The sequence below is a fragment of the Streptomyces sp. NBC_00433 genome (assembly GCA_036015235.1).
GTDB lineage: Bacteria > Actinomycetota > Actinomycetes > Streptomycetales > Streptomycetaceae > Actinacidiphila.
Genome location: CP107926.1, coordinates 5737379 through 5793921 on the forward strand (window position 1 = coordinate 5737379; position 56543 = coordinate 5793921).

Below are 56543 nucleotides of genomic sequence, written 5' to 3' on the forward strand. Positions count from 1 at the left end.
CAGCGTGTGGTTGGTGGGGAGACCGATCACCGTGCGCCTCCCAGGTGGTGGCCGCGCTTGGAGTGGTAGGTGGCCAGCGACCAGATGATGAAGACGTAGATTCCGATCATGATGAGCGACCAGGCGGGCTGGTAGGGCAGGAACATGAAGTTCGCCAGCAGGGCGATGGAGGCGATGCCGATGCCCGCGTAGCGCGACCAGGCCTCGCCCCGGAGCAGGCCGAGGCCGACGAGGACGGCGAGGACGCCGATGACCAGGTGGATCCAGCCCCACGCGGTCACGTTGAACTTGTATGCGTAGCCCCCGGAGACGACGAAGACCGAGTCCTTGGCGATGCCGACGATGCCTTCCAGGACCGCCATGATGCCCGCTACCACCAGCAGGACGCCCGCGAAGACCGTGCCGCCCGCCGCCCAGGCCCTGCGTTCGTCGTCGTGGTGCGGGCCGCTGGGCGGCGGCTGCGCGGAGGGTGTGGTTTGGCTCATGGCGGCTCCCGAGTCCGAAGCAGACGGCGGGAGGGTCCGTAGCGCCCGATACGCCCTCAACGGTACGAACGCTGCGAATCCATGCAATACCCGCCTTGACTACAACATGATGTGACGACCAGTCGGATAATGCGAGCAGGACTGGGCCGTACGGGAGTGCGCCATGCGGGGGTTTCGTACGGAAGGGGGGCGGCCGGAGGCCGAACGGGGTCGGCGGCCCTTACTCCGCCTCCTCCAGGCGGAAGCCGAGCTTGAGGCCCACCTGGTAGTGCTCGACCTCGCCGTCGACGATGTGCCCGCGCACCTGCGTCACCTCGAACCAGTCGAGGCCGCGCAGGGTCTGCGAGGCACGCCTGATGCCGTTGCGCACGGCGGCGTCCACCCCTTCCGGCGAGGTGCCGACGATCTCCGTCACGCGATAGGTGTGCTCGGCCATGGCGGACTGCCCTTCGCTGGGGGTCGGGATGCCCTTCCACGGTGCCCCAGCCGGGCCCTGCCCGCACCACGGCGCTTTCCACGGGCGCGCGGGTCGCCACCGGCCGAAAGGGGCTGCCCGGCCCGTGCCGGACCACCGGCCGGTGGGGTGCGGGGCGCAGCCGGTTCGCGGCAGCGGATATGTGGGCGTATCGGCATAAGATGGGTCACGTGACGACCGGCAGGCCCACCGCGCTCGTGCGCTGGATACCGGGCGGGATGATCGCGGCCGGGGTGGTCTTCGACCTGGTGACCCCCGCTCCCTACACCGGCGACCCGCTCTTCGCCGGCGGCTGCGTGCTGGCAGGGGCCACCCAGGCGAGGCGGGCGACCCTTGTCACGTTCGCGTGTGCACTGCTCGCCATGCTCGCGCTGAGCATGGAGGACCACCGGCTCGCCGAGCACCGCGGCATCGCCGACCTCGGCAGCGTCGTCCTGGCCGGCGCGATCGCCCTGGTCGTCAACCGGGTCCTGCACCGCTTCGGGCGGCGCCTGGAGACCGTACGCGGCGTTTCGGAGGCCGCACAGCGCGCGCTGCTGCCCGACCCGCCGCAGCGCATCGGCCCGCTCAGCATCGCCGCGCGCTACGAGGCCGCCGCGTCCGAGGCGAGGATCGGCGGCGACGTCTACGCCGCCCAGGCGACGCCGTACGGCATACGGCTGCTGATCGGCGACGTCCGCGGCAAGGGACTGGGCGCGGTGGGCGCCGTCGGCGCGCTGCTCGGCGCCTTCCGCGAGGCCGCCGACGCGGAAGCCGACCTGCCGCGGCTCGCCGACCGCCTCGACCGTGCGCTGGAGCGCTACAAGGCCGGGCGCGAGGAGGAGACCAGGCTCGAAGGCTTCAGCACCGGGCTGCTGGCCGAGTTCAGCTCCGACGGCGGCACCCTGCGGCTGGTGAACCGCGGCCACCCGCCGCCGTATCTGCCGGCCGCGGACGGCGCCGTCCGCGCCCTGGAGCCGTCCGCGCCCGACCTGCCGTTCGGCATGGAAGGGCTCGGCGGGGTCCGCCGCGCGCCCGACGAGGTGCCGGTGCCGCACGGCGCCACGCTGCTGCTGGTCACCGACGGGGTGACCGAGTCGCGCGACGCGGCAGGCGCCTTCTACGACCCGCAGGCCCGGCTGCCCGCGCTCGGCCCGCAGGCCACCGCGCAGCAGGCCGTCGAGACGCTGCTCCGCGACCTGGACGCGTGGACCGCGCACCGGCTGCCGGGCGACGACGACCGCGCGGTGCTCGCGGTCCGCCGCGACTGAGCGCGTGCCCAGCGCCTCAGCGCCTGCGGTAGCACAGCGTGTACGCCAGCTCCGGGAAGTCGCTGGGCTTCCAGGTGGTCCACGCGTCGCTCCCGCAGAACTTGCCGTTGTTGTACTTCGGGGTGCGCCCGGTGACGATGACGTTGGCCTTGGCGCAGGTGGCCGCGTGCAGGGAGGGCCGGGTGGCCGTGCCGCTGAAGCGCATGCACTGGTTCAGGACGGCGTGGCCCGCGTCGTCCGGGTAGATCATCGACAGGCAGAGCGTGACGTCGAGGTCGGACCGGCCGCTCACACCGAAGTGCTCCGCCCAGTCGTTGTTCCGCAGGCCCTTGCAGCGGCTGCCGTCGGTCGTGCCGGTGATCCGCTTCTGCACGGTGAAGGCGCCGGCCTGGCAGGACAGCTGGTCCCAGTCGCTGGTGGCGCCGCTGCCGTAGACGCAACTGCCGGCGGCCGCGTGGTAGGCGGAGCCGTTCTCGTACTGGTAGCTGAGGCACAGGACCAGGTTCTGGCCCGGGTAGGACACGTTCCAGGAGTCCTCGGGGACCCGGTCGCAGCCGTGCGTGTCGGTGGTGCCGTGCAGCACCTGGACGACCTTGAAGGTCTGCGGCACGCAGGTGACCCGCGTCAGGTCGGCGGACCGCGCCGTCCCCGTGTTGGTGAAGCAGTCGCCGGTCTGCGCGGTCGCGATCGGGTCCTCGGGGGTGGGGGAGTCGGACGGGGCGGGGTCCGACGAGCCGCTGCCGTCGTCGCCGGGGGCCCCGTCGTCGGTCGGATCGTCGCCGGGCTGGTCGGGCAGGTCGTCCGGCAGGTCGGACAGGCCGGGGACGGTGGTCGCCGTCGCGCCCGCGGGCGGATTCGCCGCGAAGGAGTCGTCGTGCGAGCCGCCCGCGGTCAGTATCAGGGCGGCGACGACGGCGAGGCCGACCGCCGCGGCCACGACCGACACGGGCACGTCGCGCCACCACGGCCGCCGCGGGGGTGGCGCCAGCGGCGGCACGGCGCCCGGCGGGGTGCTGCCGTTCAGCCGGGCGACCAGGTCGTGGACGGTCGGGCGGGCGGCGGGCCGCTCGGCCAGGCAGTCGGTGATGAGCCGCGCAAGGACGGGGTCGCCGACGGGCAGCGGCGCCTGCTGCCAGGCGCCGGGCGGGCGGCCCGTGGCGGCGAAGTGCAGGACCGCGCCGACCGTGTAGACCGCGTCCGGGTCGCCGGCCGCACCCCCCACGACGTACGCGATGCCGAAGGGGGCGAGCCGCGGCCCCTCGGGCGCCATGATCACGGCGGACGGTTCGAGGCCGGTCAGCAGGGCGCCGGCCGCCTGCGCGCCGGCCAGCGCGCCGGTCAGCGCCACCGCCAGGTCGCGCAACAGGTGCGGCGGCAGCGGCCCGCTGCCCGCGACGCCTCCCGCCAGCGTCGTCGCGTCGGGCCCCGCCGAGACCAGCCAGGGCACCGGGCCCTCGGTGTCCGCGTCGACGGGCAGGACGAAGGGCCCGGCGATACGGCGGGCGTCGTCCACGTCGCGCCGGAAGCGGGCGCGCGCCGCCGGGTCGGCCGCCAGCCGCGGGTGCAGCAGGGTGACGGTGACGGTGGCGCCGCCCGGGTGGCGGCCCGCGTACGCCTGCCCCAGCTCGCTCGCGCCGAGCCTGCCCACCAGTTGGTAAGGGCCGACCCGTGCCGGGTCGCCCGCCGTCAGCGGTTCCATGTCCCAGTTCCCCCGTTCCGTAGCGCCCGTGTGGCGGAGGGGCGCTACCGCGACCGGCTGCCTGATCGCCGGTCAGCCGACTGAGGGGACACTGTGGCACTGCCGTACGCGGCACGCCACCGCCGGGGGCAGGTCAACGGCCCGGCGGCTCAGTGGTGGAAGGCGGTCGCCACCGATTCCGGCCGGTTCAGCGGGTGCGGCTGGCGGCGCAGCTCGGGCAGCAGCCGCTCCAGATCGTCCATCAGCAGGTCGGCCAGGTCCTCGGAGAAGCCGTTGCGGCACACCACCCGCAGCACCGCCAGATCCTCCCGGTCGGCCGGGTAGGTGTAGGCGGGCACCAGCCAGGAGTGCTCGCGCAGCCGCCGCGACACGTCGAAGACGTCGAAGGACGTCACGTCGGGCTTGGTCGTGACCGCGAAGACCGGCAACTGGTCGCCCCGGGTGATCAGCCGGAATTCGTCCAGCGCCGCGAAGCGCTCGGCGAGCGACATGGCCACGTCCCTGCTGCTCTGCTGCACCGCACGGAAGCCGTCCCTGCCGAGCCGCAGGAAGGTGTAATACTGCGCCACCACCTGCGCGCCCGGTCGGGAGAAGTTCAGCGCGAAGGTCGGCATGTCGCCGCCCAGGTAGTTCACCCGGAAGACCAGCTCCTCGGGCAGCGCGTCGGCGTCCCGCCACAGCGCCCAGCCGACGCCCGGGTAGACCAGGCCGTATTTGTGGCCCGAGGTGTTGATCGAGGCGACCCGCGGCAGGCGGAAGTCCCACACCAGGTCCTCGTCGAGGAAGGGCGCGATCATGGCCCCGGAGGCGCCGTCGACATGCACCGGGATGTGCGTGCCCGTGCGCTCCTCGTAGGCGTCCAGCGCCGCGCAGATCTCCTCGACCGGCTCGTAGGAGCCGTCGAAGGTCGAGCCGAGGATCGCGACCACCCCGATGGTGTTCTCGTCGCACAGCGCCAGTGCCGCGTCCGCGTCCAGGTGCAGCCGGTCCCCGGTCATCGGTGCGAGCCGGGCCTCGACCTCCCAGAAGGTGCAGAACTTCTCCCAGCACACCTGCACGTTCGCGCCCATCACCAGATTGGGCCTGGCCGTCGCCGGATAGCCCTTGGTGCGCCGCATCCAGCGCCGCTTCAGCGCCATCCCGGCGAGCATGCACGCCTCGGACGACCCGGTGGTCGAGCAGCCGACGACCGTGTCGGGGTCCGGCGCGTTCCACAGGTCGGCGAGGATCGCGACGCAGCGCCGCTCCAGCTCGGCCGTCCGCGGGTACTCGTCCTTGTCGATCATGTTCTTGTCCCTGCACTCCTCCATCAGGATGTCCGCCTGCGGTTCCATCCAGGTGGTGACGAAGGTGGCCAGGTTCAGCCGCGAATTGCCGTCGAGCATCAGCTCGTCGTGCACGAGCTGGTAGGCCGCGTGCGGCGTCATCGGCCCGTCGGGCAGCCGGTGCTTCGGCGGCGCCGTATCCATCCCGCCGACCGGGTCCGCGTCCCCGAAGAAGGGGTTCACCGCGATCGGCCGCGGACTTCCTGAGCCTTTGTGGAGTGACATGCCGTCACGATACGTCGGTGCGCGCGGCTTGGCGGTGAACCAGATGCGGCAGGTTTTGTCGTTCGTTGGGCGGCGTTGTCATGAAAACGTCTATCGTCGCAATCTCCGGGTGCGGGTGCTGAGTGCTGGGGGCGGGTTTGTGACGGAGCGGCTGTTGGTGGACTTACGGGCCGACGGGCTCGTGCAGGTGTCGACATGGGCTGCCGGCGATCAGTTCCCGCGGCCGGTGGGCGACCCGGTGGAGCTGGTGTGGCCGCTGCCGGACGAGGATCTGGCGGATCTGCGGTGGTATCTGGAGCAGTATCTGCGGCTGCCGACCGCCGTGTACGAGGAGCGGGGGGCGCGGGTCGCGGCGCGGCTGGCGGGCTGGGGCGAGCAGGTCTTCGCGGCGGTCTTCGCGACGGCGGCGGCGCGGGAGGCCTACGCGTCGGCGCGGGCGCGCGGCGGCGGGGTGGAGATCGCCCTGATGTCGAAGTCGGCGGAGCAGTTGGGGCGGCCGTGGGAGTTGATGTCGGCTCCGGGGCGGGGTGTTCCGGTCGCGCTGGACGGGGTGGCGGTCTCGCGGACGCTGCAGAGCACGGGCATGGCGGAGGTCTTCGACTTCCCCGGTTCGCGGTTGCGGGTGCTGATGGTGATCTCGCGTCCGCAGGGTGCGGCGGATGTCGGTTATCAGATGATCGCCCGGCCGCTGCTGCGGCGGCTTGAGGCGGTGCGCGGCAGTGTGGAGCTGGTGGTGTTGCGGCCGCCGACGCTGGAGCGCCTTCAGGAGGCGCTGGCCGAGGCGCGGGAGGCCGGGGAGCCTTTCCAGGTGGTGCACTTCGACGGCCACGGTGTCTTCGGGCAGGCGCCGGTGGCGGGCTCCGCCGGCGGGTGGGGTGCGGTGATGTACGACGCCCCCGGGCCGCGCGGGATGCTGGCTTTCGAGAAGCCCGGTGGGGGCAGTGACCTGGTGGAGGCGGGCCGGGTGGCGCAGGTGCTGGCCGGGGCGCGGGTGCCGGTGGTGGTGCTGAACGCCTGCCAGTCCGCGCAGGTCGGCTCGCAGGTGGAGGCGGCGGTGGCGACGCGGCTGCTGGCGGAGGGCTGCGCGAGTGTGGTGGCGATGGCGTACAGCGTGTACGCGGTGGCCGCGGCGGAGTTCATGACGGCCTTCTACGAGCGGCTCTTCGCCGGCGACCGGGTCACCGACGCGGTCACCGCGGGGCGCAGGCAGTTGCGGCTCAACGACAGGCGGCCCTCGATGAAGGGGATGCTGCCGCTGGCGGACTGGATGGTCCCGGTCCTCTACACCCGCGGCGAGGCGCGTTTCCCGCACCTGCGGACCACCCGGAAGGCGGGCGAGGCCGTCGGCGACATCCTCACCCGGATCCGCGAGCAGACCGAGGCCGGACCCCAGCCGGGACCGGGCCTGGACCTGGAGGCGGTGGGGGACTTCGTCGGCCGCGACGGGGCCTTCTACACCCTGGACGTGGCGGCCCGCCTCCAGCATGTCGTGGTCGTCCACGGGCCGGGCGGGACCGGGAAGACGGAGCTGGCCAAGGCCTTCGGGCGCTGGTGGCGCGACACCGGCGGCGTCGACCAGGCGGGGTGGGTGATCTGGCACTCCTTCGAACCCGGTGTCGCCTCCTTCGGGCTGGACGGCGTGATCAACGCCATCGGCGAGCGCGTGTTCGACGCCCAGTTCAAGCTCTTCGACGCCGAGCAGCGCCAGGCCGCGGTCGAGGAAGTCCTCCGCGGCTACCGGCTGCTGCTGATCTGGGACAACTTCGAGTCCGTCCGCGAGATGCCCGACCCCGGCCGGGCCACCCCGCCGCTGCCGCAGGGCGAGCAGGACCGGATGCGGGACTTCCTGACCCGCGTCTCCAGCGGCGGCAAGAGCGCGGTGGTCATCACCAGCCGCACCCCCGAGACCTGGCTCGGCCCCGGAATGCGCCGCATCGAACTCGGCGGCCTCCAGGGCGAGGACGCCACCGCGTACGCCGAACAGGTCCTGGCCCCCTATCCGTCGGCCCGCCCGCACCGCCAGACCGCCGCCTTCGCCGACCTCATGCAGTGGCTCGACGGCCACCCGCTGAGCATGCGCCTGACACTGCCCCACCTGGAGACCACCGGCGCCCAGCGCCTCCTGGACGGACTCCAGGGCGCCACGGCCCTGCCCGCGGGAGGCGACAGCGGCGACCGCAGGACGTCGCTGTCCGCGAGCGTCGCCTACTCCTTCCGGCACCTCAGCGACGAGGACCAGCAGGCACTGACCGTCCTCAGCCTCTTCCACGGCGTGGCCGACGCCGACGTCCTCGGCACCTTCTCCACGAGCACCCAGGCTCCCGAGCGTTTCCGCGGCCGGAGCAACCAGGAATGGGCGGAGCTGCTGCAGCGGGCGGCGGGCCTGGGGCTGCTGGCCCCGCTCGGGGCGGGCATGTTCCGCCTGCACCCGGCCCTGCCCGCCCACCTGGCCGCGCACTGGCGCACCCACACCCCGGGCAGCCACGACGACGAGCGCGCCGCCGCCACCGTCGCCCTCGTCTCGGCCCACGCCGTCTTCGGCGGATGGCTGGAAACGCAGATCAGCAGCGGCGACGCGCAGTTCGCGATCGCCCTGATCGGCTACCAGCAGCGGATGATGGGCGCCATGCTCGGCCACGCCCTCCGCCAGAGCCAGTGGGACGAGGCCCAGCAGATACTCCAGCCGCTGAACACCTTCTGGAACGTGCGGGGTCTGGCGGAGGAGGCGCGGTCCTGGTCGTCCCGGGTACGCATCGCCGTCGAGTCCCCCGACGGCACCCCGCCGGGCCTGAGCACCGACGCCGGCGAGCTGTGGATGTTCACCACCGGCTCGCAGGCCACCCGCGACCTCGTCGCCGGGCGGCTCGACCTCGCGGAGAGCACCTACCGCACCGTCCTGCGCGGCCTGGAGCAGCAGCCCGCCGGTTCCAGCCGGCTCCACTACATGTCCATCACCTACCACCAGCTCGGCAATATCACCCAGGACCGGGGGCGGCTGGACGAGGCCGAGGCCTGGTACCGCAAGTCCCTCGCCATCAAGGAGGAGCTCACCAACCGCGCCGGCTCGGCGAGCACCTACCACCAGCTCGGCATCGTCGCCCAGCGGCGGGGGCGGCTGGACGAGGCGGAGGACTGGTATCGCAAGTCCCTGGGCATCTCGGAGGACCTCGGGGACCGCCCCGGCATGGCGAGCACCTACCACCAGCTCGGCATGGTCGCGCAGAACCGCGGGCGGTGGGACGAGGCGGAGAACTGGTACCGCAAGTCCCTCGCCATCACCGAGGACGTCGGGGACCGGCCCAGCATGGCCATCACCTATCACCAGCTCGGGAGGATCAACGAGGAGCGGGGGAGTTGGGACGGGGCGGAGGACTGGTACCGCCAGTCCCTGGCCATCAAGGAGGAGGTCGGCAATCGTCCCGGCATGGCCATCACCTACCACCAGCTCGGGAGGATCGGTGAGGAGCGGGGGCGGTGGGACGAGGCTGAGGACTGGTATCGCAAGTCCCTGGGCATCTCGGAGGACCTCGGGGACCGGCCCAGCATGGCCAGCACCTACCACCAGCTCGGCAGGGTCGCCCAGGAGCGCGGCCGCCCGGAGGAGGCCGGAGGCCTCTACCTCCGGTCGCTGGCCATCGAGGAGGATCTCGGCAACCGCCTCGGCATGGCCACCAGCTATGCGCAACTGGGGCTGTACACCGATGCGATGGGGGACAGCGCGCAGGCCCTGACCTGGGTGGTCAGATGCGTGTCGCTCTTCGACGAGATCCCGCACCCGGGCAGCGGAACGGGTCCGAAGCACCTGCGCCATCTGACCGCCCAGCTGGGCATCGAAGCCGTCGAGCACGCCTGGCGGACCGTCACCGGCGATCCGCTGCCGCCCGCCGTCCGCGAATTCGCCCTCACCGAGCCCGACCCCGAGCCCGAGTAACCGGGCGCCCCTGCGCGGGCCCCGGTGGCGGCGTCAGGCCCCGGCCGCCAGGCCCTGCTTGAGCGCCCGGGTGAAGCGGACCACCCGCTGGGCCTGCACGCCGGCCGCGGTCAGCGTCTCCTCGCCGACCGGGATGTCGCCCTGGCCGGCGACATGCGAGGTGCCGTACGGGTTGCCGTCGACGAATTTCGACGGGTGGGTGTAGCCGGGGGCGACCAGGATTCCGCCGAAGTGGTGGATCGTGTTGTAGAGCGCCAGGAGGGTCGTCTCCTGGCCGCCGTGCGTCGTCGCGGACGACGTGAAGCCGCTGTAGACCTTGTCGGCGAGCTTGCCCTCCTGCCAGAGCGGGCCGAGCATGTCGAGGAACTGCTTGAGCTGGCTCGTCACATTGCCGAAGCGGGTCGGCGTGCCGAAGACCACCGCGTCGGCCCACTCCATGTCCGCCGCCTGCGCCTCGGGCACGTCCGCGGTCGCGTCGGCGTTCGCCCGCCAGGCCGGGTTGGAGTCGATGGCGGAGTCCGGAGCCAGCTCCCTGACCTTCCGCAGCCGCACTTCGGCTCCCGCCTTCTTCGCGGTGCCCGCGATGGCGTCCGCGATGGTGGCGATGGTGCCGGTGGCCGAGTAGTAGATGACGGCGACGTTGACGTCGGACATGGGGGGAGACCTCCTGCGCGGGGGGCGTATACGTCCTTCCGCGACAATACGGTCGCAAGCCCCCGCGTCCCCGGACCGCCACTCCCCGCGGGGAGTGGCGGATGCGACTACTCCAGTCGTGGCTGCTGGGCCGGGGCCGGGCAGATGCGCCGGCCCTCGTGGTCGAAGACGTAGAGGTGCGCGAGGTCGACCAGGAGGGGGACGCGGTCGCCGCGGCGTACGCGGATGTCCGGGCCGGTGCGGACGACGAGGTCGCCGGTCTGGGTCTCCGGCGTCGTGGGCCGGTCCATGACCGACACGGGCGTGTGCCGCGGCTTGGGCGGCGTCCCGTCGCCGGACGCGGGCGGCGTGGAGCCCTCCCGCTCCATGACACTGGCCTGGATGCGCCGCGCGGCCTTCTGCGCGAGCTTGCCGAGGCCGACGCCGCCGTTGGCACCCCGGCGCGAGCTGTTCTTGGCCGCGGGCGCCGGGCGCGGCGCCTCCAGCTCGGGGACCACCGCGGGACGCGACCCGGTGTTGAGGTGCACCAGCGACTCGTGGCCCTGGTATTCGATGTGCTCGACGATGCCGCTGAGCACCACCTCGCCGGCGTGCGCCTGGCTGGGCTGGGCGATGCGTACCGCCTCGGAGCGCAGCCCGACGATGATCGGCCGGCCCTGCTGGATGCGCAGCATCTGGTGGTCGTAGTTCAGCGGCTCCGGCAGCCCGAGCCGCTGCCGGCCGAAGTCGATCCACATGCCGCCGGTGAGCGGGGCGATGACGGTGGCCTGGAGCAGGTTGATCCGCGGGGTGCCGACGAAGGCGGCGACGAAGACGTTCTCCGGCAGGTGGTAGGCCTCGCGCGGGGTGCTGAGCTGCTGCAGCACACCGCTGCGCATGATCGCGACCCGGTCGCCCAGCGACATGGCCTCGGCCTGGTCGTGGGTGACGTAGACGGTGGTGACGCCCATGCCGTGGGTGAGCCGGGCGATCTCCGCGCGCAGGTGGGCGCGGAGCTTGGCGTCGAGGTTGGACAGCGGCTCGTCCATCAGGAAGACCGAGGGGTGCCGGGAGATGGCGCGGCCCATGGCCACGCGCTGGCGCTCACCGCCGGAGAGCTGCCCGGGGTAGCGGTCGAGGATCTCCTCGATGCCCAGGATGCGTGCGGTCTCGTCGACCCGCGGCCCGTGCTCCTCGCCCGGCATCTCGAACCGCAGCGGAAAACCGATGTTCTCCCGGCTGGTCATGCTCGGGTAGAGGGCGAAGTTCTGGAAGACCATGGCCATCCGCCGGTCGCCCGGGGCCAGGTCGTTGGAATACTCGCCGTCGAGCAGCAGCTCGCCCGTCGTGATGTCCTCCAGGCCGGCGATCATCCGCAGGACGGTGGACTTTCCGCAGCCCGAAGGGCCGAGCAGCACCAGGAACTCCCCTGGCGCGATGTCCAGCGAGAACCGGTCCACGGCAGGTGAGGGCTGCTTCGGGTAGTACTTGGAAACTTCGTGCAGGGTGATGGCGCGAGTCATAACGGGAGCCGCCAGGTGGTTCGGACGCAGTGACGGGGCACGTGGGGGGATGACTTTCCGGACATGCGGTGGTGCATGGGTGACACTGCCGAGAAGGTAGTCCACTACGCGAGGTTGCGGAACGTTTGTATCAACACTGCATTGATACTTTTGGATCGTGACGAACATCGCGCTCGGCCCGAGCTGGCTCTCCCCCGACCATCTGATCAACACCTACGGCCTGTGGGGCGTACTGCTGATCGTGTTCGCGGAGAGCGGGCTGCTCATCGGATTCTTCCTGCCCGGCGACTCGCTGCTGTTCACCACGGGCCTGCTGGTCGCCGGCGGAACCCTGGACCGGCCGCTGTGGTTGGTGGCCCCGCTGATCGCGCTCGCCTCGGTGGCGGGCCAGCAGGTCGGCTACCTGTTCGGACGCAAGGTCGGCCCCTCGCTCTTCAGCCGCCCCGACTCGCGGCTGTTCAAGATGGAGAACGTCGAGAAGGCGCACGGCTTTTTCGAGCACCACGGGCCCAAAGCCATCGTGATGGCCTGCTTCGTCCCGGTGGTGAGGACCTTCACCCCGATCGTCGCAGGCGTCAGCCGGATGAACTACCGCACCTTTGCCACCTTCAATGTCATCGGCGGCACCCTGTGGGGCGCCGGTGTCACCCTGCTGGGTTACTGGCTCGGCCAGATCGGATTCGTCAAGAACAACATCGAGGCGATCCTCGTCCTGGTGGTGCTGGTGTCCGTGGTGCCGCTGGCCGTCGAGTACCTGCGCTCGCGCAAAGGGAAGGCGTCCGCCCCGGTGACGGACGGGCAGGCGGCGTACGAGGCCGGCGGCGCGGAGGAGCCCGAGGCCATCGGGGCTGCGCGCACCACCGGTCGGCACCGCGCGCAGAAGAACTGAGGCCGGGCGGGTGACGGGCGGCGGCCCAGGGGCGGGGGAGGAGCGCGAACCGTCCACCGGGCGGGCACCCGCCGTGCCCGGGGCGGGGTCGGCCTTCACGCCGCCCGAGGGCTTCCCCGTCATCGCGCTGCCGCCCGGCGACGCCCGCTGGCAGGACCGGATGCGCACCTTCGTCCGGCTGTCGGTCACCGAGCGGCCCGGACCCGACGTGGCCATGGCCGGCCCGGAAGGCGGCCACACCGTCTCGGTGCCCAGGGTCCTCGACCTGACCCTGCGCATCGGCGAACTGCTGCTGGCCGGCGGCGAGGGCGCGGAAGACGTCGAGGCGGCGATGCTCGGCGTCGGCTACGCCTACGGGCTGGCCCGGGTGGAGCCCAACGTCACCTTCACCCTGCTGGGCGTCTCCCACCAGCCCTCGCTGACCGACCCGCCCCTGACCATGACCCGTACGGTGCGGCGCCGCGGCACCGACTACACGCGGCTCGCGGCGGTCTACCACCTGGTGGACGACATCACCGCCGGCGAGGTCACCCTGGAGGACGCCTACCGCCGCCTCGCCGACATCCGCCGCAACCGGCACCCCTACAGCAGCTGGCTGCTCACCTGCGCCGCCGGGCTGCTCGCCGGCGCGGCCAGCCTGCTGGTCGGCGGCAACCTGATCATCTTCCTGGCCGCGGGCGTCGCCGCGATGCTCGGCGACCGCCTCGCCTGGCTGCTGGCCGGACGCGGAATCCCGGAGTTCTACCAGTTCGCGGCGGCCGCGATGCCCGCCGCCGCGATGGGCGTCGTGGTCGACCGCGCCCACTGGATCCCCGGCGCCGCCGGCGTCCAGTCCTCCGCGGTCATCACCGGCGGCCTCTTCGCCCTGCTGCCCGGCCGGGCACTGGTCGCCGCCGTCCAGGACGGCCTGACCGGCTTCTACATCACCGCGTCCGCCCGGCTCCTCGAAGTGATCTACCTGGTCGTCGGCATCGTCATCGGCGTGACCCTGATCCTCTACGCGGGGGTCAAACTCGGCGCCGACCTCAACCCCGACCAGGCGATCAGGGCGTACGACCACCCATGGGTGCAACTGGTCGCCGCGATGGTGCTGACGCTGGCCTTCGCCGTGCTGCTCCAGTGCGAGCGGACGGTGCTCGTCCTCGCCACCCTCAACGGCGGCGTCGCCTGGACCGTCTTCGGCGTGCTGCACCAGCAGGCGGGCGGCAACCAGGTCGCCGCCACCGCGGCGGCCGCGGGCCTTGTGGGGCTCTTCGGGCAGCTCATGGCCCGCTACCGCTACGTGTCCGTACTGCCGTACGTGACGGCGGCGATCGGGCCCCTGCTGCCCGGCTCCGCCACGTACTTCGGCCTGCTGGCCTTCACCCAGGACCACGCGTCCCAGGGCTTCACCCAGCTCACCAGGGCCGGGGCCCTGGCCCTCGCCCTGGCCATCGGCGTCAACCTCGGCAACGAGATCGCCCGCCTCGCCCTCCCGACCCCCGGCCCGACCCCCCCTCGCCGCGCAGCCAAACGCACCCGCGGCTTCTAGCCCCGCCCCGCACCTTTCCCCCAGCGGTGGGCTGGTCGCGCAGTTCCCCGCGCCCCTTTGGGTCCTGCGTCCTCTGCCGACCTGCGTTTGCCCCTGGCAGGGGCTGGGCTCTGTGCGCAGGAGGGCACGCGTTTTTCAGGGGCGCGTGGGGGTACCCCCAGGCGAAGCGCTGGGGGAGAACGGAGCGCCCCGCCGAAGAGGCGGGAAAGGCGAACGGCCACCGCAAGTGGCACCCACCTGGGGGCGCGGGGAACTGCGCGCACAGCCCCCACCGGGCCGCAGGCAAGCAACGCCACGGCAAGTGGCAATCACCCGGGGGCGCGTGGGGGTACCCCCAGGCGAAGCGCTGGGGGAGAACGGAGCGACAAGCCCCCACACACCGCAAGTGTGGAGTCCGTAACAGCACCCCGCAGGGAGTGGCGGGGAACTGCGCGACAAGCCCACCGCCGGGGGAAGGTCCCGGAGCGAGGCGGCCTGGCACGGGCCGGGGGTCAGGGCAAGGACACGGCGGAGCCGAGCGCGTCGAGGGCCGACTGGGCCGCGTCAGCGGATGGCGCCCCCTGCGTCATGAAGGAGAAGGCGAGCACCCGCCCGCCAGGGGTGACCGTCACCCCCGCGATCGTGTTCGTACCGGTAAGCGTGCCGGTCTTGGCCCGCACCACCCCGGCCCCCGGCGCCGCGCCGAAGCGAGCCGCCAGCGTCCCGGTGAAGGACGCTATGGGGAGCCCGGCCAGGACCGGCCGCAGCTCCGGATGCGCGGGGGACGCGGCGAGAGCCAGCACGCGGGTGAGCGTCGCCGGCGACAGCGCGTCGACGTGGTCGAGCCCGCTGCCGTCGGCGAAGACGGCCGACGCGAGCGGCACACCGTATTGCCGCAGGGCCGCCGGAATCGCCTTCGCCGCGCCGGCGAAACTGGCGGGCCGGCCGGTCGCCAGCGCGACCTGCCGGGCCAGCGCCTCGGCCAGGTCGTTGTCGGAGTCGGTGAGCATCCGCTCGACCAGCGCGCTGACCGGCGCGGACTGGTGCGCGGCCAGCCGCGTACCGCCGGCGCCGCCGGCGGACGCGGGCTCGCCGGTGACGGTGATGCCGTGGGAGCGCAGCAGCTTCGCGAAGGACGTGGCCGCGGCGAGCGCGGGGTGGGTGGTGCGCTGCGCGGGGCCGCTGGCGCTGCCGTTGAGGCGCCCCTCGCGGACCATGAGCGCGGTGACGGGCGCGAGGTTCTCGTTGTAGCCGATGGGGTGCAGGGCGGGGCCCGAGTAGAGCGACGTGTCATAGCCGAGCCGTACGGACGTGGTGCCGCGGGTGTGCAGCGCGGCAGCGGTGTCGGCGGCGAGCCGGTCGAGTTCGAGGGTCGGGTCGCCGCCGCCGACGAGCACGATCCGGCCGGGGGCGGTGGCGACGACGGCGGTCGTCAGCGTGCGGTTGCCGCCGAGGGTGCCGAGCGCCGCGGTGGCGGTGGCGAGTTTGGTGGTGGAGGCCGGGGTGGAGGCGGTGCCCGACTTGTGGTCGTAGAGCAGCCGGCCGGTGGCGACGTCGAGCACCGCGCCGGTGCGTGTCGTGCCGAGGTCGGGGGAGGCCATCAGCGGGGCGAGCCTGGCGGCGAGGGTTTTCACGGCGGGCGGCTGCCCGGTGCCGGCGGCGGCGAGTACGGGCGCCGCGGAGGGCGCGGGCGGCACCGCGGGCGCCGCGGCCGCGGCTCGGCGTACGGGCGGCGCGGCCGTACGGCTGTCCTTTGCGGCGGCGAGCGACCTCTCGGCCGTACGCTGGCCGCCGTCCCACGGCCCCGCAGCGGCGACGGCGACGGCGGCTATGACCGCGCCTATCGCCGCGGATATCGCCACGACCTGCACATTCCTGCCGTGCGGCACCCCCGACCAGCCCCTTTCGCGACCACGCACTTGCGTGGGAGACACTTAATCACCCGCAGTATGCGCTGATCATGGAGGAGTAGGGCCTTGGAGTTCGACGTCACGATCGAGATCCCGAAGGGTTCGCGGAACAAGTACGAGGTGGACCACGAGACCGGTCGTATCCGCCTGGACCGCCGGCTCTTCACCTCGACCAGCTATCCCGCCGACTACGGCTTCATCGAGAACAGCCTCGGCCAGGACGGCGACCCGCTGGACGCGCTGGTCATCCTGGACGAGCCGACCTTCCCCGGCTGCCTGATCACCTGCCGGGCCATCGGCATGTTCCGCATGACCGACGAGGCCGGCGGCGACGACAAGGTGCTGTGCGTGCCCGCGTCGGACCCGCGGGTGGAGCACCTGCGGGACATCCACCACGTGAGCGAGTTCGACCGGCTGGAGATCCAGCACTTCTTCGAGGTCTACAAGGACCTGGAGCCCGGCAAGTCCGTCGAGGGCGCCGACTGGGTGGGCCGTGCCGAGGCCGAGGCCGAGATCGAGGAGTCCTTCCGCCGGCTCAAGGAGCACGGACCGGGCCACTGAGGCCCTGAGCGCACCGCGCACCGCACCGCGCACCGCGTCGCCTGCCGCCGAGGGGCGGGTCGGGGAATGTCCCGGACCCGCCCTTTCGCCTTCTGCCGCATGCCCCAAAGCGCCGACCGGCAACGTACCGTGAAGGCATGACGGCATTCGGTGGAAGCGAGATGGTCGACTGGAACCTCGCCGTGGCGACAGCCCAGAGGCTGACCCGGCCGGGGCCAGAAGTGAGCCGGGACGAGGCCAGGGCGATCGTGGCCGAGCTGCGCGGGCACGCGCTGGACTCGGAGGCGCATGTGCGGGGCTTCACCCGGATGTACGCGGACGGCGACGATGCCCCGCACGGCACACCCGTGCTGATCGTGGACCGGGCGGGCTGGGTCAAGGCGAATGTGGCCGGCTTCCGCGAGGTCCTCAAGCCGCTGCTGGTCAAGATGGCGGCGCGCAGGCCCGGCGGCGCCGGCGGGGTGATGCTCGGCACGGTCGGCGGCAAGGTCACCGGTGTGGAGGTCGGGATGCTGCTGAGCTTCCTGTCCTCCCGGGTACTCGGGCAGTACGAGACGTTCGCGCCGCCCAGCCGCGAGCTGCCGGCGGGACCGGTCAAGCCGGGGCCCGGCGAGTCGCGGGCCGGCCGGCTGCTGCTGGTGGCGCCCAACATCGTGCAGGTCGAGCGGGAGCTCGACGTGGACCCGCACGACTTCCGGCTGTGGGTGTGCCTGCACGAGGAGACGCACCGCACGCAGTTCTCCGCGGTGCCGTGGCTGCGCGACCACATCGAGGGCGAGATCCAGTCGTTTCTCGGCGAGACCGACCTGGACGCGTCGACGGTGATCGAGCGGGTCAGGCAGGCCGTGCAGTCCTTCACCGGGACGAAGGAGACCGCGGAAGAGGCCGGGGAGGCCGCCGACACGCCGGACGACGACGGGCGCAGCCTGGTCGACCTGGTCCAGACGCCCACCCAGCGGGAGATCCTGGCCCGGCTGACCGGTGTGATGTCGCTGTTGGAGGGCCACGCCGACTACGTGATGGACGGCGTGGGGCCCGAGGTCGTGCCGAGCGTCGCGGAGATCCGGGAGAAGTTCGGCCGCCGCCGCGCCAGCGGTGCCGGGCGGCTCGACCAGGCGCTGCGCCGGATGCTGGGCCTGGACGCGAAGCTCAAGCAGTACCGCGACGGCGAGCGGTTCGTACGGGCCGTGGTCGACGAGGTCGGCATGGACGGCTTCAACAAGGTGTGGACGTCGCCGAACACGCTGCCCACCAAGGCGGAGATCGGCAAACCGGCCGAGTGGGTCGCGCGAGTGCACCGGCGCACCGAGGGCTGAGGACGGCTGACGAGCGGTGTGGGGCGCGGGCTGAGCCCCTTGGCGCCCCCCGGTTCACCCGTCCGAGGGACCGTAGACACAGGGTAGGGCGTGCGATGCTCGGGTAATGCCCAGAGTTCTGTCACCATCTGGATACCCTGCGTCATCTCCTCTCGTCGATCCTGCTCATCGCAGCCTTCACAGCCTCCTCAGGAGGGAACCGGACATGGGACCCCACCCCACGGTCGCGGCGATACGCCTGGCGGTCCGCCGCGTCCTGCACGACGTCCTCAGCTCGTCCGCCGACCCGCACCCCGTGGTGCTCGCCGCGTGCAGCGGCGGCGCCGACTCCATGGCGCTGGCCGCCGCCCTCGCCTTCGAAGGGCCGCGGCTGGGCGTGCGGTCCGGCGCGGTCACCGTCGACCACGGCCTGCAGGACGGCTCCGCCCTGCGCGCGCAGGAGGTGGCCGGCCGGCTGCGCGCCCTGGGCCTGGACCCGGTGGACGCGGTCGGCGTGACCGTCGGCCGCCAGGGCGGACCCGAGGCCGCGGCCCGCGACGCCCGCTACGCGGCACTCGACGCCGCCGCCGACCGGCTCGGCGCGGCGGCCGTCCTGCTCGGCCACACCCGCGATGACCAGGCAGAAACGGTGCTGCTCGGGCTCGCCCGCGGCTCCGGTATCCGGTCGCTGTCCGGCATGGCCGCGGTCTCCGGGGCGGGCGGCCGCTACCGGCGGCCCTTCCTGCTGCTGGACCGCGACACCGTACGGCAGGGCTGCCTGGCCCAGGGCATCACCGTGTGGGAGGACCCGCACAACCACGACCCGGCCTACACCCGCTCCCGGGTCAGGCACGAGGCGCTGCCGGTGCTGGAGAAGTCCCTCGGCAAGGGCGTCGTCGAGGCGCTGGCCCGGACCGCGCAGCTGTCCAGGGACGACGCCGACGCGCTCGACCAGTGGGCGGCCGACGCCCAGGCCGACGCGGCGGGCGACGACGGCAGCCTGGACGTACGCCGGCTTGCCACGCTGCCCGCCGCGGTGCGCCGCCGGGTGCTGCGCAGGACGGCCATCGCCGCGGGCTCACCGCCGGGCTTCCTCTTCGCCCGGCACATCGAGGAGGTGGACCGCCTGGTCACCGGCTGGCACGGGCAGAAGGCGCTCAACCTGCCGGGCGGCGTCGCCGTGCTGCGGGCCAATGGCAGACTGGTGTTCTCGCCGTCGTAGACGCGCCGACGTGGACCCGATCAGCTGAGGGACGTACCAGGCAGTGAACGAGACCGACATGGGCACCGACCTGGAGAAAGTGCTCATCTCCAAGGCAGAGATCGACGCCAAGCTGGTGGAGCTGGCCGCGGAGATCGACCGGGACTACGCGGGCAAGGACCTGCTGATCGTGGGCGTGCTCAAGGGCGCGGTCATGGTGATGGCGGACCTGGCCCGTGCCCTGTCGAGCGAGGTCACCATGGACTGGATGGCGGTGTCCTCCTACGGGGCGGGCACCAAGTCCTCCGGTGTGGTGCGCATCCTCAAGGACCTGGACACCGACATCGCCGGCCGGGACGTGCTGGTCGTCGAGGACATCATCGACTCGGGTCTGACGCTGTCCTGGCTGATCAGCAACCTGGGCTCGCGCGGCCCCGCCTCCCTGGAGGTCTGCACACTGCTGCGCAAGCCCGAAGCGGCCAAGGTCGAGATCGACGTGAAGTACACCGGCTTCGACATTCCCAACGAATTCGTCGTCGGATACGGCCTGGACTATGCCGAGAAGTACCGGAATCTGCCCTTCGTCGGCACGCTCGCCCCGCACGTCTACGGCGGCTGACAGGCACTTCACAGGCGGTGGACAGGCGGCCGTAGGGTGATGCGGCCGCCGCCCGGGTGGCCTGGGGAACCGATGGCGCTTTCCCGGCGTTGGAGCAGGGGAAAGCGGGTTGGTTAACAGTCGGCGGCGCCCTCGGGTGACAATGCTGGGGTACCGTCCGAAGGTCGGGTCAATACAACACCGGATGCATCCGCCGCCGACAGGCGGCGATGCCTCACTGTGGCAGGAGGGACGGGGCGCGTTCGCCCCGCATGGATGGACGTGAAGCGCTATTTCCGTGGGCCAGTGATGTGGATCGTGCTGGTTGTCCTCGCTGTGATCGTGTTGATGCAGGTCGTCGGCTCAGGCGGCGGCTTCAAGACGGTGGACACCGGCGCGGTTCTGCATGCGATCGACACCAACCAGGCCAAATCAGCCGAGCTGACCACCGGGGACGACAACTCCATCAAGGTGCAGCTCAAAGACGGCGTGAAGATCGAGGGCAGCTCCAAGGTCAGGGCCAGCTACATCGGCGACCAGGGCGCCGCGATCGCCGAGGACCTGCAGCGGATCGTGGACGGACAGGTCAAGGGAGTCCAGCTCCCCGACAAGTACACCGTCTCGCAGTCCAAGCAGAACGCCTTCCTCGGCATCCTGCTCTCGCTGCTGCCGTTCGTCCTGATCGTGGTCGTCTTCCTCTTCCTGATGAACCAGATGCAGGGCGGCGGTTCGCGCGTCATGCAGTTCGGGAAGTCCAAGGCCAAGCTGATCACCAAGGACACCCCCAAGACGACGTTCTCCGACGTCGCCGGCTGCGACGAGGCGGTGGAGGAGCTCCAGGAGATCAAGGAGTTCCTGCAGGAGCCCGCCAAGTTCCAGGCCGTCGGCGCCAAGATCCCCAAGGGCGTGCTGCTCTACGGCCGCCCTGGCACGGGCAAGACCCTGCTCGCGCGGGCCGTCGCCGGTGAGGCGGGCGTGCCCTTCTACTCGATCTCCGGTTCCGACTTCGTGGAGATGTTCGTCGGTGTCGGCGCCAGCCGGGTCCGCGACCTCTTCGAGCAGGCCAAGGCCAACGCGCCGGCGATCGTCTTCGTCGACGAGATCGACGCCGTCGGCCGGCACCGCGGCGCGGGCCTCGGCGGCGGGCACGACGAGCGCGAGCAGACCCTCAACCAGCTGCTGGTCGAGATGGACGGCTTCGACGTGAAGGGCGGCGTGATCCTCATCGCCGCCACCAACCGGCCCGACATCCTCGACCCGGCGCTGCTGCGGCCGGGCCGTTTCGACCGGCAGATCGCGGTCGACCCGCCGGACCTGCAGGGCCGTCTGGAGATCCTCACGGTCCACCAGAAGGGCAAGCCGATCGCGCCGGACGTCGACCTGATGGCCGTCGCCCGCCGCACCCCCGGCTTCACCGGCGCCGACCTGAGCAACGTGCTGAACGAAGCGGCGCTGCTCACCGCCCGCGGCGACAAGAAGCTGATCGACAACGGCACGCTGGACGAGGCCATCGACCGCGTCGTGGCCGGGCCGCAGAAGCGCACCCGCATCATGTCGGACAAGGAGAAGAAGATCACCGCGTACCACGAGGGCGGACACGCCCTGGTCGCGGCGGCCTCGCCGAACTCCGACCCGGTGCACAAGGTGACGATCCTGTCCCGCGGCCGCGCCCTGGGCTACACGATGGTGCTGCCCGACGAGGACAAGTACTCGACCACGCGCAACGAGATGCTCGACCAGCTCGCCTACATGATGGGCGGCCGGGCGGCGGAGGAACTGGTCTTCCACGACCCGACCACCGGCGCGTCCAACGACATCGAGAAGGCCACCACCACGGCCCGCGCGATGGTCACGCAGTACGGCATGACCGAGCGCCTCGGTGCGATCAAGTTCGGCTCCAGCGACTCGGAGCCCTTCCTCGGCCGTGAGATGGGTCACCAGCGCGACTACTCGGAAGAGGTCGCCGGGCTGGTGGACGAGGAAGTCAAGAAGCTGATCGAGACGGCGCACAACGAGGCCTGGGAGATCCTGGTCGAGAACCGCGACGTCCTGGACAACCTCGTGCTGGCCCTGCTGGAGCGGGAGACGCTGAACAAGGAGGAGATCGCCGAGGTCTTCGCCCCGATCGTGAAGCGTCCGCCGCGTCCGGCCTGGACGGGCTCGGCCCGGCGTACGCCGTCGACCCGGCCTCCGGTGCTCTCGCCGAAGGAGCTGGCGCTCACCAACGGCCAGCAGGCCAACGGCAACGGCCCGGCGGCGATCTCCACGACCAAGCCGCCGGTGGAGCCGGTCGACCTGCCCGAGGACGGGTCCGACAGCTGACAAGCAGCAGGTCCGGGAGTCTTCCGGAATGAAGGCCGCGGCCCCGGGGTTTTACCCTGGGGCCGCGGTCTTCTGTTTTCGCGGTACCCGGCCGCCCGCACCAGCAGCAGGAACGAGGCACCATGACCGACCCCGTGACACTCGACGGCGAGGGCCGGATCTCCGAGTTCGACGAGAAGCGCGCCGCGGCCGCGGTACGCGAGCTGCTGCTCGCCGTCGGCGAGGACCCCGACCGCGAGGGCCTGCGGGAGACCCCGGACCGGGTGGCCCGCGCCTACCGGGAGATCTTCTCCGGCCTGTGGCAGGAGCCGGAGGACGTGCTGACCACGACCTTCGACCTCGGGCACGACGAGATGGTGCTGGTCAAGGACATCGAGGTGATGTCCTCCTGCGAGCACCACCTGGTGCCCTTCGTCGGCGTCGCCCACGTCGGCTACATCCCCTCCGCCAGCGGCAAGATCACCGGCCTGTCGAAGCTGGCCCGGCTGGTCGACGTCTACGCCCGCCGCCCCCAGGTGCAGGAACGTCTCACCACCCAGATCGCCGAGGCCCTGATGCGGATACTGGAGCCGCGCGGGGTGATCGTGGTCGTGGAGTGCGAGCACATGTGCATGACGATGCGAGGCGTTCGGAAGCCCGGGGCCAAGACGATCACCTCTGCGGTTCGGGGACAGATGCGTGATCCGGCCACGCGGTCCGAGGCGATGAGCTTGATCATCGCCCGCTAGCGCCTGCGGCCTGCTTTTCCCCCGCCGCAGGCCGGTGAGGGCTGGTCGCGCCGTTCTCCCCCAGCGCTTCGCCTGGGGGTACCCCCACGCGCCCCTGGGGTGATTGCCCCTTGCTGTTGCGCTCACAGTTGCGGTCCGCTGTCGCGGGGCGCGCAGTTCCCCGCGCCCCTGAAAAACGCTCACCCTCCGCCCGGATGGCAGGGCCCCTGGCAGGAGCGAATGCCGGGCATAGGAGTGCGCAGGCCACAAGGGGCGCGGGGGACTGCGCGACAAGCCCGCCACCGGGCCGCAGGCAGGGACGTACAGCACCCCGCAGGGAGTGGCGCGGGTCAGGGCGAGAGGTGGGCGCTGAGCCAGGTCAGGGAAGGGGGGATCTCGCGGGACCACGTAGTGAAGTTGTGGCCCCCGCTGGGCAGGATGATCGACGAGATCCGGGTCGGCCCGCCCGCCAGGGCGACGAAGCGCAGCGTCGCCCGATAGTTGCGCTCGCCGCGCCGGCTGCTGGTGACCAGCAGGCTCACCGCCGGGTGCGGAAGGTGGCCCAGCCGCCACATCAGGTCATCCCCACGGCGGCGAGCCGTATCGCCGCCGTAGAGATCGCCGGTCGTGGCGTCCCCCGGTGCGCCGTAGTCCGCCGACAACCCCACCGCGGCGCGGTACGCGCCAGGATCGCGCAGCGCGAGCTTGAGGGCGCAGTAGCCGCCCGTGGAGTCGCCGATGACGCCCCAGGCCGCCGGGCCCGCGCCGAGGCGGTAGCGGGCCGCCAGTGACTTCCGCAGGTCGGTGGCGAAGAAGGTCTCGGTCTGCGGCCCGCCCGGCACATCCGTGCACTCCGTGTCGCGCGGCGGCGCCACCGTGGGCCGCATCATGACCAGCACCATCGGCCGGGCGGCGCCCTCCCGCACCTGGGCGGCCGCGATCGCCGGGTATCGGAGCTTCCTGAACAGCGCCTCCGCCGTGCCCGGGTAGCCGGTGAGGACCAGGGCGGCGGGGAAGCGGCGCGTCGGCTGCCGGAAGTATTCGGGCGGCAGGTAGACGTACGCCGTCGCCGTGATGCCCGACACGCCGCCGGCGACGGCGATCTTCTGGATCTGGCCGCCGATCCGCGGCACCGTGCCGCCCGCCGCGTCGACGTGGACCGTGCCGAGCACCCGCAGCGCCCCGGCGCCCGGCGGGCTCCCCGCCGCGTGGTCCACCACGACGCCGGGCGCGGTGTCGCGGCCGAAGAGGTCGGCCCAGGAGGCGTAGAAGCCGAAGGAGTAGTTCGCCGCCAGGCCCAGCGTGGCGATCAGCGCCAGCTGGGTGGCGAGCAGCGTGCCGATCCGGCCCAGCACCGGCAGCGGGCCGCGCCGGGCCAGCCGCGGCCACATCCACACGGTGGCGGCGAAGAGCGCCAGCGCGAGCAGAGCGGCGGCCAGCAGCACCTTCTTACTCGTGAGACCCATGGCGGCAGGTGTACTTTCTGCGTCGGCGTCCAGTTGCGCCGCCCGGGAAGGAACCCGGACGGCAGAGTTCGCGTCTCAGAGGGCGCAAAATTCTTCGTACTGGAGCAGATTGCGGGACATTCCCGTGATTTCCGGTGATGCTGTGGTTTGGGTGACCCATGTCTGTGCTGGTAGAGGGCGAAAGCCCGGTCCGGGTTCCGTCGGCGGTGGGCGATGTCCGCTGACCGGCAGTCGGCCCCGCGCCGGCACCGCTGGCCGGTGCGGTCCGCCGCCGTGCCGAAGATCATCGGCAGCGCCACGGCGGTGATCGGCCTGCTCGACGTGGTGTCGGCGGTCTTCCCCGCCTTCCGCAACGGGCGGATGCACCACATGGCCGCGGTCTTCCCCGGCACCGTCAGCTCGCTGGCCGCCGCGACCTCCGTGGTCACCGGCATCCTGCTGCTGATGCTGGCCCACGCGCTCAAAAGGGGGAAGCAGCGGGCCTGGTGGGCCGCCGTGGCCCTGCTGCCGGTCGGCGCGGCCACGCAGCTGATCTACCGCCACTCCCTCTTCGGCGTCGGCGTGTCGCTGGCGCTGCTGACCGTACTGCTGCTGCACCGCGAGGAATTCACCGCGCTGTCCGACCCGCGCACCCGCTGGGCGGCGCTGCTGAACTTCGTCGGGCTGAGCGCCGTCGCCTTCGCCCTCGGCCTGGTCATCACCAGCGCCCACCCCGCCTCCGAGCGCGGCAGTCCGGGCGTCCTCGACCGCTGCGAGCATGTGCTGCTCGGCCTGTTCGGCGTCGAGGGGCCCGTCAACTACACCAGCGACCGGGTCGACGACGTGGTCGGCTACTCCCTCGGCGGCCTCGGCCTGCTCATCGCCATCTCCACCGTCTACCTGGCGCTGCGCCCCGCCCTGCCGGTCGCCGAGCTGAGCGAGGCCGACGAGGACCGGCTGCGCGCCCTGCTGGCCCGGCACGGCGCGCGCGACTCGCTCGGCCACTTCGCCCTGCGCCGCGACAAGTCCGTGGTCTTCTCCGCCAGCGGCAAGGCCGCGGTCTGCTACCGGGTGGTCTCCGGCGTGGCGCTGGCCGGCGGCGACCCGATCGGCGACGTCGAGGCGTGGCCGGGCGCCATCGAGCGGTTCACGGAGCTGGCCCGCGCGCACGCCTGGCTGCCCGCGGTCGTCGGGTGCAGCGAGACCGGCGGCGAGGTGTGGACCAGGGAGACCGGCCTGGACGCGCTGGAGCTGGGCGACGAGGCCATCGTCAATGCCGCGGACTTCACCCTGGAAGGCCGTGCCATGCGCAATGTGCGGCAGATGGTCAAGCGCATCGAGCGGTCCGGCTACGTATGCCGGGTCCGCAGGGTGCGGGACCTGACCGAGGGGGAGAAGCAGAAGGTGCGCTTGGCCGCCGACGCCTGGCGCGGCACCGACACCGAGCGCGGCTTCTCGATGGCGCTCGGCCGCTTCGGCGAGGACCTGGACGGCGACTGCGTCGTCGTCACCGCCCACAAGGACCGCGAGCCCGGCGCCCCGCACCCGGAACTGGGCGACCTGCGGGCCGTCCTGCACTTCGTGCCGTGGGGCGCCGACGGCATGTCGCTGGAGCTGATGCGGCGTGACCGGAGCGCCGACCCCGGGCTCAACGAGCTGCTGATCGTCGCCGCCCTCCAGCAGGCGCCCTCGCTCGGCGTGGTCCGCGTGTCGCTGAACTTCGCGATGTTCCGCTCCGCCCTGGCCCGCGGCGAGCGGATCGGCGCGGGACCGGTGCTGCGCGGCTGGCGCGGGCTGCTGGTCTTCCTGTCCCGCTGGTTCCAGATCGAGTCGCTGTACAAGTTCAACGCGAAATTCCAGCCCGACTGGGTGCCGCGCTTCCTGGTCTTCCCCAACTCCCGCGACCTGCCCAGGATCGGCTTCGCGATCATGCAGGCGGAAGGCTTCGTGACCCTGTCGCTGCCGCTGCCCGCCGCCGTCCAGCGCTTCCTGCCCGGCCGCGCCGACCGGCGCCCGCACCGGCACCGCACGGGTTACGCCGCCGCGCCCGACAGCGCCGCGGCCTTGTCGGGGGACTCGGGCAAGCGGAGTGCGGTCGCCTGACCCGTACCGCCTACGCTGGGCGCATGAGTACCCAGCAGGGTCCGGCCGGACCCGTCGGACTGCCGCAGTGGGACCGCTGCGCGGTCATGGGCGTGGTGAATGTCACGCCGGACTCGTTCTCCGACGGCGGGCGGTGGTTCGATCCTGAAGTCGCCGTCAAGCACGGCCTCGACCTCGTCGCCCAGGGCGCCGACCTGGTCGACGTCGGCGGCGAGTCCACCCGGCCGGGGGCCGCCAGGGTCGACGAGGCCGAGGAGCTGCGCCGGGTGCTGCCCGTGGTCCGCGAACTGGCCGCGGCCGGCGTGCTGGTCAGCGTCGACACGATGCGGGCGGCCGTCGCCGAGCAGGCCGTCGCCGCCGGCGCCCGGCTCGTCAACGACGTCAGCGGCGGCCAGGCCGACCCGGCGATGATCCCGGCCGTCGCCGCGGCCGGCGTGCCCTTCGTGGTGATGCACTGGCGCGGCCAGAGCATCGACATGAACAACCGCGCGGTCTACGACGACGTGCTCGCCGAGGTCGTCGGCGAGCTGCGTACCAGCCTGGACCGGGCGGTCGCCGGCGGCATCGACCCGGACCGCGTCGTCCTCGACCCGGGCCTGGGCTTCGCCAAGGAGGCCCGCCACGACCTGGTCCTGCTCGCCCACCTGCGGGCCCTGCGCGCGCTCGGCCGCCCGCTGCTGGTCGCCGCGTCCCGCAAGCGCTTCCTCGGCCGGGTCCTGGCCGGCGCCGCCGGCGACCCGCCGCCGGCCCGCGAGAGGGACGCGGCCACCGCCGCCGTGACCGCGATCGCCGCCCGCGAGGGCGCCTGGGCGGTCCGGGTGCACGAGGTGCACGCCAGCGCCGACGCCGTCCGGGTCGCGCGCGCCATCGAGACGGCCGCGCAGGAGCACCCGGCGGGTGAGGGCGCATGACGCCGAGGACGGCGGAAGCCCGCGCGGTCGAGCGGGCCAACCAGGCCTTCTACGACGCCGTGGAGAATTCCGACCTCGACGCGCTGGAGGCGGTCGTCCTCGACGGCCCGCTCGCCGAGTCCGTCGCCGTGGTCCACCCCGGCTGGCCGGTGCTGCGCGGCCGCCGCGAGGTGATGCGCTCCTTCGCGCTGATCATGGCCAACACCGACTACATCCAGTTCTTCCTCACCGACGTCGAGGTCGGCGTCGACGGCGACGCGGCCGTGGTCACCTGCACCGAGAACATCCTCACCGGCGGCCCCGCCGAGGACGACGGCACCGCGGGCTCCCTGGTCGGCGGACTGGTGGTGGCCACCAACGTCTTCCGCCGCACCGCCGACGGCTGGCAGCTGTGGGTGCACCACGGCTCGCCGGTGCTGGCCGAGGAGGACGACGAGACCGAAGAAGCAGAACACGAGGAGTGACGGTGGACCGAGTCGCGCTGCACGGCCTGAAGGTGCACGGAAACCACGGGGTCTTCCAGCACGAGCGGGAGAACGGCCAGGTCTTCGTGATCGACCTGGTGATGGGCCTGGACACCGTTCCCGCGGCGGCCGGTGACGACCTCGACAGGACCGTGCACTACGGTGTGGTCGCCGAGGAGGTCGCGGCCGTCGTCAGCGGCGAGCCCGTCGACCTGATCGAGACCCTTGCCCAGCGCATCGCCGACACCTGCCTGGGGCACGAGGCGGTGCGGGAGGTCGAGGTGACCGTGCACAAGCCCGACGCTCCCATCACCGTGCCCTTCGACGACGTGACCGTGACCATCACCCGGAGGCGCCCGTGACCGCCGAATGGCCGGAGCAGTCCGCAGACCCCACCGTGCAGCCCGTCCCCGCGTCCGTCGTCGCCGCGGTCGACGCGGCCGACAGCACGCTGCAGAATCCGCGGACCGCCGTCATCGCCCTCGGTGGCAACCTCGGCAACCGGCTGGAAACGCTCCAGGGCGCCGTGGACGCGCTGGAGGACACCCCCGGCGTCCGCGTCAAGGCCGTGTCGCCGGTCTACGAGACCGAGCCGTGGGGCGTCGAGCCCGGCACCCAGCCCGGCTACTTCAACGCGGTCGTCCTCATCCGCACCACCCTGCCCCCGGTCTCGCTGCTGGAGCGCGCGCACGCCATCGAGGAGGCCTACCTGCGGGTGCGGGCCGAGCGCTGGGGCCCGCGCACCATCGACGTCGACATCGTCTCCTACCAGGGCGTCGTCTCCGACGACCCGGTCCTCACGCTGCCCCACCCCCGCGCCCACGAGCGCGCCTTCGTCCTCGTACCGTGGTATGACATCGACCCGGCCGCCGAGGTCCCCGGCCGCGGCCCGGTCGGCGAACTCCTGGCGGCCGCCGGCCGGCAGGGCGTCCAGCGCCGGGACGACCTGGAACTACGGCTGCCCGAGTAATCGTTGCGTCCGTGTGAAGGACGCGACAGCGCTTGAACGGCGACAACGCTTGAACGACGTGGAGGCGGGCACTCGGTGAGGACACTGCGGATCAGGATGCTGGCGGGGCTCTTCGCGATCGCTCTGGCGATCGCCTGGTCCATCGCCCGCCTGTGGGACACGGTCGGCACACTTCCCGGGGTCCCGGTGGCCGCGCCCATCGTCCTGGCCCTGATCGCCGTGGCCCTCTTCGCGACGGCCCTGTCCCTGCGCTCCCGGCTGCGCGCCCAGCGCGAGCGCCGCCCCGGCGCCAAGGGCGTCGACCCGCTGGCCGCCGCCCGTGCCGTCGTCTTCGGCCACGCCAGCGCCCTGGTGGCCGCCCTCGTCGCGGGCCTCTACGGCGGCGCGTGCCTGTACCTGATCATGTACAAGCTCGACATGGACCCCCGCCGCAGCCAGGCCATCTACTCCGGCCTCGCCTTCCTCGCCGGGATCGCCGTCGTGGCGGCGGCCATATTCCTGGAGCGGGTCTGCAAGCTCCCCGACGACGAGGACTCACCCCCCGGCGTCCACGCCACCCACCACCGCCACTGACCCCTCCGGGGCGGGCGGACAGCGCGAGGTGAGTTGACCCGCGAGGGAAGGTCGTGGTTACGTCGGAGCGTGAACGTGATCGCGCCCCGGCTGCATCGGAGGGTCCACCTGGACCTGCTCCGGTATGCGGGCTGCGTGTGTACGGCCGCGCGCTGACGCGCGCCTCCGGCCCGCCGTTCACTTCTTCCCAGGGTGGTAACCCTTGCGTACGATCACCGCGCCCACCGCGACAGAACTGCTCGAATTCGCCCGCCGCACCGCAGCCGACACCGCGCTGGTGCGCGACCTCCCGCTCGACCCCGAGGGCCGCACCTGGGTGCGGCTGGAAGGCCCCGGCGGGGCCGAGGCGTGGCTCATCGGATGGCCGCCCGGCGCCGAGACCGGCTGGCACGACCACGGCGGCTCCTACGGCGTCTTCGTGACCGCCGCCGGCGAGCTGACCGAGCAGTCTCTCGCCGTGCCGCTGCCCTCCGAGGGCTGGCGCTCGCTGGAACTGGCCGACGGCCTGGACCGCGACCGGGTCCTGCCGGAGGGCGAGGGGCGGGCCTTCGGCCGGCACCACGTGCACCAGGTCGAGAACCGCTCGCAGACCACGCACGCCGTGTCCGTGCACGCCTACTACCCGCCGCTGCCGCTGATCCGCCGCTACAGCCGCAAGGGCAGCACCTTCCGCCTTGAGCTCGTCGAGCGCCCCGAGGAGTGGTGATGGCCCGCTCGATCGAGGAGCACCTGGCGGCGCTGCGTACGACCTACCGCCGCCTGGACCCCGCGGAGGCGGCCGGTGCGGCCCGGGAGGGCGCGCTGCTGGTCGACATCCGCTACGCGGCCCTGCGGGACCGCGACGGCACGATCCCGGGCGCGGCGATAGTCGAGCGCAATGAGCTGGAGTGGCGGCTCGACCCGTCGGGCACGCACCGGCTCGCTGACGTCGAGTCGTACGACCTTCCGGTCGTGGTGGTCTGCAACGAGGGCTACGCCTCCACCCTCGCCGCGGTCTCGCTGCACACCCTGGGCCTGGCCCGTGCCACGGACCTGGTCGGCGGCTTCCAGGCCTGGCGCGCGGCGGGCCTGCCGGTCACGCCGCCGGACGGCATACCGACGCGGCCGACACCCTCGATCGGGTGAAGCCGGGCCGTCCGGCCGACTTCAGGACCGAGTTGTTCGACCGGAATGCCTTTGCCGTCGGCAAGGACTCCCTTTCCGACCGTGGCTTCCGATCTTGCCGCGACCCCTCTCAAGATCAAATTGGCGGCCCCCGGCGAATGCTCCGACCAGCCCTCGACCGCCCCGGCTCCGAGGGGTCGACCGGCCGTTCGCCGGGGTGCAAAACGGACACAACGGTCCATGGTGAATGCCCGCCGTATTCGGCCGCCATTAGTTACCGGAATCGGACAGAAAAAGTGTGACCCGCTGCCCCACGCGCGCGTCGCGCACGCTAAATTTCTGGCCATGCCCCGTGGACGTCACCGCCATTCCCAGCCATTGCACCGTTTGCTGCCGCCGCTGACCGTCGTCGGCTGCGCCGCGGTGCTCGCCGCCGCATCACTGACGGTCGCGGATACGGGCGTGATACGGGTCCTCACGGCGGCGACCGCGCTCACCGCGATAGCCGGCGCGGCACTGGCCCGCAGCTGGGACCGCTCCGCCGGCCGCGAGGTCGCCGAACTCGAAGCCGTCCGCGTACGCGAGGAATGGCGCACCGACGAGCGCGTCGCCGAGCTGGAGACCGACCTCGACGAGTCCCGCGAGATCCGCGGCCGGCTGGAGAAGAAGCTCCGCGTCAAGCGGTCGGAATTGGCCAGGCTCCGCACCGAGCACGCCGACCTCCTGCGGCGGTACGCCACCGCCGAGGCCGAGCGGGCACGGGCCCTGGAGAAGAACCGCCAGCTGCGGGTGGGCGACGCCCCCGAGCAGCTCGCCCTCACCGCGGGCAGCTCCGCGGTCGGCCCCGCCGCCTTCCTCAAGGCCGAGCAGGCGCTGCGCGAGCTGTCCCGCAACGCGGCGAGGCAGCAGGCCGCCGCCACCGTCGACGAGGCCCGCCGCCGCGAAGCGGCGGCACCCGAGGAGGAGCCCTCCGGGCGCCACACCGCGGAGTCCCACGCCCGCGCCACGTCCCGTGCGGGGCTGCCGGTGCGGGAACACCGCCTCGTTCCCGCGGTGGCCGCGGCCGTGCTGCCCTACGCGCAGCCGTCCACGCCGCAAGGCCCCGGCGGTTCGGCCCAGCGGGCCATCGGCGGCTTCGACTTCTTCGGCACGCAGAAGGCCCTCCCGCCGGCGCCGTCCTCTTCCACCTCCGACGTCCCCTCGACGGACTCCCCCGAGCACGCCCAGGCCGCGGACCCGGCCGAGGTCATCGACCTCACGGCCCACGACGACACGGAACAACTCGACATGTCCGGCCTCCGAGCCCAGGCCTAGCCCCGGCCGGGGTTCTGGGGGTCCTGCCCCTCGCGGTGCGCTACTTGCCTGCGGCCCGGTGGGGGCTGGTCGCGCCGTTCCCCGCGCCCCTGAGGTGGCAGCCTCGTTCTGTTGCGTTCACAGTTGCGGTCCGCTGTGGCTGGTCGCGCAGTTCCCCGCGCCCCTTTGGGTCCTGCGTCTTCCGCCGACCAGCGTTTGCCCCTGGCGGGGGCTGGGCTCTGCGCAGGAGGGCACGCGTTTTTCAGGGGCGCGTGGGGGTACCCCCACGCGAAGCTCTGGGGGAGAACTGCGCGCCCCGCCCGAGAGGTGGGAAAGAAAGCAACGCCACAGCAAGTGGCAATCACCCAGGGGCGCGAGGAACGGCGCGACCAGCCCCCACCGGGCCGCAGGCAGGCAACGCCACCGCGAGTGGCAACCACCCAGGGGCTCGGGGAACGGCGCGACCAGCCCAGCCGGGGGTCAGGGCAGGGTGGCGAGGACGCCCTGTTCGACGGCGGGGTCGAGGCCGAGGACCGGGCGGTCGGCCCGCTGCGGGGGCGGCCCCGGAAGCGACCGGAGCCAGGCCCACGTGTCGGCGACGGTCGCCGTGACGTCACGGCAAGCCAACCCGGCGCGGAGCGCCTTGCCGACGTCCGAGCGGTGCATCGCGTCGTGCATGACCCCTGGCGGGAGCCAGATCGGGAGGTCCTTCCACGGCTCGACCCCGGCCGAGGTCACGACCTCGGGCTCGGCCCAGACGAATTCCGCGGCCCCGCCGGTGACGTCGGCGCAGGCGTCGAGCAGCGCGCCCATGGTCGTGTGGCCGGGCGGGCTGACCAGGTTGTACGCCCCGCCGAGCCCCGCGGCCACCGCGTCCAGCGTCCATCGCGCGAGGTCGCGTGCGTCGATGTACTGCAAGGGCAGGTCCGGCGGCCCCGGCGCGAGGACGCGGCCGCCGCGTGCGACGCGGTTCAGCCACCACGGGAGCCGGCCGATGTCCTCGTACGGCCCGAGGATCAGCCCGGCCCGCACCAGCAGGGCGGCGTCACCGTACGACGCGACCGCGGCCAGTTCGCCCCCGCGTTTCTGGCGGCCGTAGTCCCCGTCGCCGCCGGCGACCACGGGGGCGTCCTCGTCGGCTCCCGCGGCGGCGGGGTACGCGTAGACCGACCGGCTCGACACGTACGCGTATCGGCCCACCCGGCCTTCCAGCGCGCGGGCCGACGCCTCCACGGCGCTCGGCGCCGCGGACCAGGTGTCCACGACGGCGTCCCATTCCCCCGAGGCCAGTGCCGTGACGTCGCCCTCGCGGTCTCCCACTCTGACGTCTGCGACCCCCTCGGGCACGGTGCCCCGGCCCCGGTGGAAGACGGTCACCTCCCAGCCGCGCGCCACCGCGTCCTCAGCCACGGCCCGCCCGACGAACCCCGTCCCGCCCAACATCAACAATCGCATTCCCCCACGATGCCCTCCCTCGACGACCTCAGCCCCTCCACACCCCACGCCCTCGGCGAACACCCCCACCGGGGGAAGGCCCCGGGAACCGGGGGACAGGGGCGGGCGGAGGGCGCGCCCTGAGAGGATGGGCGCATGACGGAGACCACGATCGGCATCGGCGGCGCGGCCGAAGGCACCGACATGGTGCTGAACATCGGCCCCCAGCACCCCTCCACGCACGGAGTGCTACGCCTGCGCCTCGTGCTGGACGGCGAGCGCATCCAGTCCGCCGAGCCGATCATCGGGTACATGCACCGCGGCGCCGAGAAGCTGTTCGAGGCGCGTGACTACCGCCAGATCATCATGCTGGCGAACCGCCACGACTGGCTCTCCGCCTTCTCCAACGAACTCGGCGTCGTGCTCGCCGTCGAGCGCATGCTCGGCATGGAGGTGCCGGAGCGCGCCGTGTGGACGCGGACGCTGCTCGCCGAGCTGAACCGCGTGCTGAACCACCTGATGTTCCTCGGCTCGTATCCGCTGGAGCTGGGCGGCATCACGCCGATCTTCTACGCCTTCACCGAGCGCGAGGAATTGCAGCAGGTGATGGAGGAGGTCTCCGGCGGGCGGATGCACTACATGTTCAACCGGGTCGGCGGCCTCAAGGAGGACCTGCCGAACGGCTGGACCGGGCGGGCCCGAGCGACGGTCGGCGCGGTGCGGGCGCGGATGGCGCGTATCGACGACCTCGTGCTCGGCAACGAGATCTTCCGCGGCAGGACCCGCGGCGTCGGCGTCCTGTCGCAGCGCGACGTGCACGGCTTCGGGGTGAGTGGGCCGATCGCCCGCGCCTCGGGCGTGGACTTCGACCTGCGCAGGGACGAGCCGTACCTCGCCTACGGGGAGCTGGGCGACACCGTGCGGGTCGTGACGCGGACCGAGGGCGACTGCCTGGCCCGCTTCGAGGTGCTGCTCGAACAGACCCATGTGGCCCTGGACATCGCGGACGCGTGCCTGGACCGGCTGGCGGAGCTGCCGCCGGGGCCGATCAACCAGCGGCTGCCGAAGGTGCTCAAGGCCCCGGAGGGCCACACCTACGCCTGGACGGAGAATCCGCTCGGCCTGAACGGCTACTACCTGGTCTCCAAGGGCGAGAAGACCCCCTACCGCCTCAAGCTGCGCTCGGCTTCGTTCAACAACATCCAGGCGCTGACCGTGCTGCTGCCCGGCACCCTGGTGGCGGACATGGTCGCCATCCTCGGCTCGATGTTCTTCGTCGTCGGCGACGTCGACAAATAGGCCGCCCGTCACATCACCGCCGTCCGGCGCGTCAAAGCCACGACGGACCGCGACGGAGGAATGTGACCGATGGACGACGAGCTTCTGGCCGAACGATTCCAGGCCAACCGCAGCCACCTGCGGGCGGTGGCCTACCGCATGCTGGGCTCGGCGACAGAGGCGGACGACGCCGTCCAGGAGGCGTGGCTGCGGCTCAGCCGCTCCGACAGCGGCGAGGTCGCGAACCTCGCCGGGTGGCTCACCACCGTCGTCGGGCGGGTCTGCCTCGACATGCTGCGGTCCCGCAGGTCCCGGCGCGAGGAGCCGCTCGCGGCCGTGCCCGAGCCGGGTGCCGCCGACCCCGAGCAGGAGGCGATGCTCGCCGACTCGGTCGGCATCGCGCTGCTCGTGGTGCTGGAGACGCTGGACCCGGCGGAACGGCTGGCCTTCGTGCTGCACGACATGTTCGCGGTGCCCTTCGACGACATCGCGCCGATCGTGGACCGCACCCCGACCGCCGCGCGGCAGCTGGCCAGTCGCGCGCGGCGCCGCGTCCAGGGTGCGCCGGTCGCCGCGGAACCCGACCTCGCCCTTCAGCGGCAGGTCGTGAGCGCATTCCTCGCGGCCTCGCGGGATGGCGACTTCGACGCGCTGGTCGCCGTTCTCGACCCCGACGCGGTCGTCCGTACGGATGTGGCCGGGGTGCCCGTGACGCGGGGCGCGACGTCGGTCGCGCGCAACGCCTCCATGATCGCGGCGTCCGCCGTCGACGCCCACCTCGCCCTCATCGACGGGTCCGTCGGCATCGTCGCCGAGGCCGGCACGCCCGCGCACCGCGTTCTGACCTTCACGATCGCCTGCGGCCGCGTCCGCACGGTCGAAGTCCTCACCTCACCCGCCACCCTCTCCACCCTGACGGTGGAACGCCTCCCCTAGCCCCCCTCCTCGGGGCCGGGGCCCCTGCCCCTTGCGGTGCGGTGCTTGCCTGCGGCCGCATGGTGATTGGGCGCGCAGTTCCCCGCCACTCCCTGCGGGGTGCTGTCACGGATTCCACAGTTGCGCTGAGTGGGGGCTTGTCGCGCAGTTCCCCGCGCCCCTTGGGGCTTGCGTCCTCCGCCGTCAGGCGTTGGTCCCTGCCAAGGGCCCTCTGCGCTGGAGGGTGAGCGTTTTTCAGGGGCGCGTGGGGGTACCCCCAGGCGAAGCTCTGGGGGAGAACGGAGCGCTCAGCCACGACGCGGCCGCAGGCAGGCCACGCCACAGCAAGTGGCAACCACCTGGGGGCGCGGGGAACTGCGCGAACAGCCCCCACCGGGCCGCAGGCAGGCAGCGCACCGCAACGGGCGATCACCTGGCAGCCGGGGGCTCCGCCAAGGTCGTGGCCAGGGCGGCGCAGGCCGGGGTGATCGGGGTCACCGCCCAGGTGAAGTCGCCCAGGCCGCCGCGGGCGGTCAAGGTGGCCGCCTCCCCGGCGGAGGCGAGGGCGCGGACGTACCCGGCAGGGTCGGTGGTGGCGAGGGCGAGGGGCGGGCGGGGGGAGAGCAACCCGAGGGCGGGGAGAACGGCACGCTGGAGTACCGGCACAGCACCCGGCAGGGAATCGGCGGCGACATGCGCGGTGAGGTCGCACGTACCGTCCGGCACCGGAGGGACCTGGCGCCCGGCGCGATAGCCGGTGAGCGTGCCGTAGGGCGGCCGGTCGGCGCGGACGTGGCAGTAGTCCACGGCGACCGCGACCCCCGCGGCCAGCGACCCGGCGGCGGCGGCCCACGCCGCGTCCCTGGGCCGCCCGATCTCCGCCCGGTGCCCGGGTAGAAGCCGCGGCCACCAGCGGCGCAGCCACTCCGCGTCGGCCCCGCCGACTTCCGCGCCGAGGCGTTCGGCCCCGTCGGAGGCGCGGACCTCGACATAGCGGACGGCACCGTCCTCGTCCGCCTCGGCGACAGCCAGTGGCACATTGTCGAGCCATTCGTTGGCGAAGAGCAGGCCGCGCACGTCGCGCGGCGGCGCGTCCGCCCAGGTGATGCGGGGGTCGAGCCCGGCGGGGCGCGGGGAGAGGTCGACGGCGTAAGGCCGCAGGCGCGCGGCGACGTCGGCCGGGAGCGCGGTGATCACGCCGGCGCACAGTTCGCCGCCCCCGGCGGCCATGTCGGTGAAGGCCAGTTCCGCGGGGTGGCCGAGGGCGGTGTCGACGCGGCACAGCAGTTCGGCCACGGCCCCGGCGTAGAGCGGTGAGACGTGCACTGACGTGCGGAAGTGTCCGGCTGGGCGCTCACGCAGGAAGAAGCCGTCGGGACCGTAGAGCGCCTGCTCCATCGCCGCCCGCCAGGGGAGCCACTGCGAGGTGGGGCTGGTCACACGGAACCTTCCTGACCTGGAGTTGCGTCCTAGGGCTGGGCAGTGTGGCGCCCTGGGCCGATAGGGTTTCGGAATACCACAGTGTGGCGGATGTGCGGCAAGGCAGTACGAGGGAGTGGACAGCGATGACGGCCGGACAGGACGGCACGCCGGAGAACGACGACCCGTTCGGGTATCTCTACCGGGCCGAGGACGGCGGCGAGCAGCCGCAGGCGCCACGCTCCTCGTACAACCAGGTGCAGCGGGTCGGCGAGCGGCGCCCGCAGCAGCCGCAGCAGGGCGGGTACGGATACCCGCCCCAGCAGCAGCCCCCGCAGCAACCGCAGCAGCAGGGCGGCTACGGCTACCCGCAGCAGCAGCCCCAGCAGCAGCCCCAGCAGCAGGCGTACGGCTACGACCAGGGCCAGCAGCCCCAGGGCGGCCAGCCGCAGTACACGCGGCAGCAGCCGCAGTACGCGCCGCCGCCGCAGCAGCCGGGTGAGGGCGGCGGTCGCCGGGGTCCGGGGCCGGGTCACGGCGGCGGCGACACGCCGAACCGCAAGGGCCTGCTCATCGCGGCCGTCGCGGTGGTGGCCGCGGTGGCCATCGGCATCGGCATCGCCATGAGCCAGGGCGACGGCAAGGCCGACAATGCGGCCGACAACAAGCCGACCACTCCCGCGGTCAGCAGTGCCCCGCCCACCACGGAGCCGACGCCGTCCGCCGAGCCGACGCAGTTCGCGTCGGACAAGGTCGACGCCTCGACCTTCGCCCTGGCCGGGCCGGCCACGCAGAGCACGCAGCAGCAGGGTGCGAACGCGGCGGGCGGCACCTATGTCGACGGCATGGGCCAGGCGGGCGCGAGCGCGACCTGGACGGTGACGGTGCCGGAGGACGGCGCCTACACCTTCTTCATCAGCTACGGCAACGTCGGCCCTGACGCGACGCTCTCGCTCGCCGTCAACGGCAAGATGCGCACCACTCCGGTGAACCTGAAGAACTACGGGTCGTCCACCGACTGGGCGAAGGCCTGGAACAAGACGACCTTCGCCTACGTCAACCTGAACAAGGGCGACAACACCCTCCAGTTGTCCTTCCAGCCGGGCAACACCGGTGCGGTCAGCCTGGACCAGACCTGGCTCAAGGAGGGGCAGGTCACGAAGTAGCCGGCACGACCTCGACGCGGGGGAGCAGGTCGGCGTAGGCGGCCGGGTCGTATTCGCCGGCCGCCGGGGCCAGGACGGTCGCCGCCGACAGGGCGACCGCGCGGGCCAGCCTGGCCGGCCAGGGCAGGCCTTCGGCGTGGCCGGACAGCAGGCCCGCGACGGCGGAGTCGCCGGCGCCGGTGGGATTGCCGGTCAGCCTGACCGGCGGGACGGCCCGCCAGCCGCCGTCCTCGGCCACGACGACCATGCCGTCGGGGCCCAGCGACGCCGCCACCGCCCGCGCCCCGCGCCTGCGGGCGTCCCGCGCGGCCCGCTCGGGCTCGGCGAAGCCGGTGAGGCCGGCCAGCTCGCCGGCGTTCGGCTTGAGCAGGTCGGGCCGCGCGGCCAGGCCGCGCCGCAGCGCCGGTCCCTCGGCGTCCAGCAGTACGTACACGCCCGCGGCGCGGGCCTCGCGTATCAGCTCCGCATACGCCCCGATCGGCACGCCGGGCGGCAGGCTGCCGCACAGCGCGACGGCGTCGGCGCCGGCCAGCACCTCGCGGTAGGCGGTGAGCAGGGCCTGCCACTCTCCCGGGCTGACGGTGGGACCCGGCTCGTTGAACTGCGTGGCCCCGCGCCCCCTCCCGTCCACCACCCCGACGGTGCGGCGCGTCTTCCCGGCGATCGGCACGAGTGCGTCCGTGAGGCGCCCGGCATACTCCCCTGCGGCCAACTGCCGCCGCACCTCGTCCCCCGCCGGCCCCCCGGCGAACCCGGTCACGGTGACCGGATGCCCGAGCGCGGCCAGCACGCGCCCCACGTTGAGCCCCTTGCCCCCCGGCCGCTCGACAGCCTCCACCACCCGATGCGATGCCTGCGGCACCAGGGCGGGCACGCGATAGGTGACGTCCAACGCGACGTTGAGCGTGACAGTGATGATCACCCCCCGATCATCCCAGCCCTTCCGCCCCGGCGGCGACGCCCAGCCCTCCACCGGCCGGTGGTCCGGGCGCGGCAGGAAGTGCCGCTTTCGCCCGGCGGCGACGTGCCGCTTGTCGTGGGCTGGTCGCGCCGTTCCCCGCGCCCCTGGTGGGCACCGCCTGCCGCGTAGGGCAAGCCATGAGGGGCGCGGGGCTGTGTCTGGTCTGCGGCCGGCGCCGCGTGGGCGCGACCGGCCCACACACCGGTGGGGGGTCGGGGGCGGGCCGTAGAGGCTCCTCGGGGTGGGGGCCCGCGCCGGGAGGGGGCGCACCACGTGGCGTCAGGGGCGGATGACCCACTCGCCTTGGCGCATCACGCCCACCACGTCGTACGCCTCGTCCAGGACGACGAGATCCGCGTCCTTGCCCGGCTCCAGGGAGCCGACCCGGTCGGCAAGCCCGATCAACCGCGCCGGGTTCGTGGAAACCGCGCGGACCGTGTCGGTCAGGGAGAGGCCGTCGAGGGTGACCGCGCGCTTGAAGGCGGTGTCCATCGTCAGGGTGGAGCCGGCGATGGAGCCGCCTTCGACGAGGCGGGCGACGCCTTCGAGGACCTCGACCTTGAGCGGGCCGAGGTCGTAGAGGCCGTCGCCGAAGCCGGCCGCGTCCATCGCGTCGGTGATGAAGGCGACGCGGCCGGCGCCCGCGGTGCCGAAGGCGAGTTCGAGGACGGAGGGGTGCAGATGGGTGCCGTCGTTGATGAGTTCGACGGTGACCCGCTCGTCTTCGAGGAGCGCCGCGATCGGCCCGGGGGCCCGGTGGCCGAGCGGCGGCATCGCGTTGAAGAGGTGGGTGGCGACGCTCGCCCCCGCCTCGATGGCCTCCAGCGTCTGCTCGTACGTGGCGTCGGTGTGCCCGATCGCGGCGATCACACCGAGTTCGGCGAGCAGGCGTACGGAGTCGATGCCGCCGGGCAGTTCGGCCGCGAGGGTGACCATCTTCGCGGCACCGCGCCCCGCTTCGACGAGCTTGCGCACGTCGGCCGGGTCGGGGTGCCGCAGCAGGCCCTCGTCGTGGGCGCCTTTGCGGCAGGGGGAGATGAACGGGCCCTCGTAGTGGATGCCGGCGAGTTCGCCCTGCTCCACGAGTTCGGACAGCAGCCCGGCCTGCCGGACCAGCGCGTCCATCGTCTCGGTGACAGTGGAGGCGACCAGCGTGGTCGTACCGTGCTCGCGGTGGGTGCGCACCCCGGTGAGGACGTCTTCCGCGGTGCCGGAGGTGAAGGACGCGCCGCCGCCGCCGTGGTTGTGGATGTCGACGAAGCCGGGGACGACGGTGTGGCCCGCGGACAGGCCGACGACGACGTCGTCGGGCAGCGGCCCGGTCTCCGCGGCGATGCGCGAGCCCTCGACCGCGACCCGGCCGCCTTCCACCACGCCCGAGGGCAGGACCACACGGGCCCCCGCGAGCACCGTGCGCTGCGTTGTCGTTACGGGGGCCATCAGGCGGATACCTCCACGGAGAGTAGATCCCAGGCGAGCAGGCCGGCGCCCAGGCATCCAGCGGTGTCGCCCAGGGCGGCGGGGACGATGAGGGGGAGCTTCTGGAAGGTCGTGCGCGCCTCGACGGCCGCCCGCAGCGGGCCGAAGAGGGTGTCGCCGGCTTCCGCGAGGCCGCCGCCGATGATGAGCACCCGGGGGTCGAGCAGGGTGATGCCGGTGACCAGGCCGGCGGCCAGCGCGTCGAGCGCGTCCCGCCAGACCTCGATGGCGCGCGGGTCGCCGGCCTCGACGGCGCGGGCGCAGTCCGCCGCGTCGGCGGCGGGGCCGCCGCCGGCCGCGGCCCAGGCGCGGGAGACGGCGGCGGCGGAGGCCAGCACTTCCATGCAGCCGTGCTGCCCGCAGCCGCATTCGGGGCCGCCGGGCCGTACGACGACGTGGCCGAGTTCGCCGGCGCAGCCGTGCGCGCCCGCCTCGATGCGGCCTTCGACGCCGATGGCGCCGGCGATGCCGGTGCCCAGCGCCAGGAAGAGGAAGCGGTCGGTGCCGCGCCCGGCGCCGATCCGGCCCTCGGCGAGACCGCCGGTGCGCACGTCGTGGCCCAGGGCGACGGGGATGCCGTCGAGCCGCTCGGACAGCAGCGCCCGCAGCGGGACGTCCTTCCAGCCGAGGTTGGCGGCGTAGGCGGCGATGCCGTTGACGTCGTCCACGATGCCGGGGACGGCGACGCCCGCGGCCGCGGCCGCCTCGCCGTGCTCCCGTATCCCGTGGGCGCGCAGGTCCGCGGCGAAGTCCAGGATCGCGGTCACGACGGCGTCCGGGCCGCGCTCCCTGCCGGTGGGCCTGCGGTCCTCGTGCAGCAGGGTGCCGTCGGCTGCGACCAGGGCTGCCTTCATCCCGGTGCCGCCCACATCAAGGGCGATGACATGTCTCACGGGGGACAGTCTCGCGGGTAACCCCACTAAAGGTCTAGTCCACTCATGGAGGAAGATCGGTCGCGTCCCCGCCCGCCGGCAGCGGCAAGGTAGCCCCACCCGCTGAACGGCGGATTCCGGTAGTGGTGTAGATCTTGGGTGAACCTGTGGGGAAGACTCTGCGCTTCCGCGGACAATCCACCCTCGAAGGCGGTAATTCGGCATGAGCGTGCGGCGACGAAGACTCGTCAGCTTGATGGCGGCCGGACTCGGTGCGGTCCTGGCCGCGAGCGTCCTCAGCGGCTGCGGCGCGGCGTCGGCGGGCAGCAAGCACGTCACCCTGCACCTGGTCGCGGCGGACTACGGCGACCCGAAGACGGGCAACAGCTCGACGGCGTACTGGAACGACCTCGTCAGGTCCTTCGAGCAGAAGAACCCGGACATCACGGTCGACGTCCAGGTCGTCGACTGGGACCACGTGGACGACAAGGTCAGCGCGATGGTCAAGGCGGGCAAGGCCCCCGACCTGGCACAGATCGGCTCCTACGCCGACTACGCCGCCAAGGGCCTGCTCTACAGCGCCGACGACATCTTCACGGTCAGCATGCAGGCCGACTTCATCCCGTCGCTGGTCAAGGCCGGCTCCGTCAACCGGGTGCAGTACGGCATACCGTGGGCGTCCAGCTCGCGGCTCTTCTTCTACAACAAGGCCCTCTTCAAGGACGCCGGCATCAAGCACCCGCCGACCACCTGGGCGGAGCTCGCGCACGACGCGTCCAAGCTCAAGGACGACGGCGTCAAGGTGCCGTACGGGCTGCCGCTCGGTCCGGAGGAGGCGCAGGCCGAGTCCTTGATGTGGATGCTCGGCGCGGGCGGCAACTACACCGACGCGGTCGGCGGCTACAGCTTCGGCTCCAACGAGAACATCGCCGCCTTCACCTGGCTGAAGGACAACCTCGTCGCGAAGGGCCTCACCGGCCCCGGCGACCCGGCGACCACCAACCGCCGCACCGTCTTCGCCGACTTCCTGGCCGGCAAGGCCGGCATGATCAACGGCCACCCCACGCTGCTCGCCCAGGCCAAGGCCGCGCACATCGACGTCGGTGTCGCCGCACTGCCCGGCCAGCACGGCGCCCTGGCCGATACGCTCGGCGTGGCCGACTGGATGATGGCCTTCAAGCAGAAGGACGACCACCTCGCGGCGGACAGCGCCTTCCTGCGGTACGTCTACAGCTCGGACAATTCGCTGCGCTTCCTGGACCAGTACGGCCTGCTGCCGGTGACCACGAGCGCGTCGCAGGCGATGGAGCGCAACCCCAAGGACAAGGACATGCTGCAGTTCCTGGACCGGCTGCCCGAGGCGGCCTTCTACCCGGTCAACAAGACGTCCTGGGGCGCGGTCAGCGACCAGGTGAAGAAGTCGATCGGCGCGGCCGTCCACGGCTCTCCCGCGCAAGTCCTCAGCACATTGCAGCGGTTCGGTGTGGCGCAGGGCGGGAACTAGCCCTTTCGTGAGCGAGTCCGAGCTGTCGCAGCGGGACCGGGACATCCTGGACTTCGCGTCCAGGTCCTGGACCGGTCCCGGCGCGCGCGACCGCGCCATCCGCGAGCGCCTCGCGATCTCGCCGACGGCCTATCTTCAAATCCTCAACGCCCTCCTGGACGACCCCCGCGCCCTCGCGTACGCCCCCGCCACGATCAACCGCCTCCGCGCAGCCCGCACCACCCGCCGCGCGCAGCGCTGACAGGGTCCCCCCGCCCAGCCCCGTCCTGCGGTCCCGGGACCTTTCCCCGGTGGGGGCTGGTCGCGCAGTTCCCCGCGCCCCTTTGGGCCTGCGCCCTCCTGCGCCCAGCGTTTGCCCCTGCCAGGGGCTCTGCGCAGAGGGCACGCGTTTTTCAGGGGCGCGGGGAACTGCGCGCCCCGCCGACGAGGCGGGAAAGATGCGAACGCCACCGCAAGTGGCAATCACCCAGGGGCGCGGGGAACTGCGCGCGCAGCCACGACGGCGGGGCAGGGCGGCGGGCCACCGCGAGTGGCACCACCGCTCCGGAGGAGAAACCGTGCGCCGGGCGTGCGCCCGGAAGCACGGCGGTAAGGTCGAACCCATGGCTTCCGCGGAGATCCCGACGCCCACCACCCCCGAGGGCAAAGAAGGCCTCGCCACCCTGCTGGCGCAGCCACACCGCGCGGTCGTCGCGCTCGATTTCGACGGCACGCTGGCCCCGATCGTGGCGGACCCCGAGCAGGCCCGCGCCCACCCGGGCGCGGTCCCGGCGCTGGCCCGGCTCGCGCCGCACGTCGCGGCGGTGGCGGTCGTGACCGGCCGCCCCGCCGGCGTGGCGGTGCGATACGGCGGCTTCGCCGGTGTGGCCGCCCTCGACCACCTGGTCGTCCTGGGCCATTACGGCGCGGAGCGCTGGGACGCGCACACGGCGGAGATGCACAATGCCGGGGCGCATCCCGGCGTGACGGCGGTCCGCGCGGAGCTGCCCGGCTTCCTGGACCGCAACGGCGCCTGGCACGGCACCTGGATCGAGGACAAGGGCGGCCGTGCGGTGGCGGTGCACACCCGCCGCGCCGAGGACCCGGACGCCGCCTTCGAGGCGCTGCGCACCCCGTTGTCCGAACTGGCCGCACACCACGGCCTGGTGGTCGAGCCGGGCCGCTATGTCCTGGAGCTGCGCCCGCCGGGCGTGGACAAGGGCGTGGCGCTGGCGGCGTATCTGCGCGAGGTCGACGCGGGCTGCGTCCTCTACGGCGGTGACGACCTGGGCGACCTGGCCGCCTTCGCGGCGGTGCAGGAGCTGCGCAAGGAGGGCCTGCCCGGCCTGCTGGTGGCCAGCGCGGGCGCCCCCGACTCGCCCGAGGAGCTGACCTCGCAGGCCGACCTGATCGTCCCGGGCCCGGCGGGCGTGGTGGCCCTGCTCGACGCCCTGGCCGACGCGATCACCGAGGAGCCCTAGGAGCCCTGGGAGCCCTGGGAGCCCTGGGCGTCCAGCGCGCCGAGCTGGTCGAGGAACCACTGGGTCGGCGGGAGCGCGGTGGCCGCCGCCGCGAGGCGCTTGGTGCGGTCGGCGCGCTCGGCGTCCGGGAGGGTGAGGGCGGTGTTCAGCGCCTCCGCGGTGGCGCTGACGTCGTAGGGGTTGACGACGATCGCGTCGTCGCCCAGCTCCTCGAAGGCGCCCGCCTCGCGGGAGAGCACCAGGGCGACGCCGTTGTCGGAGACCACCGGCATCTCCTTGGCGACCAGGTTCATGCCGTCCCTGATGGGGTTGACCAGCGCCACGTCCGCGAGGCGGTACGCCGCGAGCGAGCGCGCGAAGTCGTCGTCGACCTTGAGCAGCACCGGCTGCCAGTCGGCGGTGCCGAATTCCGCGTTGATCTCGGCGGCGAGCCGGGCGACCTCCTCGGTGTACTCCCGGTAGACCGTCAGGTCCTGCCGCGAGGGGTAGGCGAACGCCACATGCACCACCCGGCTGCGCCAGCCGGGCCGGTCGGTGAGCAGCCTGCGGTACGCGTACAGTCCGCGCACGATGTTCTTCGACAGTTCGGTGCGGTCCACCCGGACGATCAGCCGCCGCCCCGGGCCGACCTCGGCCCGCAGCGTGGCCATCCGCTCGGCCACGTCGTCGCGGTGGGCGCGCTCGCGCAGGAAGTCGGCGTCGGCGCCGAGGCCGTGCACGCCGAGCCTGGTCGTACGCCCGCGGTGCGTCACCTCGCGGCGGTCCTGCGAGACGGTGGCGCCCAGGACGTCGGCGCAGCAGGCGGCGAAGGCGTCGGCCCAGCGCCGGGTCAGGAAGGCGGCACGGTCCGACCCGAGGATGCCCTCCAGGAGGGCGACTGCGATGTCGTCGGGCAGCAGCCGGAAATAGTCCGGCGGCGCCCACGGCGTGTGCGAGAAGTGGCCGATCCGCAGGTCGGGGCGGCGCTCCCGGAGCAACGCGGGGACCAGGGCGAGGTGGTAGTCCTGCACCAGCACGGAGGCGCCGGGCGCGGCCTCCTCGGCCATGGCGTCGGCGAAGGCCGCATTGTAGGTCTCGTAGGCCGCCCACTGGGTGCGGAAGTCCGCGTCGAAGGCGGGTTCGAGGGGGGTCTGGTAGAGCATGTGGTGCACGAACCACAGCACGGAATTCGCGATGTCGTTGTAGGCCGCGTGGAAGACGTCCTGATCGACGGCGATCATCCGCGAGCCGGGCTCGCCGACACCGCGCCGCACGGCCTCCCGGTCGCCCTCGGTGAGCGCGGCGCACACCCACAGGGACGCGCCGTCCGACTCGATGGCGCTCAGCCCGGACACGACCCCGCCGCCCCCGCGTCTGCTGCGCAGCTCGCCGTCGTCGCCGACGCTGTAAGCCACCGGTCCGCGGTTGGACGCGACCAGAATCCGGGCAGCCCGCGAAGATCCGTCCATGGCCCGAGCCTAGCCACTGCGTTCGGCTCCCAAACATCCCGGCGTGCCCGGGGGCCCTTTTGGCTACAAAAGGCGGCGCCTTACCCCCGCGCCGCGGCGGCCCTGCGGTGCCCCTTCGCCAGGAGGGTGCCCCTCAGGGGCGCGGGGAACTGCGCGCGCAACCCACCACTCGCCGTCGTGTGGCGACGGACCGCCACCACTCCAGGGGCGCGTGGGGGCACCCCCACGCGAAGCTCTGGGGGAGAACGGAGCGACCAACCCCCACCGGCGCGCGGGTCGTCACCGGCCCAAAGGGGCTGTTGCTGTCGAAGACGGACCACCGGCCGGTGGAGGGCTGAGCGCGCAGTTCCCCGCGCCCCTGGGTGGCACCCCCTTGCCGAAGGGGCACCCCTCAGCCACCGGCGGCCCGCGGAAGCGCACCCCCTGCCGAAGGGACATCGCAGCGCCACCGCGCCCCGCGGATGGGCACCCCCTGCCGAAGGGGAAGCGCAGGGCCGCCGCGCCCCGCGGATGGGCGCCCCACTGCGGAAGGGGAAGCGCGGAACCGGCGTGCCGCATGGGGCAGACCCGCCCCGGAGGGGCTAGGCCGCGCGGCGGCGGCGGTATTCGGGGACGTCGAGCATCGGGGGGCGCTCCTGCGTGTCGACCGGGTGGGTCGAGGGGACGAAGCCGGTCGACGCGCGGTCGTACTGGGTGAGCCGGGGACGGACGAGGTGGCCGCGGGCCAGCCGCTGGTGCGCCGTGCGGTAGATGGCCGCGGCCATCCGGCCGAGCGCCTGGCCGGATTGGTGGCGGTGGTGCCGTACACCGACGTCCACCTGGCCGAGCGCGTCGAGGCCGACGAGGCCGAGGGAGTCGATGAGCATGCCCAGCTCGACGCCGTAGCCGACGGGGAAGGGGAGCTGTTCCAGCAGGGACCGCCGGGCGGCGTACTCGCCGCCGAGGGGCTGGACGAAGCCGGCGAGCCGGGGCCAGTGGAGGTTGAGCAGGGGTCGGGCGACGAGTTCGGTGACGCGGCCGCCGCCGGCGGGTACGACGGTGCCGCCGGTCTCCAGCGGGCGGTCGTACATCGCTTTGACCAGCTGCACCGACGGCTCGGTGAGCAGCGGCCCGACGATCCCCGACACGAAGCGGGAGTCGAACTCCCGCAAGTCCGCGTCGACGAAGCAGACGATCTCCCCGCTGGTGACCAGCAGCGACCGCCAGAGCACCTCGCCCTTTCCGGCCACTGCCGGTACCCGCGGCAGGATGGCGTCCCGCGCCACGACGGTGGCGCCGGCGTCCGCGGCGACGCGGGCGGTGGCGTCGCGCGAGCCGGAGTCGATCACGACGACCTCGTCGACCAGCGGCGCGGACGGCGTCATCAGGTCGCGGCGGATGGCGCCGACGATCTCGCCGACGGTGGCCTCCTCGTCCAGCGCGGGCAGGACCACGCTGATCGTGCCCGCCGGACCGGCCGCCCGTTTGGCGGCGAGCAGCAGGTCCAGCGGCCGGTCGGCGGCCGACCAGGAGCGGGCGGTGAGCCAGCGCTCCACCTCTTCCAGCACGTGCGTTTCTCCTGTGTGATCCGTCTCGCGGTTCGGACGTCTGTCTCCACGGCCATCGTCGTCGGTTAGAGTCGTGACAACAAATGCCCGGTCCTGTGACGTCCGGTGCCATACCGCTCATCCAGAGGGGCAGAGGGAACGGCCCGTTGAAGCCCCGGCAACCCTCCCGCCGACCACGAGGTCAGGTGGGGAAGGTGCCAATTCCGTCTTGTGGCGACGTCCGCCACGAGGAAGATGAGGAGAAAGGGCCTCGCCACCATGGCTGTGCAGACTGTCGCCGGCACCACCGCTTCCGCTTTCGCGGACAATCCCCATCAGGACTCCTTCGGGCCTGCCGTCGCGCTGTCGTGCCGCGAGTGCGGCACCCGGTATCCGCTGACCCCGGTCTTCGCGTGCCTGGAGTGTTTCGGGCCGCTTGAGGTGGCCTACGAGCTGCCGCTGGGCGACCCCGAGGAGCTGCGCCGGCGGATCGAGGCGGGGCCCTCGAACATCTGGCGCTACGCCCCGCTGCTGCCGGTGCCCTCCGACGTCACCGAGAAGCAGAACCTCAACCCGGGCTGGACCAAGCTCGTCAAGGCCGACAACCTGGCGCGCGAGCTGGGCATCACCGGCGGGCTGTACGTGAAGGACGACACCGGCAACCCGACGCATTCCTTCAAGGACCGGGTCGTCGCGATCGCCCTGGAGGCGGCCCGCACCTTCGGCCTGACCACGCTGTCCTGCTCGTCGACCGGCAACCTGGCGGGCGCGGTCGGCGCCGCGGCGGCCAGGGCGGGCTTCCGCTCGTGCGTGTTCATCCCGCACGACCTGGAGCAGGGCAAGGTCGTGATGGCCGCGGTCTACGGCGGCGAGCTGGTCGCGATCGAGGGCTCGTACGACGACGTGAACCGTTTCTGCTCCGAGCTGATCGGCGACCCGATCGGCGAGGGCTGGGGCTTCGTCAACGTCAACCTGCGCCCGTACTACGGCGAGGGCTCCAAGACGCTGGCGTACGAGATCGCCGAGCAGCTCGGCTGGCGGCTGCCGGACAACCTGGTCATCCCGATCGCGTCGGGCTCGCAGCTCACCAAGATCGACAAGGGCCTGCAGGAGCTGATCAAGCTCGGCCTGGTCGAGGACAAGCCGTACAAGATCTACGGTGCCCAGGCCGAGGGCTGCTCGCCGGTGTCGGCGGCCTACAAGGCCGGGCACGACGTGGTGCGCCCGGTGAAGCCGGACACCATCGCCAAGTCGCTTGCCATCGGCAACCCGGCGGACGGCCCCTACGTGCTGGACATCGCACGACGGACCGGCGGTGCGGTCGAGGACGTGAACGACGAGCAGGTCGTGGACGCCATCAAGCTGCTGGCCCGCACCGAGGGGATCTTCGCCGAGACGGCCGGCGGGGTGACCGTGGGTGTGCTGAGGAAGCTGATCGAGACCGGGCAGCTCGACCCGGCCGCCGAGACCGTCGTGCTGAACACCGGCGACGGCCTGAAGACCCTGGACGCGGTGGCTCCGACCACCGGGCCGACCGCGACCATCCGTCCCACCGTTGCCGCTTTCCGAGAGGCTGGCCTCGCATGAGTGCTTCCGTACGTATCCCCACCATTCTCCGCACCTACACCGGCGGCCAGGCAGAGGTTCAGGCCGAGGGCGGGACGCTGGCCGCGGTGATCGAGTCGCTGGAAAAGAATCATGCGGGTATTTCCGCGCGGGTTCTCGACGACACCGGAAAGCTCCGCCGTTTCGTGAACGTCTATGTCAACGACGACGATGTCCGCTTTTCCGAGGGTCTTGCCACCGTGGTCCCCGACGGCGCGAGCGTGTCGATCATTCCCGCGGTCGCCGGCGGCTGAGCCGCCCCCGTTCCGGTCTGACAGGAATCCGCAGACCCTCTGACGTTTAACCTGCGCCCCGCCCGGGAACTGTTTTTGTCCCCGGGTGGGGCGCCCGCATGTGGGCCGGTAGTTGTGCCGGGATAGAGTTGCCAGAGGCATGTGGCACTCCTGAGACGGGTTGTGCAGCCGTTGCGGCGATTTATCGCCAAAGTCACAAGCGATTGGTCCGACAGGACCCTTATGTCCGGTCCGAGTTGCCCCGCCATATCATTCCTTCCTGGTGTATTTCCGATCGGTCGCGCCCAGAATTCTCGTCCAATTGACCTGTTGCAGACGGCATCCGTGCAGATACATTCAGCCGCGGTCGACGCGTTCCGGCGCACACCCCCCACGGGGGTGAGGTCTGACCCGGGCCCGCGGAGCGCGGGGCCGCGATAGGGCCAGTAATAGGGGAGTTAGGAATGGCTCAGGGCACCGTCAAGTGGTTCAACGCGGAGAAGGGCTACGGCTTCATCGCGGTCGACGGTGGTGCGGATGTCTTCGTCCACTACAGCGCGATACAGATGGACGGATACCGCACCCTCGAAGAAGGCCAGCGAGTCGAGTTCGAAATCTCGCAGGGTCAGAAGGGGCCGCAGGCGGACATGGTCCGACTGGCCGGCTGATCGGCTCGGGCGCGTTCGGCCACCGACGCGACGCCATCACGAAGGGCCACCCCCGCCAGGGGTGGCCCTTCACCTTTGGTGCCCCCGGGGTCACCTCGGGCCGCTTCCTCCACGCCCGAGGCGCTTGCACTCGCAGGGGGAGAGTGCTAATCATTGGTTAGCACTCTCCGAGTGAGAGTGCCACTTGGACCGGGTCGGTGAGGCTTGATCGGGCGTCGGGAAGGAACCGGCGGCCGGGGGGCCGTCCGTCGCGGGCGCCACACGGTCCGATCCACCGCCCCCCGCCTTGGTGGGGGAACCCCCAGTCCGCGGAGGACACTTCACATGGCTAAGATCATCGCGTTCGATGAGGAGGCGCGGCGCGGCCTTGAGCGCGGGATGAACCAGCTCGCCGACGCCGTTAAGGTCACCCTCGGTCCCAAGGGCCGGAACGTCGTCCTTGAGAAGAAGTGGGGCGCCCCCACGATCACCAACGATGGTGTGTCCATCGCCAAGGAGATCGAGCTGGAGGACCCGTTCGAGAAGATCGGCGCCGAGCTGGTCAAGGAAGTCGCGAAGAAGACCGACGACGTCGCCGGCGACGGCACGACGACCGCGACCGTCCTGGCCCAGGCCCTGGTCAAGGAAGGCCTGCGCAACGTAGCGGCGGGCGCCAACCCGATGGCCCTCAAGCGCGGCATCGAGAAGGCCGTCGAGGCCGTCTCCGCCGCCCTGCTGGAGCAGGCCAAGGACGTGGAGACCAAGGAGCAGATCGCTTCGACCGCCTCCATCTCCGCCGCCGACACCCAGATCGGCGAGCTGATCGCCGAGGCCATGGACAAGGTCGGCAAGGAAGGCGTCATCACCGTCGAGGAGTCGCAGACCTTCGGGCTCGAGCTCGAGCTCACCGAGGGCATGCGCTTCGACAAGGGCTTCATCTCGGCGTACTTCGCCACCGACCTGGAGCGTATGGAGGCGTCGCTCGACGACCCGTACATCCTGATCGTCAACTCCAAGGTCTCCGCGGTGAAGGACCTGCTCCCGCTGCTGGAGAAGGTCATGCAGTCCGGCAAGCCGCTGCTGATCATCGCCGAGGACGTCGAGGGCGAGGCCCTGTCGACCCTGGTCGTCAACAAGATCCGCGGCACCTTCAAGTCCGTCGCCGTCAAGGCGCCCGGCTTCGGTGACCGCCGCAAGGCCATGCTCGGCGACATCGCCATCCTCACCGGTGGCACCGTCATCTCCGAAGAGGTCGGCCTCAAGCTGGAGAACGCCGGTCTTGACCTGCTCGGCCGCGCCCGCAAGGTCGTCATCACCAAGGACGAGACGACCATCGTGGACGGCTCCGGCGAGACCGACCAGGTCGCGGGCCGGGTCAACCAGATCCGTGCCGAGATCGAGAACAGCGACTCGGACTACGACCGCGAGAAGCTCCAGGAGCGCCTGGCGAAGCTGGCCGGCGGCGTGGCCGTCATCAAGGCCGGTGCCGCCACCGAGGTCGAGCTGAAGGAGCGCAAGCACCGCATCGAGGACGCGGTGCGCAACGCGAAGGCCGCCGTCGAGGAGGGCATCGTCGCCGGTGGTGGCGTGGCCCTGCTGCAGGCCACCGCGGTGTTCGAGAAGCTGGAGCTGGAAGGCGACGAGGCGACCGGTGCCAACGCCGTGAAGCTCGCGCTGGAGGCCCCGCTCAAGCAGATCGCCATCAACGGCGGACTTGAGGGCGGCGTCATCGTCGAGAAGGTGCGCAACCTGCCCATCGGCCACGGCCTGAACGCCGCGACCGGCGAGTACGTCGACATGATCGCCGAGGGCATCATCGACCCGGCGAAGGTCACCCGCTCGGCGCTGCAGAACGCGGCGTCCATCGCCGCGCTCTTCCTCACCACCGAGGCCGTCATCGCGGACAAGCCCGAGAAGGCCTCCGCGGCCGCCCCGGGCGGCATGCCCGGCGGTGACATGGACTTCTGATCCCCCGGGATCACCGTCCAGCACGCGACGCGGCGCCCCCTTCCCCGTACGTACGGGAAGGGGGCGCCGCTCTGTCGCAGGTCCGTCCGGCTCAGCTGCTGGGCATGGCCAGCGGCGCGGGCAGGTGGCCGGGGTCGGTGACGGCGATGATGTCGTCCTCGGTCATCACGGCGAGCTCCGGGTCGAGCCCCAGCAGCCGGTAGACGCTGACGGGCTGCCGCGGCTCGGGGCCGCCGCCGTCCTGGCAGCCGTCGAAGTAGCCCTGCCCGACCGGGTCGCCCTGGTGCGGCACGACCTTCGCCGACTCCTGCCCCGGTGCCATCACGTACAGCCTCCCGCCGTAGTGCAGCTCCCAGGCGCAGTCCATGCCCCCGGTGCCGCTCCCGGCGCCGGAGCAGCCGCCCAGCGCCAGCAGAGCGGCCGCCGCGAGCACCGCTGGTCCTCGTCCGTTCACAGGTCCCCCCTCGTTCGGTGTGCACCTTGGACGCACGACCGCCGAGAGGGGTTCCGGGGGTGACGGGCGGTCAGCCGGCCGCCGACTCCAGGGCCTTGCGCAGGTGGCCGCCGGACTCGGTCAGCAGCCGGGCCGCGGTCGGCGCGTCGACCTTGGCCAGCAGGGTGAGGATCGCGGGTTTGACCTCGCCGTCGGTGGCGGACAGCGCACGCTCGATCGCCGTGTCGTCCGCGCCGGTGGCCAGCGACACGATCCGCCGGGAGCGGGCCCGCAGCTTCTCGTTGGACGCGCGCACGTCCACCATCAGGTTCCCGTAGGTCTTGCCGAGCCGGATCATGGTGATGGTCGAGAGCATGTTGAGCACCAGCTTCTGCGCGGTGCCCGACTTCAGCCGGGTGGACCCGACGACCAGCTCGGGCCCGACCACGACCTCGATGCCGTGGTCCGCGGCGGCGGCCAGCGGCGAGTCGGCGTTGCAGGACAGCCCCACGGTCAGCGCCCCGAGCGCGCGGGCGTGCTCGACCGCGCCGACGGCGTAAGGCGTACGCCCCGAGGCCGAGACGCCGACGACGGCGTCGGCGGCGGTCAGCCCGAGCGCGTCCAGGTCCTCCGCGGCCAGCTCCTTGCTGTCCTCGGCGCCCTCGATCGAGGTGACCATGGCGCTCGGCCCGCCCGCGATGAGGCCGACGACCTCCCGCCCGGGTGTGGTGTTGAAGGTCGGCGGGCACTCGCTGGCGTCCAGGACGCCGAGTCTGCCCGCCGTGCCGGCGCCGGCGTAGACGAGCCGCCCGCCGCGGGCCATCCGGTCGGCGATGCCGTCGATCGCCGCGGCGATGCTCGGCAGTTGGGCGGCGACGGCGGCCGGCACGGTGGCGTCCTCGCCGTTCATGGTGCGGGCGATGTCGAGGGTGGGCATCCGGTCGATCTCGGCCAGCTCGGGTCGGAAGGCCTCCGTGGTCAGCGTGTCCAGCTCGCGGCGCAGCTCGGTGTACTGGGGCATGTGCGGCTCGTTCATCCTTCTCGCATTGGTCAGGTGCGGGCGTGGGGGGATGGGCGGCCGGCGTCCTGGTGGCCGCGGAGCAAACGGATTCAGCGGGGGGTGAACGGGGTCGGCGGAGCGGTGGGGGCTCGGCGGGGCTGTCAGAGGGCTCGGCTGGAGGGCTCGGCGGGGCTGTCAGAGGGCTCGGCTGGAGGGCTCGGCGGGGCTGTCAGAGGGCTCGGCTGGAGGGCTCGGCGGAGCAAAATGGTTTCAGCGCATTATTTCAGTGCATACGTGGTCAGCCGCGGGCGGCACGCGGCCGGTGGCGGTGGGCCAGCGCCTCGTACGACGCGGCCAGCGCGGGCGCCGCCGACTCGTACGTCCGCTGCGCCACACCCACGAACAGGCAGTCCACCAGAAGGAGCTGGCTGGTCCTGCTGGACATCGCGGCCGGCCGCAGCTCGCTCTCGCGCGAGCTGGACGTGGTCAGCACGATGTCCGCCCACTGGGTGACCGGGCCGTCGGGGCGCCCGGTGAGCGCGATGGTCGTCGCCCCCTGGTCGAAGGCGGCCCGCAGTGGCTCGATCACGTCGTGCGTACCGCCGGAATGCGTGATCGCGATCGCCACGTCGCCCGGCCGCAGCTGCACGGCGTTGGTCACCGCCAGGTGCGGGTCCGCGTGCGCGTGCGCGATCAGCCCGATCCGCAGCAGCTTCTGCGCCAGGTCCTGCCCGACCAGGCCGGACGCGGCCATCCCGTAGACGTCCGTGCGTCGCGCGGCGGCCAACGCGGCCACCGCCGCCTCCAGTTGGGCCATGTCCAGCTGGGCCGCGGTGTCGGCGAGGGTCTGCTGCTCCTCAAGGGCGAGCTTGGCGACGACGTCGGCGAGCGGGTCGTCCACCGCGATGTCCGCGGTCACCGCCGGCGGCACGCCGGCCGCCTGCTGCGCGGCCAGCGCGGCCAGGGCGAGCCGCAGGTCGCGATATCCCGGATAGCCCAGCAGCCGGGCCGTACGCACCACGGTGGCCTCGCTGGTGCCGGTACGTATCGCGAGCGCGGTGACGGTCTGCTGGGCGCAGCCGGCCGGGTCGCCCGCGACCGCCTCCGCGACCCGCTGCATCGAGCGGGTCATGGACGGCGCCAGCGTACGGACCTTGGCGGCCAGGGCTCCCGGGTCGGGAGGCGAAGCAGGTATGACGGGCGCGTCCGCGGCGCCGCGCAGGGGACGGACGCTCGGGGGGAAATTTTCCTTCACGCTGTGGGTCACCCCATGAAAGGTATTTTCACGCGTCGTCCGACGTCAAGCGACTTTCCGCCACGCTGCGTCTGCTTCGCCGCGACGCCGCCGCCCGGCGGCTCCCCCGCCGCCTCCGTCCCCGCCTCCGTCCCCGCCCCTGGGACAATGGTCCCCATGGACCACCCCGCAGAGGCGGTGCTGCACAGCGCCCGCGCCCTCGTACTCGCCGACCTCACCGCCCGCGACATCGCGGGCCCCGCCATCGTCTCCCTCGTCGAGGACGCCGTCGCCGAACGCCGCTGGTGGCTCGACCAGTGGCCAGACGGCGCCGCCTTCGTCCCCGGCCTCGTCGCCCAGGACGTCCAGGACGCCCTCCTCGAAACGTACGGCCGCTGGCCCCTGTGCCCGCACTGCGAGGAGCCGCACGCCCTCGCCGTCGAACCCGAACTGGGCGCCGACCCCCAGTGGGTCTGCGAAGCCCGCGCCGAGGTCATCGCCCCCGTCGGCGCGCTGGGCACCTCCCGATGACCGTCTACGTCGACCCCGCCACCTGGCCGGGCCACGGCCGCCTCTGGTCCCACCTGGTCAGCGACACGTCTTACGCCGAGCTGCACGCATTCGCCGTCCGGCTGGGGGCTCCGCGCCGCGCTTTCGAACGCGACCACTACGACATCCCGGCCGAGCACTACGCCGAGGCCGTGCGGCTCGGCGCCGTGCCAGTCCCCAGCCGCGAGCTGGTATCCCGCCTCACGGCCGCGGGCCTCCGCCGCCGCAAACACGCTCCGACCCGCACCGACTAGCCGGGGGTGCCCCCGCCCGCCTCGACGCGGCGCCGCCTGCCGCGGAGGGTGCCCCTTGGGGCGCGAGGCTGCATCTGATCTGCGGCTGGCGCCGCGTGGGCGCGCGCAACCACCCACCGGCCGGTGGTCCGGATGCGACAGCAACTGCCCCTTTCGGCCGGTGGCGACGTGCAGCTTGTCGGTGGCTGGCCGCGCAGTTCCCCGCGCCCCTGAAAAACGCTCGCCGTTCTGCGGAGGGGGCCGAGCCCCTCAGGGGCGCGAGGAACTGCGCGCGCAACCCACCACCGGCCGGTGGTCCGGGGCGGACCGGGCAGCCCCTTTGGGCCGGTGGCGACCCGCGCGCCCGTCGACGGCTGGTCGCGCAGTTCCCCGCGCCCCTTATGGCTCGCCCTCTGCGAAGGGGGCATCCCTCAGGGGCGCGGCCCCGCCGCAGAGGGTGCCCGGGAAGCGCCCTCGCGCAGAGGGGAAGCGGGCCCGGCCGGCACGGTCAGGTGAAGGAGGCGCGGAGGAAGCCGAGGATTTCCGCGTAGGCGGAGTCGGCCTGCGGCGCCAGCCCTGGCACGCTGAGGAAGGCATGCCCGGCCCCCGGGTATTCGGTGAGGCGTACGGATGTCCCGCCCGCCGCCAGGCGCTCGGCGTAGGCCCGCCCCTGATCGGCCAGCGGATCGTCCGTCGGCACGACCAGGAGCGCCGGGGCCAGCCCGCCCACATGTTCGGCGTAGAGCGGCGAGACCGCACGGGAGTCGGCCCCCGGTGGCACCGCGAGTCGCTGGAAGAGCAGCAGCTGCGGCACGCCGAGGCTCGGCGTGGAGGCGTACTCGACCGCCGAGCCGTATTCGAGCATCGTCCCGGTCGCGTCAACCGCAGGATTGACCAGCACCTGCGCCCGCAGCCCGACCCCGGCCTCCCGCGCCCGTATCGCGGCGAGCGCGCAGATCAAGGCCCCGCAGCTCTCGCCGAAGACGGCCGTACGCCCCGGGTCGACCCCCCACCGCTCGGCATGCCGTACCACGTGCGCGAGCACGTCCCAGCCGTCGTCCACCGCGTCCGCCAGCGGACTGTTCTCGTCGAGCAGCCGGTGCTCGACGGAGACGACGACGGCGGGCAGGTGCGCGGCGAGCCGGCTGTTGACCCAGTCGCTCTGTACGGCCGTGCCCACGAAGCCGCCGCCGTGCACGTGCACGACGAGGGGAAGGTCGGCGCCTTCGGCCGTGGCCGGCCGGTGGACGCGTACCGGCAGTTCGCGGCCCGGCAGGGCCACCGTCTGCCACTCGATGGCCGCCCCGGGGTCCGGCTCCCCCCGGAAGGGCAGCACCGCGTCGGATGCGCGGAAGCGGTTTTCCGCGGTGCGGTAGGTGATCAGTTCCTCGCCGGCGATGGTGGCCCAGTCCGGCTCCGGCGGCCGTTGCGCGACAGCGCTCTCGCTCATGACGTTCTCCTTTTCGCGACCTGAGGTATCGAAACCAATAGTATCGAAACCTCGGGTATCGAAACAGGTATCGTTGCGCCCATGTCCCCACCGACTCCCGGCAGACCCCCCGGCCGCCCACGCGCGGGCGTGACCGCCCCGGTCTTCGCCGCCACCCTGAGCACGGTCCAGGAGGTCGGTTACGCCCGCGCCACCGTCGAACGCATCGCCGCCGCGGCGGGTGTCGCGAAGTCCACGGTCTATCGGCGCTGGCCGTCCAAGGGCGAGCTGATCGTGGACTGCCTCCTCGACGCCCTCGGCCCGGCGCCCCTGGAGGGCGCGACCCGA

General features: G+C 72.4%; 52 protein-coding genes and 1 riboswitch (2 of these 53 running past the window's edge). Of the genes, 32 read left to right on the forward strand and 20 right to left on the reverse strand.

Features of this window, described 5'->3' with window-relative positions; translation table 11 throughout:
* From OG900_24540 to OG900_24550, 3 genes are all read right to left on the reverse strand, one after another.
* Positions 1–30 carry the beginning of a rod shape-determining protein gene (locus OG900_24540; GenBank protein WUH92967.1) on the reverse strand. The gene continues 1017 nt to the left of window position 1, outside the view, so only the first 30 of its 1047 coding nucleotides appear in the window; it begins with the start codon at positions 28–30; the stop codon falls past the left edge of the window.
* The gene (locus OG900_24545) at positions 27–485 is read right to left on the reverse strand and encodes a hypothetical protein (GenBank protein ID WUH92968.1); all 459 of its coding nucleotides are present in this window, start codon (positions 483–485) and stop codon (positions 27–29) included. The genes OG900_24540 and OG900_24545 overlap by 4 nt, the downstream gene beginning before the upstream one ends.
* Positions 486–705: 220 nt before the next feature.
* On the reverse strand, positions 706–921 hold the full coding sequence (locus OG900_24550) for a dodecin family protein (protein ID WUH92969.1): 216 nt from the start codon (positions 919–921) through the stop codon (positions 706–708).
* Positions 922–1130: 209 nt separating this feature from the next.
* On the opposite strand from OG900_24550, the gene OG900_24555 reads away from it, so the two are divergent.
* Positions 1131–2210 carry a serine/threonine-protein phosphatase gene (locus OG900_24555; GenBank protein ID WUH92970.1) on the forward strand — a complete coding sequence of 360 codons (1080 nt, stop codon included), beginning with the start codon at positions 1131–1133 and terminating at the stop codon, positions 2208–2210.
* A gap of 16 nt (positions 2211–2226) precedes the next feature.
* Here OG900_24555 and OG900_24560 read toward each other — a convergent pair whose 3' ends face one another.
* Both OG900_24560 and OG900_24565 read right to left on the reverse strand, forming a co-directional pair.
* Entirely contained in the window at positions 2227–3909 is a 1683-nt protein-coding gene (locus OG900_24560) for a hypothetical protein (protein ID WUH92971.1), read from the reverse strand.
* A 149-nt stretch (positions 3910–4058) separates the two neighbouring features.
* A complete protein-coding gene (locus OG900_24565) occupies positions 4059–5459 on the reverse strand; it encodes a glutamate decarboxylase (GenBank protein WUH92972.1) in 1401 nt (466 codons plus the stop codon).
* A gap of 157 nt (positions 5460–5616) precedes the next feature.
* Between OG900_24565 and OG900_24570 the strand changes: the two genes are divergently transcribed.
* On the forward strand, positions 5617–9390 hold the full coding sequence (locus tag OG900_24570) for a tetratricopeptide repeat protein (protein ID WUH95903.1): 3774 nt from the start codon (positions 5617–5619) through the stop codon (positions 9388–9390).
* 33 nt (positions 9391–9423) lie between these two features.
* Here the strand turns inward: OG900_24570 and wrbA are convergent, their stop codons facing one another.
* Complete coding sequence (gene wrbA / locus OG900_24575; GenBank protein ID WUH92973.1) at positions 9424–10044, reverse strand: NAD(P)H:quinone oxidoreductase; 621 nt, start codon at positions 10042–10044, stop codon at positions 9424–9426.
* 107 nt (positions 10045–10151) lie between these two features.
* Entirely contained in the window at positions 10152–11546 is a 1395-nt protein-coding gene (locus tag OG900_24580; GenBank protein ID WUH92974.1) for an ABC transporter ATP-binding protein, read from the reverse strand.
* Positions 11547–11703: 157 nt separating this feature from the next.
* Here OG900_24580 and OG900_24585 point away from each other — a divergent pair, with 157 nt between their 5' ends.
* Positions 11704–12435 (forward strand): VTT domain-containing protein, encoded by a 732-nt coding sequence (locus tag OG900_24585; GenBank protein ID WUH92975.1) that lies wholly within the window; start codon positions 11704–11706, stop codon positions 12433–12435.
* A gap of 10 nt (positions 12436–12445) precedes the next feature.
* Positions 12446–13966, forward strand: a complete 1521-nt coding sequence (locus tag OG900_24590; protein WUH92976.1) for a threonine/serine exporter family protein — start codon at positions 12446–12448, stop codon at positions 13964–13966.
* A 491-nt stretch (positions 13967–14457) separates the two neighbouring features.
* Here the strand turns inward: OG900_24590 and dacB are convergent, their stop codons facing one another.
* Positions 14458–15834 carry a D-alanyl-D-alanine carboxypeptidase/D-alanyl-D-alanine-endopeptidase gene (gene dacB / locus OG900_24595; GenBank protein WUH92977.1) on the reverse strand — a complete coding sequence of 459 codons (1377 nt, stop codon included), beginning with the start codon at positions 15832–15834 and terminating at the stop codon, positions 14458–14460.
* Positions 15835–15921: 87 nt separating this feature from the next.
* On the opposite strand from dacB, the gene OG900_24600 reads away from it, so the two are divergent.
* From OG900_24600 to folE, 6 genes are all read left to right on the forward strand, one after another.
* Positions 15922–16416: an inorganic diphosphatase gene (locus tag OG900_24600; protein WUH92978.1), complete on the forward strand. Its 495-nt coding sequence runs from the start codon at positions 15922–15924 to the stop codon at positions 16414–16416.
* A gap of 137 nt (positions 16417–16553) precedes the next feature.
* On the forward strand, positions 16554–17732 hold the full coding sequence (locus OG900_24605; GenBank protein WUH92979.1) for a zinc-dependent metalloprotease: 1179 nt from the start codon (positions 16554–16556) through the stop codon (positions 17730–17732).
* Positions 17733–17937: 205 nt separating this feature from the next.
* Positions 17938–18933, forward strand: coding sequence for a tRNA lysidine(34) synthetase TilS (gene tilS / locus OG900_24610; protein ID WUH92980.1), 996 nt, complete (start codon positions 17938–17940; stop codon positions 18931–18933).
* 58 nt (positions 18934–18991) lie between these two features.
* Positions 18992–19531, forward strand: a complete 540-nt coding sequence (hpt, locus tag OG900_24615; protein WUH95904.1) for a hypoxanthine phosphoribosyltransferase — start codon at positions 18992–18994, stop codon at positions 19529–19531.
* A gap of 255 nt (positions 19532–19786) precedes the next feature.
* The gene (gene ftsH / locus OG900_24620) at positions 19787–21832 is read left to right on the forward strand and encodes an ATP-dependent zinc metalloprotease FtsH (protein WUH92981.1); all 2046 of its coding nucleotides are present in this window, start codon (positions 19787–19789) and stop codon (positions 21830–21832) included.
* 122 nt (positions 21833–21954) lie between these two features.
* Complete coding sequence (folE, locus tag OG900_24625) at positions 21955–22560, forward strand: GTP cyclohydrolase I FolE (protein WUH92982.1); 606 nt, start codon at positions 21955–21957, stop codon at positions 22558–22560.
* Between the two features lie 329 nt (positions 22561–22889).
* Here folE and OG900_24630 read toward each other — a convergent pair whose 3' ends face one another.
* Positions 22890–24005: an alpha/beta hydrolase-fold protein gene (locus tag OG900_24630; GenBank protein WUH92983.1), complete on the reverse strand. Its 1116-nt coding sequence runs from the start codon at positions 24003–24005 to the stop codon at positions 22890–22892.
* Between the two features lie 213 nt (positions 24006–24218).
* Between OG900_24630 and OG900_24635 the strand changes: the two genes are divergently transcribed.
* The 9 genes from OG900_24635 (at position 24219) to OG900_24675 (ending at position 31423) form a co-directional block, all read left to right on the forward strand.
* Positions 24219–26087, forward strand: a complete 1869-nt coding sequence (locus tag OG900_24635; protein WUH92984.1) for a phosphatidylglycerol lysyltransferase domain-containing protein — start codon at positions 24219–24221, stop codon at positions 26085–26087.
* Between the two features lie 23 nt (positions 26088–26110).
* Positions 26111–26998 (forward strand): dihydropteroate synthase, encoded by an 888-nt coding sequence (folP, locus tag OG900_24640; protein ID WUH92985.1) that lies wholly within the window; start codon positions 26111–26113, stop codon positions 26996–26998.
* Positions 26995–27462: a nuclear transport factor 2 family protein gene (locus tag OG900_24645; GenBank protein WUH92986.1), complete on the forward strand. Its 468-nt coding sequence runs from the start codon at positions 26995–26997 to the stop codon at positions 27460–27462. The genes folP and OG900_24645 overlap by 4 nt, the downstream gene beginning before the upstream one ends.
* Positions 27463–27464: 2 nt before the next feature.
* Positions 27465–27824 carry a dihydroneopterin aldolase gene (gene folB / locus OG900_24650; protein ID WUH92987.1) on the forward strand — a complete coding sequence of 120 codons (360 nt, stop codon included), beginning with the start codon at positions 27465–27467 and terminating at the stop codon, positions 27822–27824.
* Positions 27821–28432 carry a 2-amino-4-hydroxy-6-hydroxymethyldihydropteridine diphosphokinase gene (gene folK, locus OG900_24655; protein ID WUH92988.1) on the forward strand — a complete coding sequence of 204 codons (612 nt, stop codon included), beginning with the start codon at positions 27821–27823 and terminating at the stop codon, positions 28430–28432. Before folB ends, folK begins: the two co-directional genes overlap by 4 nt.
* Before the next feature lie 75 nt (positions 28433–28507).
* Positions 28508–29005: a DUF3180 domain-containing protein gene (locus OG900_24660; protein ID WUH92989.1), complete on the forward strand. Its 498-nt coding sequence runs from the start codon at positions 28508–28510 to the stop codon at positions 29003–29005.
* A 202-nt stretch (positions 29006–29207) separates the two neighbouring features.
* On the forward strand, positions 29208–29711 hold the full coding sequence (locus OG900_24665; GenBank protein WUH92990.1) for a cysteine dioxygenase: 504 nt from the start codon (positions 29208–29210) through the stop codon (positions 29709–29711).
* Positions 29711–30130 (forward strand): rhodanese-like domain-containing protein, encoded by a 420-nt coding sequence (locus tag OG900_24670; GenBank protein WUH92991.1) that lies wholly within the window; start codon positions 29711–29713, stop codon positions 30128–30130. Before OG900_24665 ends, OG900_24670 begins: the two co-directional genes overlap by 1 nt.
* A 324-nt stretch (positions 30131–30454) precedes the next feature.
* Positions 30455–31423: a hypothetical protein gene (locus OG900_24675; GenBank protein WUH92992.1), complete on the forward strand. Its 969-nt coding sequence runs from the start codon at positions 30455–30457 to the stop codon at positions 31421–31423.
* Between the two features lie 459 nt (positions 31424–31882).
* Here the strand turns inward: OG900_24675 and OG900_24680 are convergent, their stop codons facing one another.
* Positions 31883–32857 (reverse strand): NAD-dependent epimerase/dehydratase family protein, encoded by a 975-nt coding sequence (locus OG900_24680; GenBank protein ID WUH92993.1) that lies wholly within the window; start codon positions 32855–32857, stop codon positions 31883–31885.
* A gap of 135 nt (positions 32858–32992) precedes the next feature.
* Between OG900_24680 and OG900_24685 the strand changes: the two genes are divergently transcribed.
* On the forward strand, positions 32993–34135 hold the full coding sequence (locus OG900_24685; GenBank protein ID WUH92994.1) for an NADH-quinone oxidoreductase subunit D: 1143 nt from the start codon (positions 32993–32995) through the stop codon (positions 34133–34135).
* Positions 34136–34204: 69 nt separating this feature from the next.
* The gene (locus OG900_24690) at positions 34205–35050 is read left to right on the forward strand and encodes a sigma-70 family RNA polymerase sigma factor (GenBank protein WUH92995.1); all 846 of its coding nucleotides are present in this window, start codon (positions 34205–34207) and stop codon (positions 35048–35050) included.
* Between the two features lie 408 nt (positions 35051–35458).
* On the opposite strand, the gene OG900_24695 is transcribed toward OG900_24690, so the two are convergent.
* Positions 35459–36427, reverse strand: a complete 969-nt coding sequence (locus OG900_24695; protein WUH95905.1) for an SAM-dependent methyltransferase — start codon at positions 36425–36427, stop codon at positions 35459–35461.
* A gap of 167 nt (positions 36428–36594) precedes the next feature.
* Between OG900_24695 and OG900_24700 the strand changes: the two genes are divergently transcribed.
* Positions 36595–37614, forward strand: a complete 1020-nt coding sequence (locus tag OG900_24700; protein WUH92996.1) for a hypothetical protein — start codon at positions 36595–36597, stop codon at positions 37612–37614.
* Here OG900_24700 and OG900_24705 read toward each other — a convergent pair.
* The 3 genes from OG900_24705 to OG900_24715 all read right to left on the reverse strand — a co-directional run bounded on the left by OG900_24705 (position 37604) and on the right by OG900_24715 (position 40947).
* Positions 37604–38536 (reverse strand): 1-phosphofructokinase family hexose kinase, encoded by a 933-nt coding sequence (locus OG900_24705; protein WUH92997.1) that lies wholly within the window; start codon positions 38534–38536, stop codon positions 37604–37606. The two genes, OG900_24700 and OG900_24705, sit on opposite strands and share 11 nt — an antisense overlap.
* Positions 38537–38854: 318 nt before the next feature.
* Entirely contained in the window at positions 38855–40015 is a 1161-nt protein-coding gene (nagA, locus tag OG900_24710; protein ID WUH92998.1) for an N-acetylglucosamine-6-phosphate deacetylase, read from the reverse strand.
* A complete protein-coding gene (locus OG900_24715; GenBank protein WUH92999.1) occupies positions 40015–40947 on the reverse strand; it encodes an ROK family protein in 933 nt (310 codons plus the stop codon). Before OG900_24715 ends, nagA begins: the two co-directional genes overlap by 1 nt.
* A gap of 202 nt (positions 40948–41149) precedes the next feature.
* On the opposite strand from OG900_24715, the gene OG900_24720 reads away from it, so the two are divergent.
* From OG900_24720 to otsB, 3 genes are all read left to right on the forward strand, one after another.
* Positions 41150–42430: an extracellular solute-binding protein gene (locus tag OG900_24720; protein WUH93000.1), complete on the forward strand. Its 1281-nt coding sequence runs from the start codon at positions 41150–41152 to the stop codon at positions 42428–42430.
* Between the two features lie 7 nt (positions 42431–42437).
* Positions 42438–42671, forward strand: coding sequence for a DUF3263 domain-containing protein (locus tag OG900_24725; protein WUH93001.1), 234 nt, complete (start codon positions 42438–42440; stop codon positions 42669–42671).
* A 361-nt stretch (positions 42672–43032) separates the two neighbouring features.
* Complete coding sequence (gene otsB / locus OG900_24730) at positions 43033–43890, forward strand: trehalose-phosphatase (GenBank protein WUH93002.1); 858 nt, start codon at positions 43033–43035, stop codon at positions 43888–43890.
* On the opposite strand, the gene OG900_24735 is transcribed toward otsB, so the two are convergent.
* Positions 43887–45338: a trehalose-6-phosphate synthase gene (locus OG900_24735; protein ID WUH93003.1), complete on the reverse strand. Its 1452-nt coding sequence runs from the start codon at positions 45336–45338 to the stop codon at positions 43887–43889. The genes otsB and OG900_24735 overlap by 4 nt on opposite strands.
* Before the next feature lie 581 nt (positions 45339–45919).
* Entirely contained in the window at positions 45920–46885 is a 966-nt protein-coding gene (locus OG900_24740; protein WUH93004.1) for a glucosyl-3-phosphoglycerate synthase, read from the reverse strand.
* Positions 46886–46999: 114 nt separating this feature from the next.
* Positions 47000–47126: riboswitch (SAM riboswitch) on the forward strand.
* A gap of 17 nt (positions 47127–47143) precedes the next feature.
* Between OG900_24740 and thrC the strand changes: the two genes are divergently transcribed.
* The 4 genes from thrC to groL all read left to right on the forward strand — a co-directional run bounded on the left by thrC (position 47144) and on the right by groL (position 51317).
* Positions 47144–48451: a threonine synthase gene (gene thrC / locus OG900_24745; GenBank protein WUH93005.1), complete on the forward strand. Its 1308-nt coding sequence runs from the start codon at positions 47144–47146 to the stop codon at positions 48449–48451.
* Complete coding sequence (locus OG900_24750; GenBank protein ID WUH93006.1) at positions 48448–48723, forward strand: MoaD/ThiS family protein; 276 nt, start codon at positions 48448–48450, stop codon at positions 48721–48723. The genes thrC and OG900_24750 overlap by 4 nt, the downstream gene beginning before the upstream one ends.
* Before the next feature lie 443 nt (positions 48724–49166).
* Positions 49167–49370, forward strand: coding sequence for a cold-shock protein (locus OG900_24755; protein WUH93007.1), 204 nt, complete (start codon positions 49167–49169; stop codon positions 49368–49370).
* Positions 49371–49694: 324 nt separating this feature from the next.
* Positions 49695–51317, forward strand: a complete 1623-nt coding sequence (groL, locus tag OG900_24760; GenBank protein WUH93008.1) for a chaperonin GroEL — start codon at positions 49695–49697, stop codon at positions 51315–51317.
* A gap of 91 nt (positions 51318–51408) precedes the next feature.
* On the opposite strand, the gene OG900_24765 is transcribed toward groL, so the two are convergent.
* The 3 genes from OG900_24765 to OG900_24775 form a co-directional block, all read right to left on the reverse strand.
* Entirely contained in the window at positions 51409–51771 is a 363-nt protein-coding gene (locus tag OG900_24765; protein WUH93009.1) for a hypothetical protein, read from the reverse strand.
* Between the two features lie 70 nt (positions 51772–51841).
* Positions 51842–52771 (reverse strand): N-acetylmuramic acid 6-phosphate etherase, encoded by a 930-nt coding sequence (gene murQ, locus OG900_24770; protein ID WUH93010.1) that lies wholly within the window; start codon positions 52769–52771, stop codon positions 51842–51844.
* A 277-nt stretch (positions 52772–53048) separates the two neighbouring features.
* Positions 53049–53972: a MurR/RpiR family transcriptional regulator gene (locus OG900_24775; protein ID WUH95906.1), complete on the reverse strand. Its 924-nt coding sequence runs from the start codon at positions 53970–53972 to the stop codon at positions 53049–53051.
* Between the two features lie 189 nt (positions 53973–54161).
* Here OG900_24775 and OG900_24780 point away from each other — a divergent pair, with 189 nt between their 5' ends.
* On the forward strand, positions 54162–54515 hold the full coding sequence (locus OG900_24780; GenBank protein WUH93011.1) for a hypothetical protein: 354 nt from the start codon (positions 54162–54164) through the stop codon (positions 54513–54515).
* Positions 54512–54787: a DUF4031 domain-containing protein gene (locus OG900_24785; GenBank protein ID WUH93012.1), complete on the forward strand. Its 276-nt coding sequence runs from the start codon at positions 54512–54514 to the stop codon at positions 54785–54787. The genes OG900_24780 and OG900_24785 overlap by 4 nt, the downstream gene beginning before the upstream one ends.
* 487 nt (positions 54788–55274) lie before the next feature.
* Here the strand turns inward: OG900_24785 and OG900_24790 are convergent, their stop codons facing one another.
* Positions 55275–56216 carry an alpha/beta hydrolase gene (locus tag OG900_24790; protein ID WUH93013.1) on the reverse strand — a complete coding sequence of 314 codons (942 nt, stop codon included), beginning with the start codon at positions 56214–56216 and terminating at the stop codon, positions 55275–55277.
* A gap of 81 nt (positions 56217–56297) precedes the next feature.
* On the opposite strand from OG900_24790, the gene OG900_24795 reads away from it, so the two are divergent.
* Positions 56298–56543 carry the start of a TetR/AcrR family transcriptional regulator gene (locus OG900_24795; GenBank protein ID WUH93014.1) on the forward strand. 321 nt of this gene lie beyond the right edge of the window, so only the first 246 of its 567 coding nucleotides appear in the window; its start codon is at positions 56298–56300; its stop codon lies off the right edge, out of view.

Excerpts from the sequence above, each read along its gene's own strand:
- OG900_24545 (WUH92968.1), bottom strand. The coding sequence starts at position 485 with ATGAGCCAAACCACACCCTCCGCGCAGCCGCCGCCCAGCGGCCCGCAC.
- OG900_24550 (WUH92969.1), bottom strand. The coding sequence starts at position 921 with ATGGCCGAGCACACCTATCGCGTGACGGAGATCGTCGGCACCTCGCCG.
- OG900_24560 (WUH92971.1), bottom strand. The coding sequence starts at position 3,909 with ATGGAACCGCTGACGGCGGGCGACCCGGCACGGGTCGGCCCTTACCAA.
- OG900_24565 (WUH92972.1), bottom strand. The coding sequence starts at position 5,459 with ATGTCACTCCACAAAGGCTCAGGAAGTCCGCGGCCGATCGCGGTGAAC.
- wrbA (WUH92973.1), bottom strand. The coding sequence starts at position 10,044 with ATGTCCGACGTCAACGTCGCCGTCATCTACTACTCGGCCACCGGCACC.
- OG900_24580 (WUH92974.1), bottom strand. The coding sequence starts at position 11,546 with ATGACTCGCGCCATCACCCTGCACGAAGTTTCCAAGTACTACCCGAAG.
- OG900_24605 (WUH92979.1), top strand. The coding sequence starts at position 16,554 with ATGACGGCATTCGGTGGAAGCGAGATGGTCGACTGGAACCTCGCCGTG.
- tilS (WUH92980.1), top strand. The coding sequence starts at position 17,938 with ATGGGACCCCACCCCACGGTCGCGGCGATACGCCTGGCGGTCCGCCGC.
- hpt (WUH95904.1), top strand. The coding sequence starts at position 18,992 with ATGGGCACCGACCTGGAGAAAGTGCTCATCTCCAAGGCAGAGATCGAC.
- ftsH (WUH92981.1), top strand. The coding sequence starts at position 19,787 with ATGGACGTGAAGCGCTATTTCCGTGGGCCAGTGATGTGGATCGTGCTG.
- folE (WUH92982.1), top strand. The coding sequence starts at position 21,955 with ATGACCGACCCCGTGACACTCGACGGCGAGGGCCGGATCTCCGAGTTC.
- OG900_24630 (WUH92983.1), bottom strand. The coding sequence starts at position 24,005 with ATGGGTCTCACGAGTAAGAAGGTGCTGCTGGCCGCCGCTCTGCTCGCG.
- OG900_24635 (WUH92984.1), top strand. The coding sequence starts at position 24,219 with ATGTCCGCTGACCGGCAGTCGGCCCCGCGCCGGCACCGCTGGCCGGTG.
- folP (WUH92985.1), top strand. The coding sequence starts at position 26,111 with ATGAGTACCCAGCAGGGTCCGGCCGGACCCGTCGGACTGCCGCAGTGG.
- OG900_24645 (WUH92986.1), top strand. The coding sequence starts at position 26,995 with ATGACGCCGAGGACGGCGGAAGCCCGCGCGGTCGAGCGGGCCAACCAG.
- OG900_24670 (WUH92991.1), top strand. The coding sequence starts at position 29,711 with ATGGCCCGCTCGATCGAGGAGCACCTGGCGGCGCTGCGTACGACCTAC.
- OG900_24675 (WUH92992.1), top strand. The coding sequence starts at position 30,455 with ATGCCCCGTGGACGTCACCGCCATTCCCAGCCATTGCACCGTTTGCTG.
- OG900_24680 (WUH92993.1), bottom strand. The coding sequence starts at position 32,857 with ATGCGATTGTTGATGTTGGGCGGGACGGGGTTCGTCGGGCGGGCCGTG.
- OG900_24685 (WUH92994.1), top strand. The coding sequence starts at position 32,993 with ATGACGGAGACCACGATCGGCATCGGCGGCGCGGCCGAAGGCACCGAC.
- OG900_24690 (WUH92995.1), top strand. The coding sequence starts at position 34,205 with ATGGACGACGAGCTTCTGGCCGAACGATTCCAGGCCAACCGCAGCCAC.
- OG900_24695 (WUH95905.1), bottom strand. The coding sequence starts at position 36,427 with ATGGAGCAGGCGCTCTACGGTCCCGACGGCTTCTTCCTGCGTGAGCGC.
- OG900_24700 (WUH92996.1), top strand. The coding sequence starts at position 36,595 with ATGACGGCCGGACAGGACGGCACGCCGGAGAACGACGACCCGTTCGGG.
- nagA (WUH92998.1), bottom strand. The coding sequence starts at position 40,015 with ATGGCCCCCGTAACGACAACGCAGCGCACGGTGCTCGCGGGGGCCCGT.
- OG900_24720 (WUH93000.1), top strand. The coding sequence starts at position 41,150 with ATGAGCGTGCGGCGACGAAGACTCGTCAGCTTGATGGCGGCCGGACTC.
- otsB (WUH93002.1), top strand. The coding sequence starts at position 43,033 with ATGGCTTCCGCGGAGATCCCGACGCCCACCACCCCCGAGGGCAAAGAA.
- OG900_24735 (WUH93003.1), bottom strand. The coding sequence starts at position 45,338 with ATGGACGGATCTTCGCGGGCTGCCCGGATTCTGGTCGCGTCCAACCGC.
- thrC (WUH93005.1), top strand. The coding sequence starts at position 47,144 with ATGGCTGTGCAGACTGTCGCCGGCACCACCGCTTCCGCTTTCGCGGAC.
- OG900_24750 (WUH93006.1), top strand. The coding sequence starts at position 48,448 with ATGAGTGCTTCCGTACGTATCCCCACCATTCTCCGCACCTACACCGGC.
- OG900_24755 (WUH93007.1), top strand. The coding sequence starts at position 49,167 with ATGGCTCAGGGCACCGTCAAGTGGTTCAACGCGGAGAAGGGCTACGGC.
- groL (WUH93008.1), top strand. The coding sequence starts at position 49,695 with ATGGCTAAGATCATCGCGTTCGATGAGGAGGCGCGGCGCGGCCTTGAG.
- murQ (WUH93010.1), bottom strand. The coding sequence starts at position 52,771 with ATGCCCCAGTACACCGAGCTGCGCCGCGAGCTGGACACGCTGACCACG.
- OG900_24780 (WUH93011.1), top strand. The coding sequence starts at position 54,162 with ATGGACCACCCCGCAGAGGCGGTGCTGCACAGCGCCCGCGCCCTCGTA.
- OG900_24785 (WUH93012.1), top strand. The coding sequence starts at position 54,512 with ATGACCGTCTACGTCGACCCCGCCACCTGGCCGGGCCACGGCCGCCTC.
- OG900_24790 (WUH93013.1), bottom strand. The coding sequence starts at position 56,216 with ATGAGCGAGAGCGCTGTCGCGCAACGGCCGCCGGAGCCGGACTGGGCC.